57 protein-coding genes (1 of these 57 cut by a window edge) are annotated in these 54,232 nt (G+C 72.5%); 22 read left to right on the top strand and 35 right to left on the bottom strand.

Going from position 1 to position 54,232, the window contains the following annotated elements; all coding sequences use genetic code 11:
- From ABZ924_RS17710 to ABZ924_RS17690, 5 genes are all read right to left on the bottom strand, one after another.
- A protein-coding gene (locus ABZ924_RS17710) for a response regulator transcription factor (RefSeq protein WP_361909998.1) crosses the window boundary here: on the bottom strand, positions 1 to 139 show its 5' portion. The gene continues 518 nt to the left of window position 1, outside the view; 139 of the gene's 657 nt are visible here — the first part of the coding sequence; the start codon lies at positions 137 to 139; its stop codon lies off the left edge, out of view.
- Entirely contained in the window at positions 136 to 1,332 is a 1,197-nt protein-coding gene (locus ABZ924_RS17705; protein WP_361909995.1) for a sensor histidine kinase, read from the bottom strand. The genes ABZ924_RS17710 and ABZ924_RS17705 overlap by 4 nt, the downstream gene beginning before the upstream one ends.
- A 10-nt stretch (positions 1,333 to 1,342) precedes the next feature.
- Positions 1,343 to 1,780 carry a hypothetical protein gene (locus ABZ924_RS17700; protein ID WP_361909992.1) on the bottom strand — a complete coding sequence of 146 codons (438 nt, stop codon included), beginning with the start codon at positions 1,778 to 1,780 and terminating at the stop codon, positions 1,343 to 1,345.
- Between the two features lie 236 nt (positions 1,781 to 2,016).
- Entirely contained in the window at positions 2,017 to 2,217 is a 201-nt protein-coding gene (locus ABZ924_RS17695) for a DUF397 domain-containing protein (RefSeq protein ID WP_361909989.1), read from the bottom strand.
- A gap of 11 nt (positions 2,218 to 2,228) precedes the next feature.
- Complete coding sequence (locus ABZ924_RS17690; RefSeq protein ID WP_361909986.1) at positions 2,229 to 3,083, bottom strand: helix-turn-helix transcriptional regulator; 855 nt, start codon at positions 3,081 to 3,083, stop codon at positions 2,229 to 2,231.
- 264 nt (positions 3,084 to 3,347) lie between these two features.
- Here ABZ924_RS17690 and ABZ924_RS17685 point away from each other — a divergent pair, with 264 nt between their 5' ends.
- The 3 genes from ABZ924_RS17685 to ABZ924_RS17675 all read left to right on the top strand — a co-directional run bounded on the left by ABZ924_RS17685 (position 3,348) and on the right by ABZ924_RS17675 (position 4,879).
- Positions 3,348 to 3,746, top strand: coding sequence for an ATP-binding protein (locus ABZ924_RS17685; protein ID WP_361909984.1), 399 nt, complete (start codon positions 3,348 to 3,350; stop codon positions 3,744 to 3,746).
- Positions 3,747 to 3,836: 90 nt separating this feature from the next.
- A complete protein-coding gene (locus tag ABZ924_RS17680; RefSeq protein WP_361909981.1) occupies positions 3,837 to 4,187 on the top strand; it encodes a hypothetical protein in 351 nt (116 codons plus the stop codon).
- A 128-nt stretch (positions 4,188 to 4,315) separates the two neighbouring features.
- Positions 4,316 to 4,879 carry a hypothetical protein gene (locus ABZ924_RS17675; protein WP_361909979.1) on the top strand — a complete coding sequence of 188 codons (564 nt, stop codon included), beginning with the start codon at positions 4,316 to 4,318 and terminating at the stop codon, positions 4,877 to 4,879.
- Here ABZ924_RS17675 and ABZ924_RS17670 read toward each other — a convergent pair.
- Positions 4,798 to 5,724 carry a cyclase family protein gene (locus tag ABZ924_RS17670; RefSeq protein ID WP_361910042.1) on the bottom strand — a complete coding sequence of 309 codons (927 nt, stop codon included), beginning with the start codon at positions 5,722 to 5,724 and terminating at the stop codon, positions 4,798 to 4,800. The genes ABZ924_RS17675 and ABZ924_RS17670 overlap by 82 nt on opposite strands.
- A gap of 121 nt (positions 5,725 to 5,845) precedes the next feature.
- On the opposite strand from ABZ924_RS17670, the gene ABZ924_RS17665 reads away from it, so the two are divergent.
- From ABZ924_RS17665 to ABZ924_RS17655, 3 genes are read left to right on the top strand one after another with little or no spacing between them, the layout of a single operon-like run.
- Positions 5,846 to 6,784, top strand: coding sequence for an SDR family NAD(P)-dependent oxidoreductase (locus tag ABZ924_RS17665; protein WP_361909976.1), 939 nt, complete (start codon positions 5,846 to 5,848; stop codon positions 6,782 to 6,784).
- A 16-nt stretch (positions 6,785 to 6,800) separates the two neighbouring features.
- Entirely contained in the window at positions 6,801 to 8,015 is a 1,215-nt protein-coding gene (locus ABZ924_RS17660; protein WP_361909973.1) for an acyl-CoA dehydrogenase family protein, read from the top strand.
- A complete protein-coding gene (locus ABZ924_RS17655) occupies positions 8,012 to 9,079 on the top strand; it encodes a Zn-dependent alcohol dehydrogenase (protein ID WP_361909970.1) in 1,068 nt (355 codons plus the stop codon). Before ABZ924_RS17660 ends, ABZ924_RS17655 begins: the two co-directional genes overlap by 4 nt.
- A 136-nt stretch (positions 9,080 to 9,215) precedes the next feature.
- Here the strand turns inward: ABZ924_RS17655 and ABZ924_RS17650 are convergent, their stop codons facing one another.
- Together ABZ924_RS17650 and ABZ924_RS17645 are read right to left on the bottom strand one after the other, a co-directional pair.
- Positions 9,216 to 10,262, bottom strand: coding sequence for a hypothetical protein (locus ABZ924_RS17650; RefSeq protein ID WP_361909967.1), 1,047 nt, complete (start codon positions 10,260 to 10,262; stop codon positions 9,216 to 9,218).
- Between the two features lie 212 nt (positions 10,263 to 10,474).
- A complete protein-coding gene (locus ABZ924_RS17645) occupies positions 10,475 to 11,098 on the bottom strand; it encodes a flavin reductase family protein (protein ID WP_361909964.1) in 624 nt (207 codons plus the stop codon).
- Between the two features lie 156 nt (positions 11,099 to 11,254).
- Here ABZ924_RS17645 and ABZ924_RS17640 point away from each other — a divergent pair, with 156 nt between their 5' ends.
- Positions 11,255 to 12,190, top strand: a complete 936-nt coding sequence (locus tag ABZ924_RS17640) for a hypothetical protein (protein ID WP_361909961.1) — start codon at positions 11,255 to 11,257, stop codon at positions 12,188 to 12,190.
- Positions 12,191 to 12,337: 147 nt separating this feature from the next.
- Positions 12,338 to 13,132, top strand: a complete 795-nt coding sequence (locus ABZ924_RS17635) for a VOC family protein (protein ID WP_361909958.1) — start codon at positions 12,338 to 12,340, stop codon at positions 13,130 to 13,132.
- A 21-nt stretch (positions 13,133 to 13,153) separates the two neighbouring features.
- Here ABZ924_RS17635 and ABZ924_RS17630 read toward each other — a convergent pair whose 3' ends face one another.
- From ABZ924_RS17630 to ABZ924_RS17620, 3 genes are all read right to left on the bottom strand, one after another.
- Positions 13,154 to 13,966 carry an enoyl-CoA hydratase-related protein gene (locus ABZ924_RS17630; protein WP_361909955.1) on the bottom strand — a complete coding sequence of 271 codons (813 nt, stop codon included), beginning with the start codon at positions 13,964 to 13,966 and terminating at the stop codon, positions 13,154 to 13,156.
- 357 nt (positions 13,967 to 14,323) lie between these two features.
- Positions 14,324 to 16,567 carry an acetate--CoA ligase family protein gene (locus ABZ924_RS17625; protein ID WP_361909952.1) on the bottom strand — a complete coding sequence of 748 codons (2,244 nt, stop codon included), beginning with the start codon at positions 16,565 to 16,567 and terminating at the stop codon, positions 14,324 to 14,326.
- A gap of 244 nt (positions 16,568 to 16,811) precedes the next feature.
- Complete coding sequence (locus ABZ924_RS17620) at positions 16,812 to 18,149, bottom strand: NAD(P)-binding domain-containing protein (protein ID WP_361909949.1); 1,338 nt, start codon at positions 18,147 to 18,149, stop codon at positions 16,812 to 16,814.
- A gap of 175 nt (positions 18,150 to 18,324) precedes the next feature.
- Here ABZ924_RS17620 and ABZ924_RS17615 point away from each other — a divergent pair, with 175 nt between their 5' ends.
- Entirely contained in the window at positions 18,325 to 18,777 is a 453-nt protein-coding gene (locus ABZ924_RS17615) for a DoxX family membrane protein (protein ID WP_361909946.1), read from the top strand.
- A complete protein-coding gene (locus ABZ924_RS17610) occupies positions 18,774 to 19,223 on the top strand; it encodes a Zn-ribbon domain-containing OB-fold protein (protein ID WP_361909943.1) in 450 nt (149 codons plus the stop codon). The genes ABZ924_RS17615 and ABZ924_RS17610 overlap by 4 nt, the downstream gene beginning before the upstream one ends.
- An 88-nt stretch (positions 19,224 to 19,311) precedes the next feature.
- On the opposite strand, the gene ABZ924_RS17605 is transcribed toward ABZ924_RS17610, so the two are convergent.
- From ABZ924_RS17605 to ABZ924_RS17590, 4 genes are all read right to left on the bottom strand, one after another.
- Positions 19,312 to 20,178 carry an oxidoreductase gene (locus ABZ924_RS17605; RefSeq protein ID WP_361909940.1) on the bottom strand — a complete coding sequence of 289 codons (867 nt, stop codon included), beginning with the start codon at positions 20,176 to 20,178 and terminating at the stop codon, positions 19,312 to 19,314.
- A 166-nt stretch (positions 20,179 to 20,344) separates the two neighbouring features.
- Complete coding sequence (locus ABZ924_RS17600) at positions 20,345 to 21,040, bottom strand: pyridoxal 5'-phosphate synthase (RefSeq protein WP_361909937.1); 696 nt, start codon at positions 21,038 to 21,040, stop codon at positions 20,345 to 20,347.
- 400 nt (positions 21,041 to 21,440) lie between these two features.
- A complete protein-coding gene (locus ABZ924_RS17595; RefSeq protein ID WP_361909935.1) occupies positions 21,441 to 21,980 on the bottom strand; it encodes a hypothetical protein in 540 nt (179 codons plus the stop codon).
- 41 nt (positions 21,981 to 22,021) lie between these two features.
- Complete coding sequence (locus ABZ924_RS17590; protein WP_361909932.1) at positions 22,022 to 23,218, bottom strand: acetyl-CoA acetyltransferase; 1,197 nt, start codon at positions 23,216 to 23,218, stop codon at positions 22,022 to 22,024.
- A 112-nt stretch (positions 23,219 to 23,330) separates the two neighbouring features.
- Here ABZ924_RS17590 and ABZ924_RS17585 point away from each other — a divergent pair, with 112 nt between their 5' ends.
- Both ABZ924_RS17585 and ABZ924_RS17580 read left to right on the top strand, forming a co-directional pair.
- Positions 23,331 to 24,497, top strand: coding sequence for an acyl-CoA dehydrogenase family protein (locus ABZ924_RS17585; RefSeq protein WP_361909929.1), 1,167 nt, complete (start codon positions 23,331 to 23,333; stop codon positions 24,495 to 24,497).
- Positions 24,494 to 24,958, top strand: a complete 465-nt coding sequence (locus ABZ924_RS17580; protein WP_361909926.1) for a nitroreductase family deazaflavin-dependent oxidoreductase — start codon at positions 24,494 to 24,496, stop codon at positions 24,956 to 24,958. Before ABZ924_RS17585 ends, ABZ924_RS17580 begins: the two co-directional genes overlap by 4 nt.
- 41 nt (positions 24,959 to 24,999) lie before the next feature.
- Here the strand turns inward: ABZ924_RS17580 and ABZ924_RS17575 are convergent, their stop codons facing one another.
- Positions 25,000 to 25,647 (bottom strand): TetR family transcriptional regulator, encoded by a 648-nt coding sequence (locus tag ABZ924_RS17575; RefSeq protein WP_361909923.1) that lies wholly within the window; start codon positions 25,645 to 25,647, stop codon positions 25,000 to 25,002.
- Between the two features lie 246 nt (positions 25,648 to 25,893).
- Here ABZ924_RS17575 and ABZ924_RS17570 point away from each other — a divergent pair, with 246 nt between their 5' ends.
- The 3 genes from ABZ924_RS17570 to ABZ924_RS17560 all read left to right on the top strand — a co-directional run bounded on the left by ABZ924_RS17570 (position 25,894) and on the right by ABZ924_RS17560 (position 29,915).
- Positions 25,894 to 26,694 (top strand): VOC family protein, encoded by an 801-nt coding sequence (locus tag ABZ924_RS17570; RefSeq protein WP_361909920.1) that lies wholly within the window; start codon positions 25,894 to 25,896, stop codon positions 26,692 to 26,694.
- Between the two features lie 183 nt (positions 26,695 to 26,877).
- Positions 26,878 to 29,340 carry a PQQ-binding-like beta-propeller repeat protein gene (locus tag ABZ924_RS17565; RefSeq protein WP_361909917.1) on the top strand — a complete coding sequence of 821 codons (2,463 nt, stop codon included), beginning with the start codon at positions 26,878 to 26,880 and terminating at the stop codon, positions 29,338 to 29,340.
- A 77-nt stretch (positions 29,341 to 29,417) separates the two neighbouring features.
- Positions 29,418 to 29,915, top strand: coding sequence for a peptidylprolyl isomerase (locus ABZ924_RS17560; RefSeq protein WP_361909915.1), 498 nt, complete (start codon positions 29,418 to 29,420; stop codon positions 29,913 to 29,915).
- Between the two features lie 93 nt (positions 29,916 to 30,008).
- On the opposite strand, the gene ABZ924_RS17555 is transcribed toward ABZ924_RS17560, so the two are convergent.
- The 5 genes from ABZ924_RS17555 to ABZ924_RS17535 are packed head-to-tail and all read right to left on the bottom strand — an operon-like array spanning position 30,009 to position 33,291.
- The gene (locus tag ABZ924_RS17555; RefSeq protein ID WP_361909912.1) at positions 30,009 to 30,494 is read right to left on the bottom strand and encodes a hypothetical protein; all 486 of its coding nucleotides are present in this window, start codon (positions 30,492 to 30,494) and stop codon (positions 30,009 to 30,011) included.
- 26 nt (positions 30,495 to 30,520) lie between these two features.
- Positions 30,521 to 31,033 (bottom strand): hypothetical protein, encoded by a 513-nt coding sequence (locus ABZ924_RS17550; RefSeq protein ID WP_361909910.1) that lies wholly within the window; start codon positions 31,031 to 31,033, stop codon positions 30,521 to 30,523.
- Positions 31,034 to 31,035: 2 nt separating this feature from the next.
- Positions 31,036 to 31,533, bottom strand: a complete 498-nt coding sequence (locus ABZ924_RS17545) for a hypothetical protein (protein ID WP_361909907.1) — start codon at positions 31,531 to 31,533, stop codon at positions 31,036 to 31,038.
- A 44-nt stretch (positions 31,534 to 31,577) separates the two neighbouring features.
- The gene (locus ABZ924_RS17540) at positions 31,578 to 32,921 is read right to left on the bottom strand and encodes a hypothetical protein (RefSeq protein WP_361909905.1); all 1,344 of its coding nucleotides are present in this window, start codon (positions 32,919 to 32,921) and stop codon (positions 31,578 to 31,580) included.
- A gap of 13 nt (positions 32,922 to 32,934) precedes the next feature.
- Positions 32,935 to 33,291 carry a hypothetical protein gene (locus ABZ924_RS17535; protein WP_361910040.1) on the bottom strand — a complete coding sequence of 119 codons (357 nt, stop codon included), beginning with the start codon at positions 33,289 to 33,291 and terminating at the stop codon, positions 32,935 to 32,937.
- Positions 33,292 to 33,558: 267 nt separating this feature from the next.
- Here ABZ924_RS17535 and ABZ924_RS17530 point away from each other — a divergent pair, with 267 nt between their 5' ends.
- A complete protein-coding gene (locus ABZ924_RS17530) occupies positions 33,559 to 34,005 on the top strand; it encodes a hypothetical protein (protein WP_361909902.1) in 447 nt (148 codons plus the stop codon).
- 18 nt (positions 34,006 to 34,023) lie between these two features.
- Here the strand turns inward: ABZ924_RS17530 and ABZ924_RS17525 are convergent, their stop codons facing one another.
- From ABZ924_RS17525 to ABZ924_RS17510, 4 genes are all read right to left on the bottom strand, one after another.
- Entirely contained in the window at positions 34,024 to 34,428 is a 405-nt protein-coding gene (locus ABZ924_RS17525; RefSeq protein WP_361909899.1) for a hypothetical protein, read from the bottom strand.
- 125 nt (positions 34,429 to 34,553) lie between these two features.
- The gene (locus ABZ924_RS17520) at positions 34,554 to 35,330 is read right to left on the bottom strand and encodes an enoyl-CoA hydratase/isomerase family protein (RefSeq protein WP_361909897.1); all 777 of its coding nucleotides are present in this window, start codon (positions 35,328 to 35,330) and stop codon (positions 34,554 to 34,556) included.
- Complete coding sequence (locus tag ABZ924_RS17515) at positions 35,327 to 35,803, bottom strand: OB-fold domain-containing protein (protein ID WP_361909894.1); 477 nt, start codon at positions 35,801 to 35,803, stop codon at positions 35,327 to 35,329. The genes ABZ924_RS17520 and ABZ924_RS17515 overlap by 4 nt, the downstream gene beginning before the upstream one ends.
- 11 nt (positions 35,804 to 35,814) lie before the next feature.
- Positions 35,815 to 36,966 (bottom strand): lipid-transfer protein, encoded by a 1,152-nt coding sequence (locus ABZ924_RS17510; RefSeq protein WP_361909891.1) that lies wholly within the window; start codon positions 36,964 to 36,966, stop codon positions 35,815 to 35,817.
- Between the two features lie 95 nt (positions 36,967 to 37,061).
- On the opposite strand from ABZ924_RS17510, the gene ABZ924_RS17505 reads away from it, so the two are divergent.
- Positions 37,062 to 38,825 (top strand): fatty acid--CoA ligase family protein, encoded by a 1,764-nt coding sequence (locus tag ABZ924_RS17505; RefSeq protein WP_361909889.1) that lies wholly within the window; start codon positions 37,062 to 37,064, stop codon positions 38,823 to 38,825.
- Positions 38,826 to 38,839: 14 nt separating this feature from the next.
- Here the strand turns inward: ABZ924_RS17505 and ABZ924_RS17500 are convergent, their stop codons facing one another.
- The 3 genes from ABZ924_RS17500 to ABZ924_RS17490 all read right to left on the bottom strand — a co-directional run bounded on the left by ABZ924_RS17500 (position 38,840) and on the right by ABZ924_RS17490 (position 43,609).
- A complete protein-coding gene (locus ABZ924_RS17500) occupies positions 38,840 to 39,664 on the bottom strand; it encodes a class I SAM-dependent methyltransferase (RefSeq protein ID WP_361909886.1) in 825 nt (274 codons plus the stop codon).
- Between the two features lie 340 nt (positions 39,665 to 40,004).
- Positions 40,005 to 40,229, bottom strand: coding sequence for a hypothetical protein (locus ABZ924_RS17495; protein WP_361909883.1), 225 nt, complete (start codon positions 40,227 to 40,229; stop codon positions 40,005 to 40,007).
- Positions 40,230 to 40,423: 194 nt separating this feature from the next.
- Entirely contained in the window at positions 40,424 to 43,609 is a 3,186-nt protein-coding gene (locus ABZ924_RS17490; RefSeq protein ID WP_361909880.1) for a BTAD domain-containing putative transcriptional regulator, read from the bottom strand.
- Between the two features lie 132 nt (positions 43,610 to 43,741).
- On the opposite strand from ABZ924_RS17490, the gene ABZ924_RS17485 reads away from it, so the two are divergent.
- Positions 43,742 to 44,962: an amidohydrolase family protein gene (locus tag ABZ924_RS17485; protein ID WP_361909877.1), complete on the top strand. Its 1,221-nt coding sequence runs from the start codon at positions 43,742 to 43,744 to the stop codon at positions 44,960 to 44,962.
- A gap of 164 nt (positions 44,963 to 45,126) precedes the next feature.
- Positions 45,127 to 45,957, top strand: coding sequence for a trypsin-like serine protease (locus tag ABZ924_RS17480; RefSeq protein ID WP_361909874.1), 831 nt, complete (start codon positions 45,127 to 45,129; stop codon positions 45,955 to 45,957).
- A gap of 14 nt (positions 45,958 to 45,971) precedes the next feature.
- On the opposite strand, the gene ABZ924_RS17475 is transcribed toward ABZ924_RS17480, so the two are convergent.
- The 7 genes from ABZ924_RS17475 to ABZ924_RS17445 form a co-directional block, all read right to left on the bottom strand.
- Positions 45,972 to 46,406, bottom strand: coding sequence for an NUDIX domain-containing protein (locus ABZ924_RS17475; protein ID WP_361909871.1), 435 nt, complete (start codon positions 46,404 to 46,406; stop codon positions 45,972 to 45,974).
- An 87-nt stretch (positions 46,407 to 46,493) separates the two neighbouring features.
- Complete coding sequence (locus tag ABZ924_RS17470) at positions 46,494 to 47,150, bottom strand: contact-dependent growth inhibition system immunity protein (RefSeq protein ID WP_361909868.1); 657 nt, start codon at positions 47,148 to 47,150, stop codon at positions 46,494 to 46,496.
- A gap of 13 nt (positions 47,151 to 47,163) precedes the next feature.
- Positions 47,164 to 47,463, bottom strand: coding sequence for an RNase A-like domain-containing protein (locus tag ABZ924_RS17465; protein ID WP_361909866.1), 300 nt, complete (start codon positions 47,461 to 47,463; stop codon positions 47,164 to 47,166).
- Between the two features lie 59 nt (positions 47,464 to 47,522).
- Entirely contained in the window at positions 47,523 to 48,083 is a 561-nt protein-coding gene (locus ABZ924_RS17460) for a hypothetical protein (protein WP_361909863.1), read from the bottom strand.
- A 31-nt stretch (positions 48,084 to 48,114) separates the two neighbouring features.
- Positions 48,115 to 49,887 carry an RNase A-like domain-containing protein gene (locus ABZ924_RS17455; RefSeq protein WP_361909860.1) on the bottom strand — a complete coding sequence of 591 codons (1,773 nt, stop codon included), beginning with the start codon at positions 49,885 to 49,887 and terminating at the stop codon, positions 48,115 to 48,117.
- Entirely contained in the window at positions 49,887 to 50,192 is a 306-nt protein-coding gene (locus tag ABZ924_RS17450) for a WXG100 family type VII secretion target (protein WP_361909857.1), read from the bottom strand. Before ABZ924_RS17450 ends, ABZ924_RS17455 begins: the two co-directional genes overlap by 1 nt.
- A 23-nt stretch (positions 50,193 to 50,215) precedes the next feature.
- On the bottom strand, positions 50,216 to 50,605 hold the full coding sequence (locus tag ABZ924_RS17445) for a WXG100 family type VII secretion target (protein ID WP_361909854.1): 390 nt from the start codon (positions 50,603 to 50,605) through the stop codon (positions 50,216 to 50,218).
- A 330-nt stretch (positions 50,606 to 50,935) separates the two neighbouring features.
- Between ABZ924_RS17445 and ABZ924_RS17440 the strand changes: the two genes are divergently transcribed.
- The 3 genes from ABZ924_RS17440 to ABZ924_RS17430 all read left to right on the top strand — a co-directional run bounded on the left by ABZ924_RS17440 (position 50,936) and on the right by ABZ924_RS17430 (position 53,937).
- Positions 50,936 to 51,898 carry an LLM class F420-dependent oxidoreductase gene (locus tag ABZ924_RS17440; RefSeq protein ID WP_361909851.1) on the top strand — a complete coding sequence of 321 codons (963 nt, stop codon included), beginning with the start codon at positions 50,936 to 50,938 and terminating at the stop codon, positions 51,896 to 51,898.
- 10 nt (positions 51,899 to 51,908) lie between these two features.
- Positions 51,909 to 52,694, top strand: a complete 786-nt coding sequence (locus tag ABZ924_RS17435) for an SDR family NAD(P)-dependent oxidoreductase (RefSeq protein ID WP_361909848.1) — start codon at positions 51,909 to 51,911, stop codon at positions 52,692 to 52,694.
- 121 nt (positions 52,695 to 52,815) lie between these two features.
- Entirely contained in the window at positions 52,816 to 53,937 is a 1,122-nt protein-coding gene (locus ABZ924_RS17430) for an LLM class flavin-dependent oxidoreductase (RefSeq protein WP_361909846.1), read from the top strand.
- Positions 53,938 to 54,232: the final 295 nt, after the last annotated feature.

Genomic DNA, 54,232 nt, shown 5'->3' with positions numbered 1-54,232 from the left:
CGGCGAGCCGGACCGCCTCGGCGCCGTTCGCCGCCTCCCCGACGACCTCCAGGTCCGGGGTGTCCTCCATCAGGACCCGCAGCCCCGACCGCACCAGCGGCTGGTCGTCGGCGAGCAGGACCCGTACGCGGCCGCTCACCGCCCCTCCCCCCTCGTCTCCCCCTTCGTCTCCTCCTCGCCGAGGGGCAGTGCGGCCGCCACCCGGAAGCCGCCCCCGTCCAGGGGCCCGGCCTCCAGCCGGCCGCCGAGGAGCTCGGCGCGCTCGCGCATCCCGGTGATGCCGAAGCCGCTGCCGGGGCCGCCGTGCGGCAGGCCGCGGCCGTCGTCGGTGATCTCCAGGCCGAGTTCGCCGTCCCCGTACGCGAGCTCCACGCGGCAGCGGCCCGCCCCGGCGTGGCGTACGACGTTGGTCAGGGCCTCCTGCACGATCCGGTACGCGGCCAGCTCGATCTCCTGCGGCAGCGGGCGCGGGCTGCCGGACCACACCAGCTCCACCTGCACGCCGGTGTCCTCGGCGGTGGCGGCGACGAGCCGGTCGAGGCCGTCGAGGCCGGGGGCGGGGGCGAGGGCGGCGGGTTCGCTGCGGCGCAGGGCCACCAGGGTCCGGCGCAGGCTCGCCAGGGTCTCCCGGCTGGTGGCCTCGATGGCCTGGAGTGACTCGCGGGCCCGCTCGGGCTGCTTGCCGATGACGCGGCTGCCGACGCCGGCCTGGATGGCGATGACGCCGATGCTGTGGGCGACCATGTCGTGCAGCTCGCGGGCGATGCGCAGGCGTTCGTCGGTGAGAGCCTGCTCGGTGGCGCGGGCGTGCGCCCGCGCGGCGGACTCGCGGCTGCGGCGTACGGAGTCCCCGATGAGCCAGGCCGCGATGACGATGGGCAGCTCGCTCTGGGTGAGGACGAGCTCCGGGCGGCTGGTGGCGGGGATGGCGAACTGGCCGGCGATCAGCACCAGGATCGTGGCCGCGGCCGCGAGGGCCGCCGTCCTGCGGGTCCGGGTCGCGGCGACGCGGCCGAGCGCGGCGGCGGCGGGCGCCACCATGGCGAACGTCAGGCCGGGGCTGTTGGAGAGGAAGAGCACGAAGGCGCCGTTGAGCAGCATCAGCGCGAGCGTCACGAGCGGCGCCCGGCGCAGCAGCACCGCGGCGAGCAGGATCCCGAGGACGGCCAGGACGGACCCGGGCTGGATGATCTGTCCCCCGAAGCCGAGGGGGCCGCGGGCGGTGAGCTGACCGAACAGCAGGGCGGCGAGCCCGGCGCCGGCCCAGAGTGCCGCGGTCTGCAGGCGGTGAGCGGTGGGCCGTCGCGCGACGGCCCCTGATGAGGTGTCCATGCCGCCGACCCTAGTGACGGCCCCCGGCCCGGACATCGGCCTCGGGGCTGCATCCCGCGGGCTGAAGGGTGAGGTGCCGGACGGGCACCACCCGCCACTCGGCCCGCAGCCCGCTGCGCAGCGTGATGCCGAATCCGGCGGGCTCCCCGCGGTGCAGGGCGGCCAGGGCGCTGACCCGGCCTTCCCCGCCGGCCCACGCGAGCGCCCGCTCGACCTCCGCCGGGCTGAGGGCGAAGGGGTGCGTGGTGCGGATCTGTATCCGGATCAGCCGCACGGCCTCCTCGGGCGCGCCGAGCATGACCCGGTCCAGCAACTCGGGCGCGGTGGTGTAGGCGTCCTTGAAGCACACCGCCTCGAACCAGTACCCGGTGTCGATGGCGGCCTTGCAGTCCCGTCGCGTGGGCGATGTGGGCCCGTCGGGGGGCGTGGGTGGTTCCGGCCGGGGCATGGTTGCCCTCCTGTGGCTGGGTGCAGTGGCGCAGGACTGCGGGTGCGGCAGGGCAACTGCCGGGCAGTCGAAGCGGTTTACGCCGACCGAGCCGACCTCGGTGACGCACTGCGACGGTAGCGCTACCCGAGCTGGCGTGGCAAGTGTGCACCGGTGCATGTATGCCCCACGCGCGCCCATGTGAATGCCCCCGCCGTGGGCGGGGGCATGGGGGTGGCGGTCGCCGATGCGGGCGGTCAGCTCACGAAGTGGTCGAACTCGCCCGCCTTGACGCCCTGGATGAATGCGGCGAGCTTGGCCGGGCTGGTGGTGATGACCAGGCCTGGATCGTCGCTCTCGCGCATCACGATGCTGCCGGCTTCCCGGCCGACCTCGATGCAGTTTTCGCCATTGCCTCCGGAGAAGGAGGACTTCTGCCAACTGATGGGTGCGCTCATGCCGCTGTCTCTCACAGTTCTCGTGCGATGTGGTGGATGATCTGGCGGGACCCTTCCGGGTCGAGAGCCGCTTTCTCCGCGATCTCGAACAGCGTGCGGTATTTCCGCAGATCGGCGTCGGCGTCGAGGAACCGGCCTCCGAACGCGCTGTCGATCTGCACGGTGTCCAACTGGGGGACGACGCCGTGCGCATAGAGGACGGGTTGGGTCACCTCGATGAAGTCCTCGCTGGTGAACGGGATCACCCGAATCGACAGTGAGGGTCGCGTGGACAGTTTCAGCAGGTGCTCCAGCTGCTCGCGCGCGACATCGCGCCCACCGAAGCGCATGCGCAGCGCGGCCTCGTGGATGATGGCGTCGAACCGGGGTGGGTTCGGCCGGTCGAGGAGGGCGGCTCGCTTCATGCGGAACTCGACGCGATCCTCGACTTCGCCGGCCGGAAGCTTCGGCGTGACGCCGGAAAACAGCGCGCGGGCATAGTTCTCCGTCTGGAAGAGACCGGGCAGGGTCATGCTCTGCATGGACCGAAGCGCTATCGCGTGGTGCTCGAGTTCGCCGATGTCGAGGAAGCCCGGGGCAAGGATGCCCCGATATTCGTCAAACCAGTACTGCCCGCGATGCTCCCTGGCGATGGCGCACAGGGCATCGATGAGGGGGTCGTCGTCACAGGAGTAGAAGGTTGCGAGTCGCCGGATGCGCTCCTCGCTGACGCCGAGGCGACCGGCTTCGATGTGGCTGATCTTTGCTTGGTCGACCGACAACAGGCCGGCGGCTTGCCTGGCCGTCGCGCCAGCGGCCTCGCGCAGCTTCCGCAACTCGGTACCGAGTCGCGCCTGGCGTGCGGTCGGGTTGTCCCTCGGTGGCATGCGTCCCTTCCCCTTGTCTGGCACGAGTCTGCCGGTATCCCCGGCGCCGGTCCACCAGCGTTCGCGAGCAACGCGAACAAGGTTGCACCGGTGCATAGTTGCACCCTAGTGTCCGGGGTTCACCGCATCGCGTGTCGGTAGAGCCGAAGTGCAGCCGCTGAACCGTGCCTTGGGACGGTACGTGTTCACCTGGGGGCGGCCAGAGCCACGGCATACGACGGGCGAAGGCGGCGCGCGTACTCGTACCGCGTTGGGAGAACAACGATGGCAACGACGAACACCTACCGCTTCAGCGCGCCCAGCCGGGCCGACACCCCCCGGCTCGCCCGGGAATGGGTCGCCCTGATCCTCCAGGCGGCCGGGCTCGCCCACCTCGTGGACCGTGCACGGCTGTGCACCTCGGAGGTGGTGACCAATGCCCACGTGCACACCGCCAGCGAACGGATCTCCGTCGAGGTGGCGCTCGCCACGGGAGACCCGGTCACGGTGACCGTGTACGACCAGTCCCCGGCCGCGGCCCCGACCCTGGCGTCGACAAGCGGGACACCGGCCGGAGACCTGGCCACCCACGGCCGCGGCCTCGACCTCCTCGCGGCGTACGCCGACGACTGGGACGTCAGCACCCGCCCCCACCGCAAGGCGGTCCGCTTCCGCCTGGCGTGAGGCGAACCGCAGTCGCATCCGGACCGCCGCTGAGCCCTCCCCGCGAGGCCCGGCTGGATACGCTGGCCTGGGCCCTACCTGGAGAACAGCATGATCACACAGCCCGACCACGGGGGCGAACTCATTCCGCGTCCTGAGCGCACGCCCGACGCCGTCCGCGTTGCCTTGGCCCGCATCGCCCCCCACCGCCTGGACGAGATGGAGCGGCACAAGAACCGCGCTCTCGCCGCAGCCATCAGCAGCAACGAGATCGGCCACCTCCAGCACTGGCTCAGCCATTGGGTGGCCGAGGTGGAGATCGAGCGGCGACCGGACCTGTCCGCCCGCCGCAGCCGTGCCCTGGCGGCCATCCAGGGGACCTCCAGCCGCGATGACGTCGCCTTCAGACCGGCCATGGACGAACTCCGGGCCGTGGAGGAAGAAGCCGCTCGGGCGGTGTGAGCTGGATCTGAACATGCGCCACCGGCCTTGCCGAAGTGCCCGGGGCCGGGGGCTCCTCCCCCGTGAGGGGGAAGGGGTCGGTACGAGCGGGGGAGGCGGGGGGCCGGCGCTCGCCGCAGGATGAACCCATGACCCGTACCCGCACCCGCACCCGCACGTCGCACACGGTCGCCGCCCTCACCGCCTGTCTCGGCGCCCTCGCCTACGCCGTCAGCAAGGTGGAGCTGGCGCGGGACGGCGAGCTCGGCATGCCGGGGTTCCCCGCGCCGGCCGAGGCGTACGGGGCCGTCGCCGACGTGGCGACCGCCCAGTGGGCCAACGCGGCCCTCGGGCTGCTGATGGCCGTCGTGGCGCTGCTCCTCCTGCGCCTGCCGCGGACCCGGCTCGTGCGGTGGCCGGCGCTCGCCGCCTCCTGGGTCGGCATCGCGATGGTCGGCTCCGGCGTCCTCGGCTTCGGCGCCCGTGCGGCGGGGCTGGCGCCGGGGCTGGGCCCGACCCCGCCCCATCTGCCCACCGCGCTGGCGGCCTTGTTCGTGGGTGCCGTGTGGGCGGCGGCCTGGGCGGTGGCGGCGCTCGGCGCCGCCGGAGGCGGTCGGGGCGGCCGCGGCCGTCAGAGGACGGCGACCGGGGCGACCGGGGTGCCCACCGCGCCGACGAACGGCTCCGGCATCGCCGAGAGCAGGAAGGTGTAGCGGGATTCTTCTGCACAGGCTGTGGACAAGTTCTCGAGGTTCCAGTTCTGGCCCTGGAGCATGCCCATCTCCACCAGGTCCAGCGCGTGCACCGGCAGCCACAGGTCTTCGATCTCCGGCGGGAAGATCTCGAAGGTCAGGGTGTCGTTGGCGACGGCGGCCACGTCCCGGGCGTGGAACCACTGCGGGGTGCGGACGGACAGCCCGGGCGAGGGGAAGCCGTAGCCGTGTTTGTCGCCGGCCAGGTAGACCTGGATATGGCCGGTGCGGACCAGGACGACGTCCCCGGCCCGCACCCGCACCCCGGCGAACTCCTCCGCTTCCGACAGGTCCTCCGGGGTCACTGCGTGCCCGCCCGGCAGCCGGTCCAGGCCCTTGGCGCGCGCCACGTCCAGCAGCACCCCGCGGGAGACGACCGGCCCGGCCTTGTCGATGCCGCTGAACTCGGCCCGCCCGTGGGCGGTGACGCTGCCGGCGGGGCGGCCGTTGTAGATGCGGCCGGAGTGCGAGACGTGGGTGAGGGCGTCCCAGTGGGTGCCCGCCTGGAGCCCCATCGTCACCGCGTCGTCGCTGCAGGCGACCCCGCCCGGCCCGAACAGCTCCTGGTTGATCTGCACCATCGTGTGCAGCGGGTTGATCCGGCCAGGGATCAGGCCAGCCTGTACGCCGTCCTCCTTGAGCGGGAGGGCCAGCGGGATGCGGCGTCCGGTGCGGACCTCGGCGGCTGCGGCCCGTACGACCTCGTCGGTGATCAGGTTCAGCGTGCCGATCTCGTCGTCGGCACCCCAGCGCCCCCAGTTGTTGACGCGCTTGGCGATGTCGTGGAACGCGGCGGGCAGGGCCATGGTCCTCATCCACTCCTGTGGGCAACGGGTGGGCAACGGGTGGGCAACGAGCTCTTGTGCTGCGCCGTCCGGCGGGACATAAAATCTAACGGTCCGTCAGAAACAGCGGGAAGGGGTCGGCGTGGGGAACTTCTTGGCAGGCAAGGTCGTGGCCGTCACCGGCGCGGGCCGCGGCATCGGCCGCGCCGTCGCACTCGCCGCCGCAGCCGAGGGGGCCAGGGTCGTCGTCAACGACTACGGCGTCGGCATCGAGGGCGGCGCGCCGACCAGCGAGATAGCCGAGGCCGTCGTGAAGGAGATCCTCGCCGCCGGCGGCGAGGCCGTCGCCGTCGCCGACGACATCTCCACCATGGAGGGCGGCCAGCGCGTCGTCGACACCGCCCTCACCCGCTACGGCCGCATCGACGGCGTCGTCTGCGTCGCCGGCATCCTGCGCGAGCGGATGCTCTTCAACATGTCCGAGCAGGAGTGGGACCCGGTCCTCGCCACCCACCTCAAGGGCACCTTCACCGTCTTCCGCGCCGCCTCCGCCGTCATGCGCCGCCAGGGCTCCGGCACCCTCATCGGCTTCACCAGCGGCAACCACCAGGGCTCCGTCGCCCAGGCCAACTACAGCGCCGCCAAGGGCGGGATCATCTCCCTCGTGCGCTCCGCCGCGCTCGGCCTGCACAAGTACGGGGTCACCGCCAACGCCGTCGCGCCCGTCGCCCGTACCCGCATGTCCGCGAACGTCCCCATGGAGCTCAAGGAGATCGGCGAGCCCGAGGACGTCGCCGCCCTCGTCACCTACCTGCTCAGCGACAAGGCCGTCGCCGTCGGCGGCGAGCGGATCACCGGGCAGGTCTACACGATCGCCGGACCCAAGATCGCCGTCTGGGCGCAGCCGCGCGAGCTGCGCGCCGGGTACGCCGAGGGCGCCTGGACCCCCGAGAAGATCGCCGACTTCCTGCCCGGGACGGTCGGCACCGACCCCATGCCGATGCTGGTGCAGCTGGAGGCCATGGCCAAGGCGGCGGCCGCCAAGGACCGGCCGAACGCCCGCAACGACCGCAACGCCTAGAAGGGGCCCGCGGACCGTGGACTTCAGCTTCGGGGCCGAGGACGAGGAACTGCGCGTACGGGCCCGCGCCTGGCTCACCGGGCACCTCGCGCCCGACGGCCCGTACGCCGGCGCGGTCGGCCTCGGCGGGCCCGGCAGCGAGCACGAGGGGGTGGCGGCCCGCCGCGCGTGGGAGCGCGAACTGGGCCGCGGCGGCTGGATCGGCCAGGGCTGGGAGGTGCCGGCCGGGGCGTACGGGCAGCAGCGGCTCTCCCTGACCGGGCAGGTCGTGTGGGCCGAGGAGTACGCGGCGCTGCGCGCGCCCGGCCGGGTCGGCCACATCGGCGAGAACCTCCTCGCCCCGACGCTGATCGCGTACGGCAGCCGCGAGCAGCAGGACCGCTTCCTGCCCGGCATCGCGCGCGGCGAGGAGCTGTGGTGCCAGGGCTACAGCGAGCCCGGCGCCGGGTCGGACCTCGCGGCCGTGCGGACCGCGGCGGTACGGGACGGTGCCGACGGGCGGCTGCGCGTCACCGGCCAGAAGATCTGGACCTCGCTGGCCCGCGAGGCCGACTGGTGCTTCGTCCTGGCCCGGACCGAGGCCGGCTCGCGCCGGCACCGGGGGCTGTCGTTCCTGCTCGTACGGATGGACCAGCCGGGGCGGGTGGAGGTGCGGCCCATCCGCCAGATGTCGGGGACCTCCGAGTTCAACGAGGTCTTCTTCGACGGGGCCGTCGCCGCGGAGGTCGTCGGCGGCGAGGGCAACGGCTGGTCCGTGGCCATGGGCCTGCTCGCGCTGGAACGCGGGGTGTCCACGCTCGTCCAGCAGATCGGCTTCGCGGCCGAACTGGAGCGCGTCCTGGCGGACTACGCGGTGTACGGCGGGTCCGACCCGGTGGTGCGGGACCGGCTGGTGCGGCAGTGGGCCGAGCTGCGCACGATGCGGTGGAACGCGCTGCGCACGCTGGGAGACGCGTCCGGAGCGGACCCGGGGGCGCCGAGCGTGGCCAAGCTGCTCTGGGGCGGCTGGCACCGGCGCCTCGGCGAGCTGGCGGTCGCCGTCCGGGGCGCGGTGGGCGCGGCCGGGCCGGGGGCGTGGGCGCCCGGGCTCCCGTACGAGGCCGGGCTCGACGAGGCGCAGCGCCTGCTCCTGTTCACCCGGGCCGACACGATCTACGGCGGCTCGGACGAGATCCAGCGGAACATCATCGCCGAGCGCGTGCTCGGCCTGCCTAAGGAGAGCGGCCGGTGAGAGGCGTCGTGTTCGACGGCAAGCAGGTTGTGGTGGCCGACGACCTGGAGGTCCGGGATCCCGGACCGGGTGAGGTGCTGGTCGCGATCCGGGCGGCCGGGGTGTGCCACAGCGACCTGTCGGTGATCGACGGGACGATCCCGTTCCCGGTGCCGGTGGTGCTCGGGCACGAGGGCGCGGGGGTCGTGGAGGCGGTGGGGGCCGGGGTGACGCATGTGGCCCCAGGGGACCACGTTTCCTTGTCCACCCTGGCCAACTGCGGGGCCTGTGCCGACTGCGACCGGGGGCGGCCGACCATGTGCCGCAGGGCGATCGGGATGCCGGGCCAGCCGTTCTCGCGGGGCGGGAAGCCGCTGTTCCAGTTCGCTTCGAACTCCGCCTTCGCAGAGCGGACTATCGTCAAGGCCGTGCAGGCGGTGAAGATCCCGGACGACATCCCGATGGCGTCGGCGGCGCTCATCGGCTGCGGTGTCCTCACGGGCGTCGGGGCGGTGTTGAACCGGGCCCGGGTGGACCGGGGCGAGTCGGTGGTGGTCATCGGCAGCGGCGGGATCGGGCTGAACGTGCTCCAGGGGGCGCGGATCGCGGGCGCGACGACGGTGGTGGCGGTGGACGCCAACCCGGCGAAGGAGGCGGTGGCCCGGCAGTTCGGGGCGACGCACTTCGTGGACGCGTCGGCCGTCCCCGATGCGGTGGCGGCGGTGAAGGAGATCCTCCCGACGGGCACCGACCACGCCTTCGAGTGCGTCGGCAACGTCCGGCTGATCCGCCAGGCCGTCGATCTGCTGGACCGGCACGGGCAGGCGGTGCTGCTGGGGGTGCCGGGGTTCAGGGAGGAGGCCGCGTTCCAGGTCTCGTCGATGTACCTCGACAAGACCATCATGGGCTGCCGGTACGGCTCGTCGCGCCCCCAACGCGACATCGCCCTGTACGCGGAGCTCTACCGGCAGGGAAAGCTCCTGCTGGACGAGCTCGTGACCGAGGTCCACCCGGTGGAGGACTTCGCCAAGGCCGCCGAAGCCGCCCACGCGGGCCGCGTGGCCCGCAGCGTCCTCACCTTCTGACCTGGCCGTCAGATCCAGCCCCGCCGGCTGCCGGACTCTGCCCGGACCCGCACCTCAATCGCCGGCGTGGCGGGATCTGTCGGACCCCTGTCCCAGGACCCGGGATGGAGCCGCCGTACTGCGGTAGGCAATCGGGTCATCTGCGCGTGAGGAGGGCTCCCCAGACGGCCCGCATGCGGTGGGTGCGGTAGGAGAGCCCGGGCCAGGGGTGGTACGTCCAGGGGAGGGCGCCGCAATAGCCGTCGACTTGGCGGAGCTGCTCCAGGGCTGCACGGTAGCGGCCCTGCCGGACGAGGAAGTAGGCGAGGAGGTGCCGCGCATTCGGAAGGTTCGGATGGCTCCCGGCTGCCGAGACGTCCTCCAGCGCCGCGTCCACCAGCGCCATGACATCTGGCATTCGGAAGAAGCCGGCGCCGCCGCTCTCCGTATCAACGACCTGGTGCTCGTACCAAGCGATCAAGGGCAGCAACGACAAGAGGCTCCCACGCGGGGCATCCTCTGCAGCCTGCGCTGCGAACTTCTCGGCCTCGCCCCGGGACCCCCGCCACTTGCGGCAGAAGTACTGCAGCGCGGCGACGTGGGCGTTGAAGTGGTGCGGCGATGTTGCGGTGATACGGGCCCACAACAAGCCCATGTCGTCCTTGGACCAGCCGAGCCCGGTCGCCACGCGGACCAGACCGGCCAGAGGAGTCGGATCATCCGGGAGTACGGCTGCTGCATGCCGAAATTCCTCGTGCGCGGCTTCCAGTTCCTGGTGGAAACCCGCGAACCGATTCTGCGATGTGAACCGCGCCGCCCGGCCCCCACGCACCTTCCACGCTTGCTCGACGCGCGTGCATGCGCTGACCAGTACCGCGTCGGGATCGCTCGGACGGTCTGCTTGCCAGGTCCGAAGCCAGACATCACCGTCGTGGGCGGCCGTGTAGGCCAGTCGCATCGCGTAATGCGTGCGGAGGTCCGCATCGGGCCCGGCCGCAGTCAACAGGTCGGCCGCGGGCTCCCACTCTCCGGAACGAGCTGCCTTGACCACCCCTTCGAGTTCCGGGTCCGGACCGGCCAGACGGCTGTTCAAGAGCCGGAGGGGAACCAAGGCGGGCACCAGCCAGCACAATGCCACCGCAGCCATCAAGCCGTAGAAGAGGGGCACGGACACCGATGAGTCGACCGGCGAGGGAAGGGCCATTGAGGTTCCTGTCGTGATGCTCGCTTGATTGTTCGATCAGGGGCATAGCGGAGTATGCGGCACCTGCAGCAGCATCGAGAACGGGTTGCCTCACTGGGGCTGGCGGCATGACCTGGTTCCTCTTGGTCTGCCCTCTGTGCGAAGAAGGGGTGGACGGGGGCCCCTTGGCGCCGTCGCCCCGACCTCGGGCCCCAAACGCCGGCCGGCTCCCGTCAGGTGTCGGAGAGGCGGCCGAAGCGGCCCTTGTGGAACAGGAGGGGGCCGTCCTCTCCGGCGGCGCCAAGGGCCAGGACCCGCCCGACCACGATCAGGTGGTCCCCGCCGGTGTGCACGGCGTGGATGCGGCAGTCGATCCAGGCGGGCACGCCGTCCAGCTGCGGCGACCCCGTCACGGGGGCCGGCCGGTGCCCGACCCCGGCGAACTTGTCGGTCCCGCTCACCGCGAACTGCCGGCACAGTTCCCCCTGCCCCGCGCCCAGGATGTTGACGCAGAACACCCCGGCGCGGGCGATCCGCGGCCAGGTGGTGGAGGTACGGGCCACCATGAACGTCACCAGGGGCGGGTCGAGCGACAGCGAGGCGAAGGACTGGCAGGCGAAGCCGGCCGGGCCGTCCTCGCCCTCGGCGGCCGGGGCGGTGACCACGGTGACGCCGCTCGCGAAGTTCCCGAGCACGGCCCGGAACTCCGCGGGGCCGACGGGGGCGCGCTCGTCCTCGCCGACGGCCCGCAGGTCGGCGCGGGGCAGGGCCGAGGGCTCCGCCGCCGACCCGGGCGCCGCGGAGCCGACTGATCTCAGGTATCGGACGACGGTGGCCGCCATCCCTGCATGTCCCATCACACTCCCGATTGAAACTGACGGTATGTCAGATGGGAAGGGGTGGGCAGGGCTCGCTTCAACCCCGGTCAAGCATGTCTTGAACGTGTTCAAGGATTCGGGGTATGGTCCCGCCCCGAGGGGACTTGAACATGTTCAAGGAGAGGGGGTAGTGGCATGGAGGAGGCGGAAAGAGCAGCCCGCGGCTTCGGGACGCGCGGAGCCGGCCCGGTGGCCGTGGTGCAGGTCATGCTCGGGTGGGTCATCGCCATCGCCATCGAGGACGACAGCGCATTCGGTATCGACTACGGCTTCGGCTACGGCGACGTGGTCGCCCACCTGATCATGTACGTGCTCGTGGCCGCCCTGGTCGGATATGCGCAGGCCTGGCTGTTCGCCCTCCCCGTGGTGCAGCTCGCGCGGCTGTCCGCCCGGTTCACCGGGTGGCCGGCCGCCGTATGGGCGGTGCCCTGGGGGGTCGCCCTCGCGGTGGCGTACGCCCTGCCCGGGTTCCGGCCGCTCCTGTGGCCGTTCGAGGACACCTGGTTCTGGATCGCGGTCTTCGGCGTGCTCCCGGTGGCAGCCGCAGGCCATGCCTACCGGCGGAACCTGTCGAGCCGGCGGATGCTCGGGCAGACGGCCGGCCGGGCCGGCATCGCCCTGCTGGTGCTCCTCGTCGGAGCCGTCCTCTTCGCCGAGGCCCGGATGCCGGCGTCGCCCGACCCGCGGCCCGGCCTGCGGATCGGCCCGGCGGAGCCGCAGGCCGCTGCCGCTCCGCCGCCCGGCCTGCAAGGCCCGCCCGAGCCCCAGCGGTCCGCCCTCGTCGGGACGTGGGCCGACGGGAAGGGTGCCCGCCTGCTCCTCCACGAGGGCGGGCAGGCCGCGGCCGAGGAACTGCCGCTCGAGCGCCCCGCGGGAGAGGTGGCGCGCTGCTCGGGAGGCGGCACCTGGACGTACCGGCAGGGGGCCGTGCAGGTCGACGTACCCGGCTGCGAGGGGGACTGGGCGGCACCCATGGTCTGGGCGGCCGGGGGCACTGCCGGGGAGCCGCTGCTCTCCCGGATGGTCAGGGATCCGGCGGGCTGGGAGAAGCGGGAGCTGCACAAGCAGTGAGTGCTCGCGCCGCTGTTCCCCCGCGCGGGTGAAACCCCCGGGCGACCCGGATCCGTACGCACGGCCGCCCGACCCGGCTCGGCATGGTGGCGGGGGACCGGCGTACGGCCGTACGCCGCCCGACCGCAGACGTCCCGGGAGGACCCCATGCTCGGCACCGACTTCCGCACCGGCTCACCCAACTGGCTCGACCTCGGCAGCCCCGACACGGATGCCGCGGCCGCCTTCTACGGCGCCGTCTTCGGCTGGAGCTTCACCTCCGCCGGCCCGGAGGCGGGCGGGTACGGGTTCTTCCAGGCGGACGGCAAGACCGTCGCCGGGCTCGGACCGCTCACCGAGGAGGGCGCGAAGTCGGCCTGGATGGTCCACTTCATGACCCCGGACGCCCGGGCAACGGCCCAGGCGGTCAAGGACGGCGGCGGGAAGATCCGCATGGAGCCCATGGACGTCATGGGCGAGGGCTGGCTCGCGCAGGCCACCGACCCGCAGGGCGCCGAGTTCGCGGTGTGGCAGCCGGGCAAGACCGCCGGGCTCGAACGCGCCTCGGAGGAGAACTCGCTGGTGTGGGCCGAGCTCCACGTACCGGACCCGGGCGCGGCCATCGAGTTCTACAACGGGGTCTTCGGCTGGCGCAGCGAGGAGATGCATGCGCCGGGGATGACGTACCGCGTCCTCAGCACCAAGGACGGCGACCAGAAGCAGGCCTCCTTCGGCGGCGTCGCGCCGATGGGCGACGGGGCGGGCGGCGGGGGCGTCGAACGGCCGCGCTGGGTGCCGTACTTCCACGTGGCGGACGTCGACGCCACCGTCTCGGCGGCGCAGGGCGCGGGCGGCTCGGTGATCATGTCGGCGGCGGACGTGCCGGACGTCGGCCGGATCGCCTGGGTGGCGGACCCGTTCGGCGCGGTGTTCGCGCTGCTGAAGCCGAGTGCCCAGATGTAGGGGTTGGGTTGGGCTTCGGTTTCAGCGGCCGTGGTACTTGGGGGTGCGGCGTTCCACGAAGCTCGCCACGCCCTCGGCCGCGTCGGCCGTGGTCATGTTGATCTCCTGCGCGGTGGCCTCGGCGGCCAGGGCGGCCGCCCGGTCACCGTCCAGCGAGGCGTTGACCAGCTGCTTGGCCAGGGCGATGGCCCGGGTCGGGCCCTGCGCGAGCCGCTCGGCCCACTCCCGGGCCCGGGCCGCCAACTCCGCGTCCGGGACGACCCGGTTGACCAGGCCGAGCCGCTCGGCCTCGGCCGCCGGGACGGCGTCGCCGAAGAACATCAGCTCCTTCGCGCGCTGCGGGCCCACCAGGCGGGGGAGCAGGTAGGCGCCGCCGCCGTCGGGGACCAGGCCGCGGCGGACGAACACCTCGATGAACCGGGCCGACTCGGCCGCCAGGACCAGGTCGCAGGCGAGGGCGAGGTGCGCGCCGATGCCGGCGGCGGTGCCGTTGACCGCGGCGAGGACCGGCTTCTCGCAATCCAGAACGGCCGTGATCAGGCGCTGGGCGCCGAGACGGATCATGCGGGATACGTCGCCGGCGATGCGGTTGCCGTCGGTGGCGGGGGCGCCGCGGAGGTCGGCGCCGGCGCAGAAGCCCTTGCCCGTGGCCGTGATGACGACGGCCCGGACGGCCGGGTCGGCGGAGGCGTCCGCCAGCAGCGCGATGATCCGCTCGCGCTGGTCCCAGGTGACGGCATTCATCGCCTCGGGGCGGTTGAGGGTGATCCAGGAGACGTTGTTGTCGGTGCGGTGCAGTACTGATGAGTCGGGGGGTTGGGGGGTGTCCGTCATGGGGTGCCGCTTCCGTTTGGGGTGAGGGGTGGGTGAGGGTGCGGGCGCTTCGCGCCCGGTGCGCTCAAACGCCGCGCGGGCTGGATTTATCCAGCCTCGCCGGCGTTTGAGGCGCCGGGTCCGGGGCGGAGCCCCCGATCTTTGAGCCGCGCCGGCGATTGAGGCGGGCGGGGGCCGGGGCCGCAGGACTCGCCACGCGGCGGAGCCGCAAATCCGGCACAGCGGGAAGGGGCGGGGTGGGGGAACTGCTCCGCGCAGCGGGGCCGGCGGGGCGGGGCCCGGGCCCTGGGACGGCGGTCCGGGCAGGAGCCGGGGGACGGGGGCCGGCTGGGGTACGGGACCGGTGGCCGGGCGGTGTCAGCGGCAGACGGCGAGGGCGTCCAGCGCCACCGCGCCCTGCCCCCGCGGGAGGACCATCAGCGGGTTGATGTCCAGCTCGGACAGGACCCCGCCGAGCTCCAACGCCATCCGCTGCACCCGCAGCACGACCTCGACCAGCGCGTCGACATCGGCCGGCGGCGCCCCCCGGACCCCGTCCAGCAGGGCTCGGCCGCGCAGTTCGGCCAGCATCGCCCGGGCCTGGTCCTCGCCGAACGGCGGCACCCGTACCGCCGCGTCGTGCAGCACCTCCACCAGGACCCCGCCCAGCCCGACCGTCACGGTCGGGCCGAACAGCTCGTCCTGGGTGACGCCGACGACCATTTCGACGCCCCGCTCCACCATCTGGCAGACCAGGATTCCGTCCAGCGGCACGTTCTCGTAGCGGGCGATGTCCGTCAGCTCCCGGTAGGCGTCGCGGATCTGGCTCGCCGAGGTCAGGCCGATCTTCACCAGGCCCAGTTCCGTCTTGTGCGCGAGCTGCGGGCCCGAGGCCTTCATCACCACCGGGTAGCCGACGAGGCCGGCCGCGCGGACCGCCGCCGCCGCGCTCGTCACGAGCTGCTCCCGCGGCACCCGGATCCCGTAGGCCCGCAGCAGCTGCTTCGCCGCGTGCTCGCTGAGCTGCTGGCCCGGGCGCATCAGTGCCTGCGCCTTGCGGTACGAGGGGGACGGGGTCCGCGGGGCGTCGGCGAAGGGGGAGCGGTAGCCGGTGGTGAAGCGGTGGTGGTCGAGGTAGGCGCGCACGGCGGTGATGCAGTTGCCGAAGGTGCGGAAGGTCGCCACCCGGGAGGAGCCGAGCAGGGTGGTGCGGTAGGCCTCCTCGGTCCCGACGGGGGAGCCCCAGATCACGCAGACCAGCTTGTCGGTCTGCTCGGCCGCGTCCACGAGGTCCTGGGCGAGCCGGTCGCTCATGGGCGGGAAGGGCCCGGTGATCGGGCAGATCAGCACGCCGACGGAGGGGTCGGCGAGGATCGCGTTGATGATCTTCCGGCCGCGCCAGTCGCCGACCGGGTGGCCGCCGTTGTCGACGGGGTTGGCGACGTTCAGGTACTCCGGTATCCACTGGTGGAGCTCGTCCTGCTTGGCTCGGGAGAGCGTGGGCAGGTGGAGCCCGGCCTCGGTGGCGAGGTCGGAGAAGTGGGCGCCGGTGCCGCCGGAGATCGAGTAGACGACGACCCCGTCGGCCTGCGGCCTGCGGGCCCGGGCGAGGAGGGCCGCGGTGTCCTGGAGCTCGTCGAGGCCGTCGACGCGGATGACGCCGAACTGGCGCATCGCGGCGTCCACGACGGTGTCGGCACCGGTGAGCTTGCCGGTGTGGGAGGCGGCGGTACGGGCGCCGGCCTCGGTCCGGCCGACCTTGACCGCGACCACCGGGACCCCGTTGCGGGCGGCCCGGTCGGCGGCGAGGAGGAAGGACCGGCCGTCCTTGAGGCCCTCGACGTAGCAGGCGATCGCGCCGACCTCGGGCTGCTCGGCGAAGTACGAGATGAAGTCGGAGGTCTCGAGGTCGGCCTCGTTGCCCGTGGGAGCCCAGTGGGAGAGCCGGACGCCGAGCTCCTGGAGGGTGTAGACGGGCCGGCCCTGGTGGCCGGACTGGGTGATCAGCGCGATGGCCGGGCCGTCGAGGTCGTCCCGGAACTCGGAGAAGGCGTTGAGGTTGGTGTTCGGGCCGAGGAGGCGGAGGCCCGACCGCCGGACCGCCGCGGCGAGCCGCGCCTGGGCGGCGGCGCCGTCGGTGCCGGTCTCGGCGAAGCCGGAGGCGAAGGCCACGGCGTACTTCACCTTGGCCTCGGCGAGTTCGTCGATGAGGGGGAGCGGGTCCGCCACGAGCAGCACCGCGAGGTCCACCTGCCCGTGCTGCGCGGCCAGCGCGGCCACGGAGGGGTGGCACGGCAGCCCGAAGACGGTGGGGCGGGTGGGGTGCACGGGGTGGATGCGGGCACCCACCCGCCCGGCCCAGGCGATGAGCTGCCGGGTGATCCCGGTGTTGGGCCTGCCTTCGGTGTCGGAGGCACCGATGACGGCCACGGACTCCGGCCGGAAGAAGCGGTCCAGGTCCGGTACGTCGGCGTGCAGCGGCCGCCCGCTGACGTCCAGGGCGACCGCGTCGTCCGGGGAGGGCGCGGCCGTGGAGTGGACGGCCGTCCTGGGGGTCTCTCCGCAGGCCTCGACACGTGCGCGGAAGTCGGTGGTGAGGGTGCCGTGAGTAGATCCAAGCATCGCTTCGCCCGCTCCTGCTCGATGAACTTCAAGCCAATTACTGACGTGTAGTCAGATTCAGATTACTGAACTGACGCGGCGTCAGGAACAGTGCTGCGCAGGAAAGGTGGTGGAAGGTGGCGGAAGGGTGGTGGAGGGGGGTGGAGGTGATGTGTGGAACGGTGGCAGACGGGTCCGGGTGGGTCCAGGGGGAATTCGGTCGAGTGGCGCTGCGGTCGGGCGATGCCTGCCGACCGGGCCGTTCCTAGGCGAGCGGGTCCACCCGGGGGAGGTCCGTGTACGGGAGGGACTCGTCGCGGTCGCGCTGGGTGCGGGAGCCGAGGTGGCGGGACAGTGCCCGGGCGATCTTCTCCGCGTCCAGGGCCATCTCGCGGAACATGCCGCTGATGGGGTTGGTGAAGCCGGTGAAGTACAGGCCGGGGGCTTGGGGCAGGGCGCGTGCGCCGTGCGTACGGGGGCGGCCGCGCTCGTCCAGGACGCCGTCCAGGTGGCCGACCAGGGCCTCGAGGGCGCGCCGGTAGCCGGTGGCGGCGATCACCGCGTCCGGGGTGATGCGGGAGCCGTCCGCGAGGATCACCTCGGCGCCGTCGAAGCCGGCGACCGCGGCGACCGGCTCGACCCTGCCCGAGCGGACCGCGTCGATGAGGCCGACGTCCTGGACGGGGATCGCCCCCTGCTTGGCGCGGCTGTACAGGCCGGTGGTGGGCCGGGGGAGCCCGTACGCCGCCAGGTCCGGGACCGACGCCTTGGCGGAGAGCGCGCCCAGCCGGTCCACGAGCCGCACGGGCAGCCGCCGCACCAGGATCCCGGTGCGCTGGGCGGGCCAGCCGAGGGTGGAGCGGCGCACGATGTGGGGCGTGGTGCGGATGGCCAGGCGGATGCGGGGGGTGGCGTCTGGGGTTTGGGTGGCCGTGTTCTCTGCGGCTGCCAGGTCCGCGGCTATTTCGGCGCCGGTGTTGCCCGCGCCGACGACCAGGACGTCCTTGCCCTTGAAGGGGGTGGGGTTGCGGTAGTCGCGGGCGTGGAGGAGCCGGCCGCTGTACGTGTCGAGGCCCGGCCAGTCGGGTAGCGCGGGGGTGTGGTTGAAGCCCGTGGCGACCACGACGGCCTGAGCGGCGAGGACGCGGCCGCCGGTGGCGTGGAGGAGCCAGCCGGGGTCGGGGGATTGGTGCCGCTTCTTGGACCGCTTCTTCTTCTCCTTCCGCTCCTTCCGCCTGTTGGTGGCTCCCGGTTCGGTTTCGGTCTCCGCGGGGGGTTCCGGTGCCCGCTCGATCCGGGTGACCTCCACGCCCGTGACGATCTCGAGCTCGTGGAACTCGGCGTACTTCTCCAGGTAGCGCACCACGTCGTCGCGGGAGACCCAGCGGCCGAAGCGGCGCGGCATGGCCAGCCCGGGGAGGGCCGAGAGGCGGCGGGTGGTGTGCAGGTGGAGGCGGTCGTAGTGGCTGCGCCAGGAGGCTCCGACGGTGTCGGACTTCTCCACGACCACCGCCCGTACTCCGCGGGCGCGCAGTGCGGCGGCCGCGGCCAGGCCGCCGGGCCCGGCGCCGATCACGTAGACGGGGCGGGGCTGGGTGGTCATGTCTGGGGCTGTGGGGACTCCGGGCATGAAGAGTGAGCGTATCGACACACAGCGTTGATGGGTCTCGGACAAGGAGGGAATCGATTGCGGATCGGTCACGGGGGTCTTGCGTGATGGCTGCGCGTCCGCTCAACTGACGTACCGTCAGATTGGGTGCCAGGGGCAGGAGGGGTCGATGCAGACCATCTGGCTCAGCGGGGCCGAGTGGCTCGCCGTGCTGCGGATAGGCCTCGGCCTGTGGTGGCTGGAGAGCTGGCGGCACAAGGACAAGAAGGGCTGGTTCGAGCGCGGCACCGGCATCGCCTGGGCGGCCGACGTCGCGGGCAAGCACCGCTGGCCGGCGGTCAAGCGGGGCTTCGAGTCCGTGGTCCAGCCGCGGCCGCGGCTGATGGCGTACGTCGTCGTCTACGCGGAGCTGGCGCTGGGGCTCGGGCTGGTGCTGGGCTTCCTGACGCCGGTCGCACTGGTGGGCGGGCTGCTGCTGAACCTGCTCTACCTGGTGCTGATGATCCACGACTGGGCGGAGCAGGGGCAGAACGCGATGATGATGCTCGTCGCTTTCGTCGCCTTTGTGGGGGTCGGGTGGCAGGCCTGGTCGCTTGATGCGGTGTGGGGGTTGTTCCTTTGAGTGGGCAGGGTGGGCAGGGTGGGGCGAGTGCGGGGCCTCGGTTTGATCTGCCGGACGTGGATGAGTTCAGCCGGACCTACTGGGATGCGGCTGCCGAGGGGCGGCTGCTGGTGCGGCGGTGCGGGGCGTGCGGGCGGGCGCACCACTACCCGCGGGAGTTCTGCCCGTTCTGCTGGGCGGGCGAGGACCAGGTCGTCTGGGAGCAGGCCAGTGGCCGTGCCGTGCTCTACACGTGGTCGGTGATCCACCGCAACGACCTGCCGCCGTTCGGGTCGAGGGTTCCCTACACGGCGGCCGTGGTCGACCTGGCCGAGGGGCCGCGGATGATGACCGAGGTCGTGGACTGCGAGGCGGGGGCTCTGCGCGTCGGCATGCCGCTGGAGGTGGCGTTCCGGGAGGCCGCGGAGGGGGTTTGGGCGGCGGTCTTCCGGCCCGCCTCCTCGTAGGGGCTTCCGGGGTGGTGGCTCGTGCCTCCGGACCGGCGTTGGCGTGCGTCGCCGTGACGGTCCGGGGCACCGTGCCGGGTGTCAGGCATCAGGCCTCGAAGGTGGTGGCCCGCCCCACTGCCTCCCAGGCGTCCAGCTCGGCGCTGGATGCGGTTGCGTGCGCGCGGATGGCGTCCACGGCGTCGTTGCCCAGGGCCAGGCGCAGGGGGGTCTGCTCGGCGTCCAGGGCGGCCAGGATCGCTGCGGCGGCCTTGACGGGGTTGCCGGGCTGGGCGCCGTCGGAATCCGGCAGGCCCGTGCGGACCGCGCCGACGGTGTCCTCGTACGCGGGCAGGACCGTGGCGGTGCTCTGCAGTGCGCCGGGTCCGGCGAACCCGGTGCGGAAGGCGCCCGGTTCGACGATCAGGCAGGTGATGCCGTGCGGGGCGACCTCGCCCGCCAGTGCCTCGGTCAGGCCCTCCAGTGCGAACTTCGTCGCCGAGTACGCGCCCACGCCGGGGAACGACAGCCGCCCGCCCATGCTGCTCATCTGCACCACGGCCCCGGACTTCTGCGCCCGCATGTGCGGCAGTACGGCCCGGACGAGGGCGGCCGGGCCGAAGAAGTGCAGGTCCATCAGGGCGCGCAGCTCGGCGTCCGAGGTCTCCTCGACCGCGCCGACCAGGCCCCGGCCCGCGTTGTTGACCAGGACGTCGATCCGGCCGAAGCGCTCGATGACCTCGGCCACCACCGTGGCGGCCGCCGCCGTGTCCGCGACGTCCAGTGCCACCGGCACCAGCCGCCCGGGGTGCGCGGCGGCGTGCTCCGCGAGGACGTCGGGCCGGCGTACGGCGGCGACGACGGTGTCGCCGGCCGCAAGTGCTGCGTCGGCGAGGGTGCGGCCGAAGCCGGACGAGGCGCCGGTGATCAGCCAGATCCGGCCGCCGGGTGTCAGCGGCTTGTCCTGTGCGGGCATGGAGACCTCCGGGTGAGCGGGTGAGTGGGTAAGTGGGTGAGTGGATGAGTGGGTGAGTCGCGGCGCCTGCGGGGCATCCTTGATCAGTGGGTTGCTGTCTGTCCAGTGTCAAAGTGCTTGCGCGGGTGGGTGGTTGGGCGGTCTACGGCCTCCCTGTGAGGGTGGCCTACGGCCAGAGCAGCTCGCGCGTCCAGGTTGCTGTGGTGTTCGGGGTGCGGCTGTAGCGCAGGCGGATGTGGCGGCGGGCGGCGTCGCCCTGGAAGAACTCCACCTCGACGGGGTCCAGTACGTACCGGGTCCAGGTCGGGGCCGGCGCGTCCGGCTCTGCGCCGGCCCGCTCCCATGCGGCCGCCGAGGCCTCGGCCAGCTCCTGGGGCGAGCCGAGTACCTCGCTCTGTCGGCCGGTGAGGGCCGCGGCCAGGGCGCCCCGCGAGCGGACCGCCAGGTCCGCCCGGCTCTCCTTCGGGTCGCAGGCGGTGACCCGGCCGCGGATGCGGACCTGCCGGGCGACGGCCGGCCAGTAGAAGACGAGGGCGGCATCCGGGTGCGCGGCGAGCTGGCGGCCCTTGGAGCTGGTGGCGTGCGAGGCGAAGTGCCAGCCGCGGGCATCGGCGTCGTGCAGCATCAGGATGCGGACGTCGGGGCGCCCTTCGGCGTCGACGGTGGCCAGGCTCATCGTGTGCGGCTCGACCTGCCCGGCCGCGGCGGCGTGCGTGAACCACTCCCGGAACAGGGGGAGGGGGGTGGAGGGGGCGGTGTCGGGATCGAAGGCGGGGAGCTGGGTGTCCCAGACCTTCAGGGAGTGGAGGGTGGCGTGGAAGGAGTCGGGTGAGGGGGATGAGGTGTCGCTGTCACCGGCCATGGGGTCAGGCTAGGCGGTGGAGTGGTGGGCTCCTGCTGTGCACCGGCCGGAGCGAGCCGCCCGGGGGTTTCCCGTCAGTCCCAGTGTCTCTCCGGTTCGGGCCGGTGCCTCAAGGGCGCTCCTCCTTCGTCGTCGCGTCGCTTCGCGATGGCCTTCGGCCCCCCTTGACCCACCGTCCCGCCCCGGAAAGACAAGGACTGCCGGGAAGCCCCCGAAGGAACGGGACGGGGCATGCGTTACAGAGCCCGGCATCAGTGACCCGGCGGCCACTGCCCGGGGGCCCCTTCTCGTGCGGGCCCGCTTCGGGCCCGGCGGGCTTCGTCCTCGCGCCTTCGATCGCTACGGGGTGATCCTTTGGTCGGCGGCTGCCGGTTGCGGTCTGGTTTCTCGTGATGTGGAGTCACGCCTCCTTGTCTTTGACCTCCAATGCCTCTCTCGCCAGGCCTATGAACGTGAGGTACGCCTCGCGGAAATCCATGTACGCGGCGTCGTACGTGCGCCTCGGCTCGGGCCCGGCGTTGCCGATGAGTGCCTTGAGTCGCGGCTGTACGCGCCGCGCCGACTGCCGTACCTGTTCGGCCGCGTCGGAGACCTCGACGGGGCCGTCGAGGCGTACTTCGTTGGTCGCCTTGTTCATGTCGCCGAGGGCCGGAGCGAGGCGCTCGTACATCTGCGTCAGGACCGCGTTCCTGCTCTCGGGGTCGGGGGCTGCATCGGCGTCGTCGATCTGCCAGACCACCTCGTTGAACGCGTGCGCGCAGCCCATCATCTCCCGGTAGGCGGATCGGCGGCGGTCGCGCTGCTCGCGGAGGGCCTGTGCCAGGGTGGTGGTCCGGGCTTGGGTCAACGCTGCTCGCGAGGTCGCCCTCGCGGTGATGTAGCTGGCTCCGAGCGCGGTCAGCGCGGTGAGGATGCCGACCCATAATCCGCTGTTCGTCATGATCTGCGAGTCTGCCCCCTGGGGCGCCGGTTCGACAGGCCCTAGTCGCGGGCCAGGATGAGCGTGCCCGAGGAGCAGAACCAGCCGCCCGTGCCGGAGGCTATGGCCGTGCGGGGGAGGGTGCCGTCGGGCTTGGTGACCTGGCCCGGGCCGCGTTCGCCGCGGAGTTGGCGGACTGCTTCCACCAGGAGGAAGAGGCCGCGCATGCCGGGGTGGCAGGCGGAGAGGCCGCCGCCGTCGGTGTTGACGGGGAGGTCTCCGGTGGCGAGGAGGCGGCCCTTGTCCGCGAAGGGGCCGCCCTCGCCCTTGGCGCAGAAGCCGAGGTCCTCGAGGGTGACCAGGGTCATGTAGGTGAAGGCGTCGTAGAGCTCGGCGATGTCGATGTCGGCAGGGGTCAGGGCGGCGCGGGTGAAGGCCTGGCGGGCTGACGCGGCCGCGGGGGAGACCGTGAAGTCCTCCCATTCCGACATGGTGGCGTGGGAGACCGAGGTGCCCGAGCCAAGGATCCAGACGGGCTTCTTGGCGGTGTCGGGGACGTGGTCCTCGGCTGCGAGGAGGACCGCGCAGCCGCCGTCGGAGCGGATGCAGCAGTGCAGCTTCGTGAAGGGGTCGGCGATCATCTCGGAGGAGAGGACGTCGTCGACGGTGAGCGGGTCGCGGAACATGGCGTCGGGGTTGGTGGCGGCGTTCGCGCGGGCCTGGACCGCGATGGCTGCGAGCTGGTCGAGCGTGGTGCCGTACTGGTGCATGTGGCGGCGGGCGGCCATGGCGTACTTGGCGATCAGCGAGTGGCCGTACGGGACCTCGTACTGGAGGGGGCCGCGGGCGCCGAAGGAGAGGTTCGAGGTGCGGCGGCGGGCCTTGATGTCGGCGCGCGCCGTGGAGCCGTAGACCAGCAGGACGGCGTTGGCGTGGCCGGCGGCGATCGCGTCGGCCGCGTGGGCCGCCATGACCTCCCAGGTGGAGCCGCCGACGGAGGTGGAGTCGACCCAGGTGGGGCGCAGGCCCAGGTATTCGGCGACCTCGATCGGGGCGAGGGTGCCGAGGCCGGCGGAGGCGAAGCCGTCGATGACGCTGCGGTCCAGGCCGGAGTCGGCGAGGGCGCGGCGGGCCGCCTGGGCGTGCAGGGCGTACGGGGTGGGGCCGTCGACGCGGCCGCAGTCCGAGAGGGCGACGCCGACCACCGCGACGCGGCGGCGGGGGGCGGTGGGGACGGGCTGGCTCAGGGGTCCGGGCATGGGCGAACGGTATAGCTGACTGGGTGTCAGATTCTAGGGTGTGGGGTGTCTGGGCATCTGGGGGTGGCGGTCTTAATATGACGGACCGTCAGGTTCGGGAGGAGCCGCCACGATGGATGCCGCCTTTACTGAGGAGCAGGACGGGATGCGCCGCGCGCTGCGCGAGATCCTGGGCAAGCGCTGTGGGCCGGATGAGGTGAAGGCCGCCGTGCGGACCGGGGCGGGGTACGACCGGGAGCTGTGGGGCCTGCTGTCGCGGCAGCTCGGGCTGCCCGGCATCGCCATCGCCGCGGAGTACGGGGGCGTGGGGTGCGGGACGGGCGACCTGGCGCTGGTGTGCGAGGAGGCGGGGCGGGCGCTGCTGCCCTCGCCGCTGTTCGCCACGGCCGGGCTGGTCGCGCCGCTGGTCGGTGGGCTGGGGAGCGGGCGGCAGCGGTCCGAGGTGCTGCCGCGGATCGCGGCCGGGGGGCTGACGGCGGCCTTGGCCGTGCCGGGGGCGGTCCTGGGTGCCGTGCTGGGGCTGACCGGGGACAACGGCGGGGAGTGGGCCGGGGGCGGGCGGGCCGGCGGGGTGCAGGCGCGGCCGGTCGACGGCGGGCGCTGGCGGCTGTACGGGGAGGTCGCGCAGGTGCTCGACGGGCACAGCGCCTCGCTGCTGGTCGTGGCCGCGCACGCCGGGGGGTTCGCCCGGAGCCGGATCCTGCTGTTCCTCGTACGGGGGGACGCGCGGGGTGTGGTGCGGGCGAGGCGGGTGGGGGTCGATGAGACCCGGCCGCAGGCGGTCGTGCAACTGCGGGACGTCGAGGGTGAGTTGCTGGGGGACGGGGAGGGCGTCCTTCCCCTGCTGGAGCGGGTCGGGCAGGGGGCCGCGGCCATGCTGGCCGCGGAGGCCGTGGGGGCGGCCGGGGCCGTGCTCGACCGGACGGTGGAGTACGTCGGGGCGCGGGAGCAGTTCGGGCGGGCCGTCGGGTCGTTCCAGGCGGTCAAACACCGGCTCGCCGACCTGTACGTACAGGTGCAGGCGGCCCGGTCGGCGGCGTACTACGCCGCGTGGGACCCCGAGCAGGGCGCCCTGGCGCTGGCGCAGGCCCTGGAGGCGCTGCGGCTGACCTCGGGGGAGGCGATCCAGCTGCACGGGGGCATCGGCTTCACCTGGGAGCACGAGGCGCACCTGTACTTCAAGCGGGCGGCCGGCGACGAGCTGCTCTTCGGGCCGGTGCACCGGCTGCGGGGGCGGGCGGCGCAGGTCGCGGGGCTCTTCGGGGAGGCGGTCCGATGATCGGCGTGCGGTTCATGCAGCGGGTGTCCTCGACGCCGCTGTTCGCGAAGATCGCTCCGCACGTGGTGCCCGCGCTGGACAAGGCGGTCCACCGGATCACGCGGGGCAAGGTCATCCTGAGCGCGCAGATGCTGCCCGGGGTGGTCCTGACCGCCCGGGGCGCCAAGAGCGGGCAGCCCCGGCGTACGCCGCTCGCGTGCATGCCGGACGGGGACGGGTGGGTGCTGATCGGGTCCAACTTCGGGCGGCCCGGACACCCGGCGTGGACGGCCAATCTGATCGCGAACCCGGACGCGTCGGTCAGCTGGAAGGGCCGGGAGGTGGCGGTGCGGGCGCGACTGCTGGCGGGCGAGGAGCGCGCGGCCGTGTGGCGGGCCGTGCTCGGGTTCTGGCCGCCGTACGCGACGTACCAGGCACGCATCGAGCGCGAGATCAGGCTGTTCCGCCTGGAGCGCCGCTGACGCAAGGGGCCGGGGGACGGCGGACCCGGAGGGGTCCGCCGCTACCGGGTCGGCTTCTTGCCGGTGATGCCCAGGTGCACCAGCAGCGCCAGGTTCGGCTTGAGCTCGGCCTGCTTGACGCCCCAGGTCTGGAAGCCCTTCTGGTGCGAGGCGACCGCGGCCAGCATCGCCACCAGCGAGCCCGCCATCGCCGCCGGGCTGATGTCCTTGTCGACCTTGCCCTTCGCCTGGAGCTCCTTCATCGACTCCGTAAGGGAGTTGGTGACGGAGTTCAGGATCTTCATGCGGATCTTGTAGAAGCGCTTGTCGCCCTCGGCCGCGCCGAGGTCGACCACGCGCAGGATCGCGTCGTTGCGGCGCCAGAAGTCCAGGAAGCCCTCGACGAGCTCCTCGGCGGCCGTCCAGCCGGCCTTGCCGACCCAGCTGCGGCCCTCGACCAGCGAGGTCAACTGTGCGCCCTCGGTGGCCATTTGCTCGGCGATCTCCAGGACGGCGCCCTCGACGTCCGGGAAGTACTGGTAGAAGGTCGCGGGGGAGGTGCCGGCCTTGCGGGCGACGTCGATGACCTTGACGTCGCGGTACGGCGAGGAGCTGAGCATCTCGCCGAGGCAGTCGAGCAGCTTCTGCCGCGTCGCCTGACCGCGCCGGCCGGCAACGCGGCCGTCGACGGTGCGTACTTGTCCTGTCATGCCGTCAGCTTACCGAGGGGTGATCTGCGCGCGATTCGGCCGCCTGCAAATGGGGTTACCCGCCGTCCGAGCTGGGCCGGGGCCCGCGCGGGCGGCCGTTTCCGGCCGGAAACGGACCGGTCACCCCACGTGAGGGGACCCGCCCGGTTCAGTTGGTTATCCCCCGATTAGTCTTGTCAACAGGCTGTGGACAAGCCCTCGGGCGGATCATGGCCGCAGGGGGATCGGAGCGGAAGGAAACGGGCAATGGCCGCATTCGCGGAAGGCACGCCCTGCTGGGTGGACGCCTCGCTCCCCGACGTCGAGGCCGGCAAGCGCTTCTACGGCGAGCTCTTCGGGTGGACCTTCGGCGACAGCGCGGGCGCCGAGTACGGCCACTACACCCAGGCCTACAGCAACGGCCGCAACGTCGCCGCCCTCGCCCCCAAGCCCGACGGCCGCATGCCCACCGTCTGGGGGATCTACCTCCACACCTCCGACGCCTACGCCTGCGCCGCCCGCATCCGCGCCTCCGGCGGCCAAATGGTCATGGACCCCCAGCCGGTCGGCCCCTACGGCACCGCAGGCCTCGCCGCCGACCCGGGCGGGGCCGTCTTCGGCCTGTGGCAGCCCGGCACCCACCACGGCTTCGAGGCCCACGGCGAGCCGTTCACGTACTGCTGGGCCGAGGTCTACACCCGCGCCCGCGACGCCGTCGACGTCTTCTACGCCAAGGTCTTCGGCTACGTCCCCGAGGACCAGGACGACGACGGCAGCGGCGTCGAATACCGGCTCTGGTCGCCGCCCGGCAGCGCGCCCGGCGCCGAGACGGCCGTCCTGGGGCGCAGCCTGATCACCGACGCCTTCCCGGAGGTCATGCCCGCGCACTTCCTCGCGTACTTCGCCGTCCCCGACTGCGACCGCTCGGTGGAGACCGTCAAACGGCTCGGCGGCCGCGTCACCGCCGACCCCTTCGACACGCCCTACGGGCGGATCGCCGTCGTCGCCGACAACCAGGGCGCCGTTTTCGCCCTGCTCTCGGAGGCCGCCGAACACGGTGCGGGCTGACCTCGCCACGCCCCGGCCCGACTGTGACGACACGCCCCGGCCGCGGGCCTGACAGAATCGGGGTTGCGCGACTTCCGGCGGTGCCCGGAATGAGACGCTGCACGGGGACGACCGCCGTGCCGGCGCGCGTGCAGGTGGAAACGGGCCAGGCAGAGGCCCGTACGGGGAGGTGTGAGGCGAGTGGTGGAGCAGCTGACGCAGCACGACCCGAGACGGATCGGCCCCTTCGAGGTGCTGGGACGGCTCGGCGCCGGCGGCATGGGGCTGGTCTATCTCGCACGGTCGGCGTCCGGACGCCGCGTGGCGATCAAAACGGTCCGGACCGAGCTCGCCGAGGACCAGCTGTTCCGGGTGCGCTTCACCCGTGAGGTGGAGGCGGCCCGCGCCGTCTCAGGCTTCTACACCGCGGCCGTCGTCGACGCCGACCCGCGCGCCGCCGTGCCGTGGCTGGCGACCGCGTACGTCCCCGCGCCCTCCCTGGAGGAGATCGTCAACGAGTGCGGGCCGATGCCCGCCCAGGCCGTGCGCTGGCTCGCCGCCGGCATCGCCGAGGCCCTGCAGTCCATCCACGGGGCGGGCCTGGTCCACCGCGACCTGAAGCCGTCCAACGTGCTGGTGGTCGAGGACGGCCCCCGCGTGATCGACTTCGGTATTGCCAGCGGCGTCTCGAACACCCGCCTGACCATGACGAACGTCGCCGTCGGCACCCCCGCCTACATGTCGCCCGAGCAGGCCAAGGACTCCCGCAGCGTCAAGGGCGCCAGCGACGTCTTCTCCCTCGGCTCGACGCTGGTCTTCGCCGCGACCGGACACCCGCCGTACCACGGGGCCAACCCGGTCGAGACGGTGTTCATGCTGCTGCGCGAGGAACCCAACCTCGAGGGGCTGCCCGACGAGCTGCGCCCGCTCATCGAGTCCTGCATGCAGATGGACGCCTCCCTGCGGCCCACCCCGGCCGACCTCCAGGCGCAGCTCGCCCCGCACCTCTTCGACGGCGGCGACGACAGCGGCACCGCCTCCGCGTGGCTGCCGGGCCGGGCCGTCGCGATGATCGAGACCCGGCGTGCGGGCGGCCAGCGCACCCACTCCGTCCCCGCCCCCGGCCCCCGCGGAAGCAGCGGCGGCCGCCCGGCCTCCGACGGCGGCCCCACCCAGCGCCGCGAGCCCCGCGGCGCCGCCGACCCGTGGACCGACCCCCGCACCGGCCAGCCCCTCCCGCAGCGCCCGCAGCACCCGCCGCGGCCCGCCGCGCCCGCACCGTCCGGCGAGCCCGTCCGCCTCGGCGGTTCCCCCGTCCCGATCGGGCCGGGGCCGCGCGCCACCGCCGCAGCGCCCGCCGCGCACGCCGGGGCGGTCGACTCCGCGACCGGCTGGGTCCGTCCGCCCGGCGGCGCCGCACCCGCCTCCGGGCACCTGCCCGCCCCGGCGTCCCCGGCGTCTTCGGCGTCCCCCGGGGCCTCCGCGGCCGGGGCGTCGTCGCCCGCCGTGCCCGCGCCCGGCCAGGCCCCCGACAGCGGCCGCTGGCGCCCCTGGCGGTTCCGCATGTCGAACGAGGTCTGGGGCACCCCGACCGTCGCCGGCGACCTGCTCTACGTCACCTCCTTCGAGGTGCACGCCCTGGACGTCGCCACCGGCCGCCGCCAGTTCAAGACCCGCGACGTGGCCTGGTCCATGGCCGTCGCCGAGGGCCGCATCCACGCCTCCGACGGACCCTCCCTCTACGCCCTCGACGCCTCCGACGGCGCCGAGCGCTGGCGGCTGTCCACCGAAGCCTGGGTGTACGCCCTGCGCGCCGAACGCGGCACCGTGATCACCGCCACCCGCGGCGGCGGCGTACAGGGCTGGGAGGCCTCCAACGGGCAGAAGCTGTGGGAGCTGACCGGCGCCCAGAGCGACTTCGAGACCCCCGAGGCGGCGCCCGTCCTGCACGACGGCACCGTGTACGTGTGGCAGGACGCCCGGCTGCGCGCCCTCGACGCCCGCAGCGGCCTGGAGTCCTGGTCCTACCCGATCGGCGACGCGGCCTCCTGCGGCAACGTCCCCGTACGCGTCACCCCCGGCCCGGACGGCAACGTCTACGTCGCCGCCGGCACCCGCGTCCTGTCCGTCGACCGCGCCTCCGGCCGGGTCCGCTGGCACTTCGAGGCCCCCGCGGTCTTCCTGGCCCCGCCCGCCTTCGCGCCCGGCCCGGCCGTCACCGGCGGCGGCGTCTACCTCGCCGACTACCTCGGCACCGTCTACGCCCTGGACGCCGCCACCGGCAAGGACCGCTGGCGCATCGCCACCGAGCCGCGGCCCTCCGCCGACCCGGTGCTGGTCGCCGGCGGCAACGTCCACCTCGGCGCGGGCAGTGCCCTGTACACGCTCGACGCGGTCACCGGCACCCCGAAGTGGCGGTTCGCCGCGGGCGGCGAGATCACCGGCCCGCCGGCCGTCGCCGACGGGCGCGTCCACTTCGGCTCGGCCGACCACTGCCTGTACACGCTGGACGCGGCCGGCGGGCAGCTGCGCTGGAAGCTGGCCACGGGCGGCGAGATCGCCGGCGCGCCGGTGGCCGAGGGCGGCGTCGTCTACGCCTGCAGCAAGGACCGCTGCGTGTACGCCCTGGACGCGGCGAAGGGGACGGGCACCCGTACGTCCGGCTGAACCGCGGGCCGCGGCGGGCGGCGGGGTTTCGGCCCCGCCGAGTGGCGCACGGTACCGGGAGTGACAGGATGTACCCCATGAGCAACGTCTACTTCGACATCAACATCGACGGCCAGTCCGCGGGCCGCATCGTCTTCCGCCTCTTCGACGACGTGGTCCCGAAGACCACGAAGAACTTCCGCGAGCTGGCCACCGGCCAGCACGGCTACGGCTACGCGGGCTCGCCGTTCCACCGCGTCATCCCGCAGTTCATGCTGCAGGGCGGTGACTTCACCAACCAGAACGGCACCGGCGGCAAGAGCATCTACGGCGAGAAGTTCGCGGACGAGAACTTCCAGCTGAAGCACGACCGCCCGTACCTGCTGTCGATGGCGAACGCCGGCCGCAACACCAACGGCTCGCAGTTCTTCATCACCACGGTCGTCACCCCGTGGCTGGACGGCAAGCACGTCGTCTTCGGCGAGGTCGTGGAGGGCAAGGACATCGTCGACCAGATCGAGAAGCTGGGCTCCCCCTCGGGCGCCACCCGCGCCAAGATCGAGATCGCGGCCTCGGGCGTCGTCGAGCAGGCCTGACCCTTCGGGCACACAGACTTGACACGGCCGGACGGCCCCTCCCCCTCGGGGACGGGGCCGTCCGGCCGTATCCGTCACAGCCGCAAACCCCCGTCAGAGCCGGAACGCCCCGCGCCAGGTCCACCCTGCGCCGACCACGGTCTTGCGCAGCGGGTCCTTCATGTCCCGGGTGTCCAGGCGGAACGATTCGACCCAGTGGCGGCGGCCGTCAGGCCCCCGTTCGAGCGTCCGCTGCCGTTGCACCCTGCGGATCGGCCCGCGGCCGCCCTCGCGCTGCACGACCCAGCCCGGCGGCGGCCCGGCGCGCGTCACGGCCAGCTGCTCGTCCATGGCGCGGACCTCGCGCTCCTGGGGCAGCAGCCGCATCCAGATCTTGAAGGTCCGCTCCACCTGCCGGCGGTTGGTGCCGGAGCCCCAGGCGGGCTCCAGGACCCGCCACTCGGCCAGCAGGTCGGCCTTCCCGCCGCCGGCCTCGCGTATGCCGAAGGGCACGCCCGTCCCGTTCAGCGCGAGCAGCGCGTGCCGGAGCTCCTGCGTGGGGACCGGCACGGCGCCCGCATCGGCGTGGTGCGTGCCCATGTACCGGTCCCACAGTCGGCGGCGGCTCACAGCTTGAGGAGGACGCCGCGCCAGGTCCAGCCCGCGCCGAGGACCGCCTCGCGCAGCGGCTCCTTCAGCTCCGAGGCATCGAAGCCGAAGTCCTCGGTCAGGCCGCGGCGGCCGTCGGGGCCCTTCTCGATCGTCCACCGCTTGGAGACCGTGTTCACCTGCCCGCGGCTCGCCTCGGCCGACACCACGATCCGGGGGGTGTCGCCGATCCAGCTGACCTCCAGCTGCTCGTCGAGCGCCCGCACCTCGCGCTTGTCGGCGACCAGGCGCAGCCTGATCTTCAGGGTGCGGTCGAGGCGGGAGGTGATGAAGAAGTTCCGCCAGGCGGGCTCCAGGACCCGCCACTCCGCCACCAGGTCGGCCTTCTCCTCGGGGCGGGCGTTGCGCACGACGTACGGCTTGTCCGCGCCGCCGACCGCGAGCAGCGCCTCCCGGACCTCGGCGGCGGGCCGCGGTGCGACACCGTCCGCCGGGTGCCGGGTGCCCTTGAGCTTGTCGAACAGACCCACCGTCAGGCCCCCGTCCCGGTGTCCGGCCGTACCGTGCGCAGGAAGGCCTGGAAGTCCGGCAGGACGCTGTCGTGCTGGGCGGCGGTGGCCGTCAGGACGGTGCGGATCATGGCGCGCTTGTGCGGGTCCACGGCGTCCACGATGGTCATGTACACCTGCGTCTGGGCGAGGTCGCGGGCGGCGCCGGCGACGACGGCCGACAGGGCGAGGCGCTGGGTGAGGCCCGGCGACTCGGGGGAGCCGATCTCGCGGCGGCCGACGAGGGCCACGGAGCCCGTGGCCTCGCGCACGCGGTCCACCGAGGCGTCGGCCAGTTCCTCCAGCGTCACCTCGTCGGGCAGGAAGTCGCCGTCGATGGTGATGTTGGCGGTGAAGCCGGCGTCGGGCTGCGGGTGCAGCGCGATGAAGGCCACGTCGGGGGCGCCGACCTCGTCCGGTGGGGCCGCCTGCCAGCCCTCCGGCAGGCTGAATTCGATCGGCACGGGCAGTGTCGCGGGCATTTCGGGGCCCCCTTCCTGTTCCTCGGATCCCTGGGAAACGTACATCAGTCGAACCAGCCGCCGACCGTGTCCTTGACCCCGCCGGCGAAGTCGCCGACCGCGTCGGCCGCATCGTCGAAGGCCTCGCCCACCTTGTGGGGGTCGACCGTGAACTCCGCGCCGACGGATCCGCCGACGCCGACGGCGACACCCACCTTGCCGCCGATGTGCCACTTGCCGTCGTCGCCCTTGCCGAAGGTGGCCTTGGCCTCGACGCCCGCACCGGCCCAGCCCTCGGCCGTACCGCCGGCGCCGATGCCGGCGATCTCGCCGCCGCCGGCCGCGGTGGCCTTGGCGCCGGCGAACGCCTTCGCACTGGCGTTCAGGCCGTCCTTGCCCGCGCCGACACCGGCCTGGGCCTCGGCGCCGGCGAAGCCCTCGACGCGCCCGTTGACGCCGACGTGGCCGTACTCGGCCTTGCCGCCCGTCAGCGTACGGACGCCTGCGGACACCTCGGCCTTGCCGTTGACGCCCTTGTCGGTCAGGCCCCAACTCGCGCTGGCGCGGGCGCCCACGGTGAGGTCGTCGATGCCGGAGAGCTTGACCCCGCCCATGGTGGTCGACCCCTCCGCCTTGGCGTGGAAGAGGTCGGCGTAGGCCTTGACCTGGCCTTCCTTGCCGTTCTTGACGCCGCTGATGGTGAGGCCGACATCGGGGCCGGTCACCGTGACGCCGTCGTCCTTCGGCTTTCCGTCGGCGGCGGTGGCGGCCTGCAGGAGCTTGCCGTCCTTCACGGCCTCGTCCAGCTTGCCCTTGGCGCCGGCGTTGAACCCGTTGAACGTGGCGTCGGCGCCCTTGCCGAAGGCGTCCTTGTTGCTGTCGATGACCTCGGCGCTCAGCGCGAGCTTGACGTTCTGGTCGAGCTCGTCGACCGCCTTGACGCGGTCGTCGATGTGCTTCTGCCACTTGGTGACGGCTTCACTGATGGTCTTCTGGCCGTCGGGGTCGTGGTGGTAGGCGCTGCGCTCGGCGGGGGTGAGCTTGGACCAGTCGAAGGCGACGCGGCCCTGCTCGGAGACGGACATGCCGGCGGCTATCGCGTCGTCGCGGGCGCTTTCGAGTTTCTTCTTCAAGTCGGCGAACTGGGTGTGCGCATCGCGCAGCAGGCTCGCGATCGCCTTGGCCTGGGTCTGCGCGGCGGCGTACTCGTAGCGCGTCGATGCGAAGCCGCTCTGGGCGGTGCCGGCGCTGACGCCGACCCAGGTGTTGCCCAGCGTGATCTTCTGGACGGTGTCGCCGTAGCGGGTCTCGACCTTGTTCAGTTCGGCGGCCATCGAGTCCCACTTGCCGGCCGCCGTCGTCAGCAGACCGAGGTCGGTGGTCATGACCTCGTGGTAGTTCAGTGCCACAGCTCGGTTCCCCCTACAGGCCGTTCAGCTTGGACTTCGAGCCCGGGAAGGAGCCGCCGACGCCGTAGTCGTTCTGCACGAACAGGCCCGAGGCCCCGCGCAGCGCGCCCTTCTCCGAGGACAGCCTGCCCATCAGCACCTTGACCTGCTTGTCCCAGGTCTCCGCGACCGTCTTCAGGCCTGCGGCCGTCTCCCAGCCGTCGAAGCCCTTCTGGGCGGTGCTGGTGGCGTCGTCCGCGTGCTCGGCGGCCTTCTTGGTGTTCGGCTCGAGCTCGGTCTCGATGGTGTTGGCGGCTGCCTTCTTGTCGGCGGCGGAGGATGCGAAGTCCGCCTGCCCGCCACCGGAACCACCGGAACCGCCCGGGTCCATCGGCACATGATTGAGCCGCATCTCCACGTGCCGGTCCTGGCCGGATTCAACTGACATGTTGTGTCTCCCCCGTCGGCAGACCCTGATCCTATGCATGACAACCATGCCACTTCGCCGTGCGGCGTCGGCATCGTGTGCGAATGCAGTGAAGGACGGGGGGAGGGTGGTGCGCGGTTGCACGACTGGCGCGAAGAATGCGCTGTGGCAGTCCTGTCGGAGCCGTTTGGTAGCGTGTCCCGCCGTTGTCCCGGGGGAAGGAATCGCGCCATGGTGGCCGGACGTCGTATCAGATTCAGTGCAGCACTCGCGGTCGTGGTGCTCTCGCTCACCGGCTTCTCGTCCGGTCACGGCAAGCACGGCAGCGGCGGCCACGGCTGCTCGTCCGGCAAGAGCCACAGCAGCAGCAATGACAGCAACAGCAACAGCAGCAGCGGCAGCAGCAAGAACAAGCAGAGCGGCGCGCCCGCCCACGCCACGGTCGTCTCCTGCGCAGGGTCCGGCCGCCCGCTGGCCGAACTCCAGGTGACTTCCGACCTCGACACCGAGCGCAACGTCGACGTGCCGGTCACCTTCGAGGGCAAGGCGGGCACTGTCGACCAGATGACGGTCCGCGTCACCCTGAAGCCGCGCGAGACCCGGAAGGTCCCCGTCCCGATGGCCAACCCCGGCAAGGTCGGCGACGTCCAGCGCTGCCAGGTCGGCAAGATCACCTGATGCGGAGCCGTATCGCGGTCATAGCCTGAACAGCACGCCGCGCCAGGTCCATCCCCTGCCGAGGACCACCTTCTGCAGGGGATTCCTCATGTCCCGGGTGTCGAAGCGGAAGGCCTCGACCTTGTGTCGACGGCCGTCCGCACCCTGCTTGAACTCCCACTGCCGGTAGACCCTGTCCGCCGGCCCGCGGCCGTATTGCCGACCCGAGCCCTCGGGGGTCGGGCCCCACCGCTCTTCGAGGACACGCACCTCGTTTGCCGAAGCGTTCAGGCGCATCCGAGTCTTGAGGACCACGTCGAGGGCAGGGATCTCGCACTCGGCCACCAGGTCGGCACCTTCCTTCGGGGTGCCGTGGCGCACGACGAACCGCCTGGACGGGCCGTTGACCGCGAGCAGCGCTTCCCGGACCTCCGCAGCGGACACAGGCACGACCCCGCTGCGCGGGTACGTGGTACCAGTCCACTTGTCCCGGAGCCGACCCGGGCCCGAACCAACTGGCATTGAGCCTCCCCCGGTGCCACAGGCCTTGATCTTATGTATGAAAACTGTCAGCGCACCCGGGGTTTCGGTGTTGCGCGGCGGCTCGTGAACAGGGCGGTCTGCTGCTCCGGGGGTAGGTTTCCCAGGGCGATCAGGGTCGGGGCCTGGGTCAGGGCCTGGTGCAGGGCCGCCTGTTTTGCCGACCACAGGGCCCGTACGGTGCCCTGTACCGCCTCCGTCGGGAAGGAGGCCAGCGTCCGCGCCGCCCGCAGGGCCGCCTCCAGCAGCTCCCCGGGCTCGGCCAGCTCCGAGACCAGCCCGATCTCGCACGCGCGCTGCGCCGAGAGCCGTTCCGCCGTCCCCATCAGGGACATCCGGGCCGCCTCCCCGAACGGCATCCGCTGCGCCATGTACACCGCCTCGTACGCGCTGACCATGCCGTACGAGGTGTGCGGGTCGAAGAACGTCGCGGTCCGCGAGGCGATGAGGAACTCCGACTCGCCCAGCAGGTAGAACGCCCCGCCGCACGCCATCCCGTTGACCGCGGCCACGACCGGTTTCCACAGGTCGCCCGCCTTCGGGCCGATCGCCTGCAACGGATCGTCGACCGAGTACGGAGAGGAGGGCTGCGGCACGGTGACGTCCCGGTCGATGCCCGTGCAGAACGCGGCCTCGCCCGACCCCGTCAGCACCACCGCCCGGATCTCGTCGTCGTGGCGCAACTCCCGCCACAGTGCGGAAAGATCGGACGCCGTTGCCAGGTCGATCGCGTTGTGGCGGCGCTCCCGGTCCAGGGTGACGACCGCGACCCCGTCGGCCTTGTCCCGCTCCACCCGCAGCGTCACGGCCGCTCCAGCACCCAGCGCGGCACGGCGAAGCCGCCGGCCTGCCCGAACACCACCTGTACGCGCGCGCCGATCCGCAGCCGGTCCGGATCCACCGAGTTCAGCGGGGCGTCGGCAGCCGTGACCAGGTTCCCGGCCAGCCGGATGTGCGGGGCCTCGGCGAGCTCCACGAGGACCACGTTGTACGGGGCCTGCGCGGCGTACGCGGGCAGCAGCGGCGGATGCGGCCGCACGTACGACCAGATCCGGCCCTTGCCGCTCATCGGCTGCCACGCGGAGTCGAAGGACTGGCAGTGCGGGCAGCAGGGGCGCGGCGGGAAGCGGAGTCTGCCGCAGGCGGTGCAGGCCTGGATGCGGAGTTCGCCGCGGGCGGCGTACTCCCAGAACGGGGCGCCGTCCTCGTCGGGGACGGGCAGGAGCAGGCCCTCGGCAGGAAGAGGAAGAGCAGCAGTGGCGGTCGTCGTGTTCGTCATGGCTTCGCTCCTCACGCGCGCAGCAGGATCGCGGACGTCGGGACGCCCTCGCCTGCCGTCACCAGGCAGGTCGCGGCGTCCGGCACCTGGGCGGTGGAGGTGCCGCGCAGCTGCTTGACGCCCTCGTTGATCAGGTTGAAGCCGTGGACGTAGGCCTCCGACAGGCCCCCGCCGCCGGTGTTGATCGGCAGCCGGCCGCCCGTCTCCAGGGCCCCGCCCTCGGTGAAGGCGCCGCCCTCGCCGCGCCCGCAGAAGCCGTAGCCCTCCAGGGACAGCGGGATCAGCGGGGTGAAGGCGTCGTAGATCTGGGCGACGTCGACGTCCTGCGGCCCGAAGTCGGCCTGCTTCCAGAGGTGCCGGGCGGCGGTCCAGGCGGGCCCGGACAGCGGGTCGTCGTTCCAGTAGTTGACCATGCCGTGGTGCTGGGCGGGCAGTCCCTGGGCGACGGCGTGCACGTACACCGGCTGCTGCCGGCAGTCCCGGGCCCGCTCGGCGGAGACGATGACGCAGGCCAGCGCGCCGTCGGTCTCCAGGCAGTTGTCGAAGAGGCACAGCGGCTCGCTGATCATGCGGGAGGTCATGTACATCTCGCGGGTCAGCGGCCGCTCGTACATGATCGCGGCGGGGTTCTCGTTGGCCCGGTTGCGGCAGGCCATGGCCACGTTGAAGAGGTGGTCGCGGGTGGCGCCGTACTCGTGCATGTAGCGGCGGGCCAGCATCGCGATCTCGTCGGCGGGGCGCAGCAGCCCGAAGGGGCGGGTCCACTGGCCGGGGGTGGGCAGCTGGACCGCGGTGTTCTTCCACGGTCTGGGGCCGGAGCCGCGTTTGCGGGAGCGCCAGGCCACGCCGACGGTGGCCTGGCCGGTGGCGACGGCGGCGGCGAGGTGGCCGACGGTGGCGCATGAGCCGCCGCCGCCGTAGCCGACCTTGGAGAAGAAGGTGACGTCGCCGGCGCCGATGGCCTTGGCGACCTCGACCTCGTCGGTCTCCTCCATGGTGTACGAGGCGAAGGCGTCGACCTCGGAGGGTGCGATGCCGGCGTCCGCGAGGGCGGCGAGGATCGCCCGGCAGGCCAGTTCCTTCTCGGACTGGGGGAGTTGCCGGGCGAAGGCCGTCTGCCCGATGCCGACTATCGCCGTGGCGTCCTTGAGTGTTGCCGCCATCGCCACCTCCGGGGGCTTGCGCCAGTGCTGACAGCCGCGAAGGCTACAGCTAATCTGACGAACAGTCAGCTACTGGTTCCCGGGGAGGTCGGACGATGGACGAGGACGCAGGGGCAGCCGGCGCCGGCGCCGCACCCGCGGCGACACCGGAGGTCGAGGACGCGCGGGGGGACCTGCGCTGGGGGAGCATCGCCGGACTGGTGCGCGACGCCGCCGCGCGGTACGCCGACCGGGAGGCGGTGGTCGAGGGCCGCACCCGCATCACCTACGCCGAGCTCGGCGCCCGCGTCGAGCGGGCCGCGGCCGCCGCGATCGCCGCCGGCATCCGGGCCGGCGACCGCGTGGCCGTCTGGGCGCCCAACACCCTCGACTGGATCGTCTCCGCCCTGGGAGCGGTCTCGGCCGGCGCCGTCCTCGTCCCGCTCAACACCCGCTTCAAGGGCACGGAGGCGGCGTACGTCCTGCGCCGCAGCCGCGCCCGCCTGCTCTTCGTCACCGGCACCTTCCTCGGCACCTCCTACGTGGCCTCCCTGCGCCGAGCCGCGGGGAAGGCCCCGGCGGGGGAGGGGCCGGACGGGCCGGCGGCCACCGGGCCAGGGGTCGGCCCCGAGACCCCGGGCGGCCGCGAGACCGCGGGCGGCCGCGAGACCGCGGCCGGCCGCGGGCCGCTGCCCGGGCTGCCGCACCTCGAGCAGGTCGTCGTGCTCTCCGACGACGCGCCCGCCGACTTCCGGACCTGGAAGGACTTCCTGGCCGGAGGCGATGCCGTGCCCGCCGCGGCGGTGCGGCAGCGCGCCGAAGCCATCCGCCCCGAAGCCCCCTCCGACATCATCTACACCTCCGGCACCACCGGCAGCCCCAAGGGCGCCGTCATCACCCACGCCCAGTCCCTGCGCTGCTACGAGGTGTGGAGCGGGCTCGCGGGCCTGCGCGAGGGCGACCGCTACCTGATCGTGAACCCGTTCTTCCACACCTTCGGCTACAAGGCCGGCATCCTCGCCTGCCTCATGCGCGGGGCCACGATGGTCCCCCAGCCGGTCTTCAGCGTGGACACCGCCCTCGCCAACATCGCCGCCGAGCGGATCTCCGTACTCCCCGGCCCGCCCACCCTCCACCAGTCCCTCCTCGACCACCCCCAGCGCGACCACCACGACCTCTCCGCGCTGCGCCTCGTCGTCACCGGCGCCGCCGTCGTCCCGCTCCGGCTCGTCGAGCGGCTCCGCGGCGAACTGCGCATCGCCACCGTGCTCACCGCGTACGGGCTCTCCGAGGCCAGCGGCATCGTCAGCATGTGCCGCCGCGGCGACCCGGACCACGTCATCGCCGCCACCTCAGGACGCGCCATCCCCGGCACCCGCATCCGCATCGCCGCCGCCGACGGCACCGCGCTGCCCGCGGGCGAGGCCGGCGAGGTGTGGGTCAGCGGCCACCACGTCATGCAGGGCTACTTCGAGGCACCGGCCGAGACCGCCGAGGCCATCACCCCGGACGGCTGGCTGCGCACCGGCGACGTCGGCGTCCTGGACCCCGACGGCAACCTGCGCATCACCGACCGGATCAAGGACATGTTCATCGTCGGCGGCTTCAACGCCTACCCCGCCGAGATCGAGCAGCTCCTCGGCCTGCACCCGGACATCGCCGACGTCGCCGTCGTCGGCATCCCCGACCCCCGCCTCGGCGAGGTCGGCAAGGCGTACGCGGTGCGCCGCCCCGGCTCCACCCTCACCGCCGACGGCCTGATCGCCTGGTCGCGGCGGGAGATGGCCAACTACAAGGTCCCGCGCGCCGTGGAGTTCGTCACCGAACTGCCGCGCAACGCGAGCGGCAAGGTCCTCAAGCGGGAGCTGCGCGCCCGGTAGCGGGAGCAGCGGCGTCAGGCCGGGTGGGAGCCCTGGCGGGAGTCCTCGCGGGAGTCCTCGCGGGACTCCTCGCGGTGGCCCTTGCGGGCCAGCACCAGCCGCCAGCGCGGGCTGCCGTCCGGACGCCGGCCGAACTGCTCCAGCGGTACGGTCTCCACGGTGAACCCGGCCGCCCGCAGGTCCGCCCGGACCCCGCCCAGCGGGAAGGTCCGGTAGTACATGACGAACGGCGGCCGCCACACCGCGTTGCGCACCCGCATCGCCGCGTCGAAGCCGGCGACCATCCACCACAGGGGCGAGGCCGGCGCGAGCGGCGCCCCGATCGGGAAGGCGAACACCCCGCCCGCGCGCAGCACCCGGTGGACGCCGGAGAACAGGGCGGGCCGCTCGGCCGGCAGGAAGTGCCCGAAGGCCCCGAAGCTGACCGCCAGGTCGTACGTGTCGTCCAGCGCGGCCGGCAGCGCCCGCGCATCGGCCCGTACGAAACCGACCCGGCCGGCGGTGTCACCCGTGCCGCCGTCACCGCCGCCCCCGCCGTCCCCGTACACCCGCTCGGCCTCGGCCAGCATGCCCGCGCTCAGGTCGACGCCGGTGACCCGTTCCCGGCACAGCCGGCGCAGCATGCCGATGCCGGCGCCGGTGCCGCAGCACAGGTCCAGCCCGGAGCCGAAGGAGCCCTCGTACCGGGCGAGGGTCTCCTCGACGGCGTCGAGGACGCGGTCCGGGGTGCGGAACGGCGTGTGGTCGAACTTCGGCGCGAGCAGGTCGTAGCCCCGCTCGACCGAAGAGAGCGCCTGTACGGCGAGCTCGCGCAGGCTCGGTCCCTGTGAGGTGAACACACCCCCAGCGTAGAGGCGCACGCAGCGCGGCGGCCGCGGTGGCTCCCCCTCCGGGCCACCGCGGCCGCCGTTCCCTGCGTTGTGCTCCCCCGTGGTTCCGGTCCCCGTGCTCCCCCGTGGGACGGTCGTTCCCCCGTGTCCCCCGGGGGCCGTGCTCCCCCGTGCTCCCCCGTGTTTCCCCCGCGGGTCGTGCTCCCCCGTGTTTCCCCCGTGGGGTCGTGCTCCCCCGGGTCCCCCCCGGTGGAGGAGCTCCACCTGATTCCCCCGTGAATCCCCCGTGGTGGAGCTCCCGCGTGCGTCCCCCGTCTCCCCCGTATCCCCCGTGGGACGTCGTGCGGACTTACGGACGCGGACCGGACGCGTGGTTGTCCAGCGACACGATCTCCTCGTCCGCAGCGGGCTTGTCGAGCGGCTTGATCTCGATGCCGGAGGCGTGGTTGTCCATCGGCGTGATGTCGGCGTTCCCCACGTGGCTGTCGAGCGGCTTGATCTCGATGCCCGAAGCGTGGTTGTCGAGCGGGATGATGTCGGCGTCGGCCGGCAGGCTGTTCTCGTTCGTCGTCATCGGATCTCCTGATGGATGGGTCGGGCCCGTTCGGCGATTCCCCCGCGGACCGCCGAACGGGCGTTCCTCCAGCGGACTCTCCACGCCCCCCGACGCGGTGAGTCGATGCATCCATGGTGGCGCGCGGCGATAAACGAACGATGAATGCCTCGTTCAGCTCTCCGTCCGCGCAGCTCAGAGGGTAACCCGGCCCGTCAGGCCGCGATTTCCGAAGCCAAGAGCGCCTGCACCTCGGCCAGTTCCGCCGACCCCAGCTGCGCGAAGATCGACTCCGCGTCCCGCCAGCACACCCGCGCCCGGTCCCGCTGCCCGAGCCGCCGCAGCGCCTTGCCGAGGACGGTCAGCACCGTGGCCCGCCGCCACTCCCCGCCGATCCCGCGCAGCGCGATCGCCTGCTCCGCATGCGCGGCGGCCAGCGTGGGACGGTGCGCCGCCAGGTGGGCCACCGCCAGCCGGAAGTGCGTGACACCCTCCCACAGCGGCTGGCGGTTGTCGTGGAAGAGCGACAGGGCCTCGGTCAGCTGCGCCTGCGCCTCGCCGAGCCGGCCCGCCTCGGTCAGCGCGATGCCGAGCGCGTAGCGGCCGTTGGCGAGCCGCAGGGTCAGGCCCATCCGGTCGTATATGGCGATGCCCTGCTCGGCGAGGTCGATCGCGCTGCCGAGCCGGCCCAGCTCCACGTGGATGCGGGAGAGGTTGCACAGGGCGCTGGCCTCGCCGATGTGGTTGCCGTCGGCGCGGAAGTTCTCGATGGCCTCCAGCAGGTAGCGCTCGCCGTCGGCGTGCCGGCCCTGGTAGAGGGCGATGATCCCGCGGTCGTTGGGCGCCCAGCAGCTGGGCAGCGGGTCGCCGGCCTCCCGGGCCAGGACCATGGCCTGCCGGGCCTCGTCGTCGGCCTCGGCGAAGCGGCCGGCGACGAGGTGGACGTTGGTCAGGGCGGTGCGGGCGCGGCCCTCGGCGTGCGGGTCCTTCGCGGCGTGCGCGGCGTCGCGCAGGGCTGCGGCGGCGGACTCGTACTGCTTGGAGTTGGCTCCGGACTCGGCGAGGTCCTTGGCCGCCCACAGCAGGTCCACGGCCCGGCGCAGCACGTCCGCCTGCCCGGTCGTGCGTACGGAGGACTGCCGTACGCAGGCCAGCAGCGGGTCGGCCTCGGCGTACAGCCAGTCCAGGGCGGAGCGGGGTTCGGTGAAGCGCAGACCGGGATAGTCGGTGGCGGCCAGGTGGGCGGGGAGCCGGTCGCCGGGCCGCTCGACCGCGTACACGGCGGAGGCGGTGGCGAGGTAGAAGTCCAGCAGGCGGTCCAGGGCGGCGTCCCGCTCGCTCGCCGGCTGCTCGTCGCGCTCGGCGCACGCACGCGCGTAGAGGCGTACGAGGTCGTGGAAGCGGTAGCGGCCCGGGGCTGCCGATTCGAGGAGCGAGCAGTCGACTAAAGCCTCCAGCAGGTCCTCGGTGTCGTGCTCGGTCCGGTCGAGTACGGCAGCCGCGGCGGCGAGCGAGATGTCGGGCCCGTCGGCGAGGCCGAGGAGGCGGAACGCGCGCTGCTGGGCGGGCTCCAGCTGGCCGTAGCCGAGCTCGAAGGTGGCCTTGACGGCGAGGTCGCCGGCCTGGAGCTCGTCGAGGCGGCGGCGCTCGTCGGCGAGCTTGGCGGCGAGGACGGAGACGGTCCAGGTGCGGCGTGCGGCCAGCCGGGAGGCGGCGATGCGGATCGCGAGGGGCAGGAAGCCGCAGGCGCCGACGACGTCGAGGGCGGCCTGCCGCTCGGCGCCGACCCGCTCGGCGCCCACGATCCGGGTGAACAGCTGGAGGGCCTCCTCGGGGCTCATCACGTCCAGGTCGACGAGATGGGCCCCGGCGAGGCCCGCCATGCGGACCCGGCTGGTCACCAGCGCGGCGCACCCGGCGGTGCCCGGCAGCAGCGGGCGGACCTGGGCGGCGTCGCGGGCGTTGTCGAGCAGGACCAGGACCCGCCGGCCGTCGAGGGTGGAGCGGTAGAGCGCGGCCCGCTCGTCGGCGGTGTCCGGGATCGCGGTGTCGGGGGTGCCGAGCGCCCGCAGGAAGGAGCCGAGGACGGCGACGGGCTCGGCGGGGCGGGGCTCGGTGCCCTGGAGGTCGACGTAGAGCTGGCCGTCGGGGAAGTGCGGGCGGGCGGCGTGCGCGACGTGCACGGCGAGGGTGGTCTTGCCGACGCCGCCGATCCCGGCGAGCGCGGAGACGGCCATGACCTGGCCGTCGGCGGTGGAGAGGATGTCGCGGAGCTCGGAGACGAAGGTGGCCCGGCCCGTGAAGTCGGGCACGGTGGCGGGCAGTTGGGCGGGTCGGACGTGGCGGGGCGCGGCGGCCCGGGCCGGGGCCTCGGCGCAGGCCAGCTCGGCGTCGGCGCGCAGGATGCGCTGCTGCAGCGCGGCCAGCTGGGGCCGCGGGTCGACGCCGAGCTCGTCGGCGAGGAGGCGGCGGGTGTCGGCGTAGACGGCGAGGGCCTCGGCCTGCCGGCCGCTGCGGTACAGGGCGAGCATGAGGAGCTCGCGCAGCCGCTCGCGCAGCGGATAGGCGGCCGTCAGGGCGGTCAGCTCGGAGACGGCCTCGGCGTGGTGGCCGACCTCCAGGTCCAGGTCGAGGCGGGTCTCCAGCAGCTGCAGGCGCCACTCCACGAGCCGGGAGCGCTCGGTCTCGGCGGCCGGTCCCGGGACCCCGGCGAGCGGCTCGCCGTCCCACAGGTCGAGGGCGCGGGCGAGCAGCGTACGGGCGAGGGCGCGGTCGCCGCCGGTACGGGCCTGCTCGGCGTCGGCGGCGAGGGTGCGGGCGACGCCGAGGTCGAGGGTGCCGGTGGGGGTGTGGATGGCGTAGCCGCCGGACTCGGTGACGAGCGTGCCCGGCGCGAGGACCTTGCGCAGGCGGGAGGCGTACGTCCGGATGGTGGCCAGGGCCTGCTGCGGCGGGTCCTCGCCCCAGATGGCGTCGATCAGCTCGGCCGCGGTGGCGGTGCGGCCGTCGCGCAGCAGCAGCGCGGCGAGCAGGGCGCGCTGCTGCGGGGTGCCGGAGGGCAGGGTCTCGCTGCCGCGCCAGGCGCGGATCGGGCCGAGGACGGCGAAGCGGGAGCCGGCGGGGTCGGCTTTGGCGGCTGCGGCTGCGGCTGCGGCTGCTGGGGCTGCGGTGGTCGAAGGGGCTGCGGTGGTCGCTGCGGCGGCCGTGGATTCGGCGGTGGGTGCTCCCGCGGCCGGGGCTACGGGTGCTTGCGCGGCCGGGGCTACGGGTGCTCCCGCGGCCGGGGCCGCCTCGGGCGCGGGGGTGTGCGCCGCCGGGGCGGGCGCAGCCTTCGGCCCCGGGGCGGCCGTGGCGGCCCCGGGGTGGTTCCGCTGGTGCGGGATGGCCGGTATGCCGTCCATCTGTCGTCCCCCCTGCCTTCCGTCGGTGTAAGGGCCAGTCTGCCCTGTCTTGCTCGTACCCGTCAGCCCGTGTCGAACCGATCACCCCCCAAGTAGCTGACGGTACGTCAGATAAACGCTACCGTGAGAGCCATGGAGACCTTCCCGAAGATCATCTCGGTGGACGACCACACGGTGGAGCCCCCCCATGTCTGGCGGGACCGGCTCCCGTCCCGCTACCGCGACACCGGCCCCCGCGTCGTCCGCGCACCGCTCAAGGAAATGACCTTCCTCGGCGGCAAGTTCGCGCCGGTCATGGGCGCCAAGGGGGACGACGGCCCGATCGGCGACTGGTGGGTCTACGAGGACCTCCACCGCCCCCTCACCCGCCTCGACACCGCCGTCGGCTACGACCGCGACGAGATCCGGCTCGAGGTCATCACGTACGAGCAGATGCGCCCCGGCTCCTTCTCCGTGCCCGACCGCCTCGCCGACATGGACGTCAACCACGTCCAGTCCGCGCTCTGCTTCCCCACCTTCCCCCGCTTCTGCGGCCAGACCTTCACCGAGGCCAAGGACCGCGAGCTCGGCCTGCTCGGCGTCCGCGCGTACAACGACTGGATGGTCGAGGAATGGTGCGGCCCCGAAGCCCGCGGCCGGCTCATCCCGCTCACCCTCATCCCCCTGTGGGACGCCGAACTGGCCGCCGCCGAGGTCCGGCGCAACGCCGCGCGCGGGGTGCGCGCCGTCGCCTTCTCGGAGATACCCCCGCACCTCGGGCTCCCCTCCATCCACACCGACGCCTGGGACCCCTTCCTCGACGCCTGCAACGAGACCGGCACCGTCATCGCCATGCACATCGGCTCGTCCTCGCGCATGCCGTCCACCTCGGCCGACGCCCCGCCCGCCGTCGGCTCCACCATCACCTTCGCCAACTGCTGCTTCTCGATGGTCGACTGGCTGATGAGCGGCAAGTTCGAGCGCTTCCCGAACCTCCGGATCATGTACGCCGAGGGCCAGATCGGCTGGATCCCGTACATCCTGGAGCGCGCCAACGTGGTGTGGGAGGAGAACCGCGGCTGGGGCGGCGTCGCCGACAAGGTGCTGCGCCCGCCCGCCGAGCTCTTCGCCGAGCACGTCTTCGGCTGTTTCTTCGACGACGCCTTCGGGCTGCGCAACCTCGACGCCATCGGCGTCGGCAACGTCCTCTACGAGACGGACTACCCGCACTCCGATTCCACCTGGCCGAAATCCCGCGAGGTCGGCGAGAGCCAGATGGGCCACCTCGCGCCGGACGTCGTCGAGCGCATCGTGCGCGGCAACGCGATCGACCTGCTGGGACTGACCCCGGAGGGCCTCTGGGCGGGGGCATGACGGGCCACCGGCGCGGCACCGCAGGAGCGCCGGCGAACCGGCGACCGGATGCCGGTGGGACGGGAGGGGCAGGCGAGGCGGCGGCATCTGTCCGACCCGCCCCTTGCGGCGAACGGGAACGCCAAGGCATGCTTCGCCAGAGCAAAGCTGAAGGGGCGGCAGTGGTGGACAAGCGGACCTTGGTGACCGGCGTGTTGTGCGCCGCGGCGGCGCTCGGCGCGTCCGCTGCCATGACCTACGTGGTGCCGGACGCCGGCAGCCAACCGGAAACCCGCGTCAAGGCAGCCGCCCCCGCGAAGCCCGCGCCCACCGCGAGTTCGCGCCCGCAATCAGGGAAGCAGCCCCAGCTGACCACCTCCGGCACCCCGAAGCCGGGCACCTCCGCGGCCTTCACCGGAGCCCTGTTCCAGGGCAGCGTGCAGGGCGACCACTTCTGCACCGCCACCGTCGTGCGCAGCCCGGGCAAGAACCTGATCGTCACCGCAGGGCACTGCCTGCTCGCCGGCAAGGGCGACGAGGGCGGCGCCGTCTTCGCACCCGCGTACGCGAACGGCCAGGCTCCGTACGGCTCCTGGAAGATCGAGGAGGTCTTCGAGGACCCCCGCTGGTCGGACGACACCGACGACGACTACGACCTCGCCTTCGCCCGCCTCGCCCCGGACGACAAGGGCCGCAACATCGAGGACCTGACCGGCGGCGCCCCCCTGGACACCACGGGCCGCACCGGTGAGGAGATCACCGTCACCGGCTACCCGGCGGACCGCAAGGTCCCGCGCACCTGCACCGCCCAGGCGGTCCGCGAGACCCCGACCGAGCAGCGCTTCGACTGTGCGGACTTCCCCGGCGGCACGAGCGGCAGCGCCTGGCTCGCGCGCGACGGCCGCATCATCGGCGTCCTGACGGGCGGCGACACCGACGACGTCTCCACCAGCACCATCCTCGGCGACTACGCGGCCGCCCTGTACGCCAAGGCCACGGCGGCCGCCCGCCACTGAACCGCCCGGCGGGCTCAGCCCACCAGCCCCAGGTGCACGGGCTGCTGCCGCCCCAGCAGCTCGGCCAGCCGCGGCGGCCACGACGGCTCCCCGAGCGCGGCCAGCGCCCGGGGCGACAGCCACCGCCAGTGCGCGTCGGGCGACTCCGGTACGGGATCGCGCCGCGGGCCGGTGGTCACGTAGATGTGCTCGTGCTGGCGGACCGGGACGCCCTGGTGCGTGAAGTCGTGCTCCCAGGTGCACAGCAGCCGCTGCGGCTCGAGATCGGTCCAGCCGGTCTCCTCCCGCAACTCCCGCAGCACGCACTCCTCGGGCGTCTCCCCGGTCTCCATACCACCGCCGGGCGGCAGCCAGTGGATCCCGACCTCCACGTTGTCCTCCCGGAAGAGGAAGACCTCCCCACCGGGCGAGAGAACAACGATCCGCGCAGCCTGCCTGGGAATCCTCATCATCCCAGCGTACGACGAACCCCCATGCAGGTCACGGTGGTTACCGCCCCGAGCCCCGCCGGCGACACCAAAGCCCGACCAAGCGGGTCAGGCACCCGCCAGTACCGTCGCCACCGACTGGAACCACGCCCCGTAGGAGAACGGCTCGGGCGGGGCGACCTCCATGCCCAGTTCCGCGGCGGCCAGGGCGTAGTCGCCCTCGTCGAGGGGGAGGGCGAGGAGTTCGTGGAGCTCACCGATGAGGCGGGCGACGAGTTGGGGGGCCGTGGTGGCGGCGTAGTCCGCGACCGCCGCCTCGTGGTCGGGGAACTCGTCGACGACGTCCTGCGAGAACCAGCCGCCCAGGAGCTGCGCGGCTTCCGGGAAACGCGCGTGCCACTCCCAGTGGGTCTGCGGGGCCGTCGGCGGCGGCACCTCGCCATCCTCGATGCTCTGCTTGAGGTGGTCGGCGATCACGAGGAGCCAGTCACCGATCGCGGACTCGGGGATGCCGACGTCGGGGATGGCGTAGAACTCGCCGAGGTCGATCCGCAACCGTCCAGGGGGGTTGCGGCTGTACTCGCGCAGCTGGCGCTCCGCCTCCGCGATGGCCCACGGGCGGGTGTGCCAGGTATGGCGCAGGTAGGCTTCCAGCGCGCGACTGCGCTGCTCGGGCGTATCGTCCGCGGGCTGGCCGAGGTAGGCACGCATGACCTGATCGAGCTCGCCGTAGCGCCGGTCGTGTTCGAGGGGCTTCATGGACACGGTCGGGCTGCCTCTACAGATAGAACGGGACGGTGGTCTGGACGACGAACCCGTACGGGCTGGCCGGCTCGCGGCGCAGTACGACCCGGGCGGCGCGGACGTCGAGCGGTTCCTGTCCGGCGAGCAGCATCGCCTCCAGCTGTACCCGGCCTACGGGCTCCTCCCGGGACGGCCAGGCCGCCTCGATGGTGAGGCGGGCCCGAGTTCCCTGGGCGAGCCAGCGGTGGATGACCTGCTCATTGGTGGTCACCACCTGCTGGGTGGCCCACTGGGCGGTCTCCCGGTCGGGGTAGGAAGCGGAACGGGTCAGCACGGGGCCATCCTCTCAAAGCACCTGTCCATGAGCTGCGCTCACGTGGATCGGCAGCCGGATCACTGGTCGGAGAAGTTCCAGAACATGCCGACTTCGGCGTCCGAGACGACGATCAGGCCGTAGTCCTCCGAGTAGACACTCAGCGGGCTGTACGCCCAGCCGGACGATGTGAAGTCGAGCGTGCCGCTCACATGGCCGGGCTTTTTGACATTGGTGTGATAGGTGGCCTCGTCTCCGTAACGAGCGAGGATCGTGCGTGCCATCGCACGCAGTTCCTCCTCACTCTCCGTGAAGCGCTCCAGGTTGGACAGGGTGCAGTGGTCGTCGGTGAGGGCCAGCAGCAGATTCTCCGCGCTGCCCCGATCGATCTCCTGGAGCCGCCTCGCGACGTACTCCGGGGGGTGGCCCACGAAGGGGAAGGCGGGGGACGTCTCGCGTTCCGGGTCCTGTGCCGCGTCGTCGAGACCGGTCCAGCCCCGCGGGTCCGGCACCCGGGTCATCAGTTCCAGAACGTCAAGGACCCAGTCCTGGTGATGACGCGGGCCCGTGGCGTCGTACGGGTACGCGTCCTCGTACAGGTGGCGTACCGCGGCTTCCCAGGACTTCTGGTCGACGGACATGTGGTGCTGGCCTTTCTCGGCGGAGCGCAAGCTAGGACTTGGAGGGCATCGACGTCATGACGGTGAACGGAGGATTGCGACTGCTGTCGTATCTGATCCTCGTGTCGATGCCCGTCACGTTCTCCGCCTTGGCGCGCATGCCGCCCTGCTTGAACCCGGACAGCGGGTCGTTCGGGTCGGTCGGCTGCTTGCTCACACTGCGGCCGCTGACCTCGCCGTTGGGCGCCGTCGCCTTGAAGGTCTGCACATCACCCTCGGCCGGTGGCGGCGGCCCCTTGATCCAGGCGTCGATCGCCGCGGCGTTGTGGTTGATGTTGTACTGGGTGAGCTCCTGGGCCCGCTGATAGTTCAGGAAGGACGAGGCGCCGCTCGGCTTCGGCTTACCGTGGGGCCAGGCCGCGGTCGTGCCGCCAGACTGCTGGTCGCGCAGGCGCTGTACCAGCTGCTCGTCCGTCTTGCCCACGTGCCTGTCCAGCGTGTGGCCGTCCGCCATCCATTCGTTGGCGGCCAGGTCCAGCGTGTACTTGCCGGTGGCAGCGTCGATCTTCAGCCAGGTCTGCGAGGTGCTCTTGAACTCCTCCAGGGCGCGGGCGCCGAATCCGTGCGCGCGGGCGACGCCGGCCTCGTACTTCGGGGCGCTCATATGTGCTTCGTCCAGGACGCCCTTGAGGGCGTTCATGCGCGTGGTGAGGCCGTCCACGATGCCGGTGTACTTGTCCACGATCCGGTTCAGCTTGGCCTTGTCCAGGTTCAGGACCGTGTTGACGTCGAACTTCAGCAGGAGTCCGGCGGCCCCGCCGACCACGCTGGTGACGGCACCGGTGATGCTCTTGAGGCTGGGCTTCTCCTTGGCCTTCTCGATGTCCTCGATGATGTCCTTCGCGGCCTGCTTCATGGCCCGTTTGAGCTCTTCGGAGACATCGTGGTTCAGCTCGACGGCGGCTTCCGCGTACTCGCGCAGGCAGTCGCTGATCTTGATCGCCGCGTCCTTCAGAACGGTCATCACCGGCTCGCTGCCCGTGGCCGTCTGTGCCCCGTGCGGGCCGGTGGTGTGCGCCCACTGGTAGCCGTGCCGGGACTGGCCCCACGACGTTCCGCCCCACAGGGCGCTGCAGAACGTCCGCATGGCGGCTTCCCAGTCGGCCTGTTGGTGGTTGGTGATCTGGCCGATGGCCATGGTCAGGTTGTCCGCCGTGGTGGTCACGACGGCCGAAGCCTTCATCCAGCTGTGGCAGTGCGAGTTGAGGTAGTGCTGCTGTGGGAAGGGGTGTACGTCCGCGACCTTGCCGACACGGAAGACGTGCTTCGCGACGGGCTGCAGGATGTCCCGGACAATCTCCGGTATGCCCTCCATCGCACCGCGGATCAAGTCGTCACCGCCGTCGTTGTCACCCCACTTGATGTCAGGGACGCTGCCGAACTTGGGCTTCTTGTCGATGACGGTGGGCCGCGGACGCTGCTCCGCGGCCTGTCCGGGCTTGGGGTGGGCTGCCGCATCGGCCTTGGTGTAGGCGTTGGCGGTCTCCGTGAAACCGACGGCGACGCCGCCGACGCTGAACACGCTCTTGCCCCACACCTCCAGCCAGAGGTTGCCGATCTTCTTGTAGGCCTGCGCGAACTGCTCGGCATGTGTGCCCGCCCCGCCGGCGTCGGGGTACTTCTGCAGTTCCTGCAGGAGCGTGTTCGCACCGCGCATCATCCCGTCCTGCTCCCGGGCGACCCGGCCCGAGACGCTCCACAGGTGCGACGGCTTGACGTCGATGTTGCCGCTTCCTGAGGGCGGCGCCGGAGTGGGGCCGGCCATCAGGCGCCGCCTCCCCAGCCTTGGAGCACGGCCTTGTTCGCCGCGGCGTAGTTGAGGTGGCCCTTGACCACGACCTCGTGGAGCCAGGCCTGCGCGGCTTTGAGGTCCTGGGCCGAGCGGTCCCATTTGTCCAGCTCGTCGATGAAGGTCTCGCGGGCCTCGCCCTCCCACCCGAGCACGGCCTTCTTGGCGCGCCCGTAGAGCAGATCAAGCTTCTCGTTGAGGTCACGGAGGATCTCCTCCAGGTCCCCCGACAGGCGCTGCAGGGTGGCGAAATCGACGGTTATCCGGTCGTCATCCGACATGGTGGTGCTGTTCCTCGCTGCTCTCAGATGTCCTGCAGCCGGCTGTGCGGGGCCGCGGCGGCCTGGTCCGGCACGGTCAACGCCTCGGCGGCCTCGGTCACGTCCTCCCTGCTCTGCATGCGCTTGAACGCGGCCAGGACCTCCAGCTCCTGGGCCGAGAAGCCGTCACGGGAGGCCCTGGTGGCCTCTTCGAGGAGGGAGAGCACCTGCCGGATCCGCACGGCGTCCTCCGCGGCCCCCCGGTGAAGGGAGCGGTACGCCGTGGCCGTGGGTCCTTGCCAGCCTGCCGCGATGCTGTCGACCACCGCGTCCATACGACGGATCTGCCCCTCCAAGTGCCGCTGCATCTCATCGAGATCATCAGCGAGGCCGGTGAGGCCGTCCCGTGAAACCTCGAGTCCGCCGTCCGGCATGTATGCCCCCATGGTGCTCTGCACACACATGTTCCGTGCGCGTTGTCGATCACCCTAATGGGTGATTCGATCCTGTTTCGCGCGCAACACGCGGGTTCCGCTTTGTGGGCGATGGCGGCTGCGAACGTGGGCGCGTACGCCGCCCGCGCCGCCTGTGTGAGGGAGCGTCATGGCGCCGCGTGCATCCGCATGCCGGAATCGCCGGCGCCCCGCCTTCCCTCGCCGCTACCTCTTGTCTGACGCTCCGTCAGCTACCACCATGGGCCCGGCGCAACGGCCGCAACGGCCGCGACGGCCGCGACGGCCGCGACGAAGGCGAGGCGGGGATCGATGACAGAGGCACCGGCAACGCGCACCTTTCCCGAAGGTCGGCTGGTCTACGGGATGCAGCTCCCGGTCCAGTCGCAGAGCACGCTCTACGCCGAGCCCTGGGAGGCTTCGGCCGGGGCTGACGACCTGGCCGAGGTGGCGAGGGCCGCCGACCGGGCGGGGTTCGGGTACATCGCCACCTGCGACCACGTCGCCATCCCGCGCCGCCTCGCCGGCCCCATGGGCACCGTCTGGTACGACCCGGTGGCCACGCTGGCCTTCCTGGCCGGGATCACCGAGCGGGTGCGGCTGCTGAGCCACGTCGCGATCCTGGGGCTGCGCCATCCGCTGCTCTCCGCCAAGCAGTACGCCACCCTCGACCACCTCTCGGGCGGCCGGCTGATCCTGGGCGTCGGGGCGGGGCACGTCCAGGAGGAGTTCGAGGTCCTCGGTGTCGACTTCGCCGGGCGCGGCGCCCTGCTCGACGAGACCCTGGACGCGCTGCGCGCCGCCCTCGGCCCGGAGGAGTACCCGGTCTTCCGGGGCGAGCGGTTCTCGTTCCACGACCTCGGCCAGCGGCCCCGCCCCGCCCAGGCCCGCATCCCCGTCTGGGTCGGCGGTTCGTCCCCCGCGGCCGTGCGCCGCGCCGCGCTCCGGGGCGACGGCTGGCTCCCGCAGGGGGACCCGCGTGACCGGCTCCCCGCGCAGATCGCCCGGATCAGGGAGCTGCGCGAGGAGGCCGGGGCCACCGGCCCGTTCGAGTTCGGTGCGATCACCGAGGCGCTGTACGTGGGCGAGCCCGGCTGGGACACCGGCCGCCGGACCCTGGCCGGCAAGCCGGAGGTGCTCGCCGAGTCGCTGCGCGCGTACGGGGCGCTCGGCGTCGGCCAGATCCAGGTCCGCTTCCGCAGCCGCGACCGGGCCGAGCTGACCGACCAGATCACCGCATTCGGGGCCGAGGTGGCCCCCCTCCTCAACGACTAGGAGAGCGAACATGGGCAAGCTGGACGGGCGCGTGGTGATCATCACCGGCGCGTCGCGCGGGCAGGGCGAGCAGGAGGCGCGCCTGTTCGCCGCCGAGGGCGCCAAGGTGCTCCTCGGGGACGTGCTGGACGAGCAGGGCGCCGCCGTGGCGAAGGAGATAGGCGAGGACCGGGCGCGCTACGTCCGCCTGGACGTGAGCCGGGAGGAGGACTGGGCGGCCGCGACGGCCGCCGCCAAGGAGGCCTTCGGCCCGATCGACGGACTGGTCAACAACGCGGGCATCCTGCGCTTCAACGAGCTGACCGCGACACCGCTGGCGGAGTTCCAGGAGGTGGTGCAGGTCAACCAGGTCGGTGCGTTCCTCGGCATCAAGACGGTGGCGCCGGAGATCGAGGCGGCCGGCGGCGGCACGATCGTCAACACCTCCTCGTACACCGGCCTGACGGGCATGGCGTACGTGGGTGCGTACGCGGCCACGAAGGCGGCCGTCGTCGGACTGACGCGGGTGGCCGCGCTGGAGCTGGCGGGCCGGAACATCCGGGTGAACGCGATGTGCCCGGGCGCGGTGGACACGCCGATGGCGAACCCCGGCCTCCTCGACCCGGCGAACACGAGCGACGAGGCGCGGGAGGCGATGGCGGAGCTGTACCGGCGGGTCGTGCCGATGGGGCGGGCGGGGCGGCCTGAGGAGATCGCGCGGCTGGCGCTGTTCCTGAGCAGCGAGGACTCCTCGTACATCACCGGGCAGCCGTTCGTGGTGGATGGCGGCTGGATGGCGGGCGTGAGCGTGCTGTGAGCCGGCCGCGGACGGGGCTTGTCTGATGGAGCGTCAGGTATTGACGCTCCGCCCTCCCCGATGGAACAGTCGACCCATCGAATCTGACGAGACGTCAGAAACCAAAGGACGGTGAACCCCCTTGGAATTCGGGCTCTTCGTGCAGGGATACGTCCCCCAGGCGCGGTCCAAGGTCGACCCCGAGGCAGAGCACAAGGCGCTGATCGAGGAGACCGAGTACGTCATCCAGGCCGACAAGTCCGGCTTCAAGTACGCCTGGGCCTCCGAGCACCACTTCCTGGAGGAGTACTCCCACCTGTCGGCCAACGAGGTCTTCCTCGCCTACCTCGCCCACGCCACCGAGCGGATCCACCTCGGCTCGGGCATCTTCAACCCGCTGGCGCCCGTCAACCACCCGGTGAAGGTGGCCGAGAAGGTCGCCATGCTGGACCACCTCTCCAAGGGCCGCTTCGAGTTCGGCACCGGGCGCGGCGCCGGCAGCCACGAGATCCTCGGCTTCCTGCCCGGGGTCACGGACATGAACCACACCAAGGAGATCTGGGAGGAGACCATCGCGGAGTTCCCCAAGATGTTCCTCCAGGAGGAGTACGAGGGGTTCCAGGGCAAGCACTGGTCGCTGCCGCCGCGCAAGATCTTCCCCAAGCCGTACGGCAAGGCCCACCCGGCCATGTGGTACGCCGCCGGGTCGCCGTCCTCGTACGCCATGGCCGCCAAGAAGGGCCTGGGCGTCCTCGGCTTCAGCGTCCAGAAGGTCTCGGACATGGAGTGGGTGCTCGAGCAGTACAAGACCGCGATCCAGGAGGCGAAGGCCATCGGCGCCTTCGTCAACGACAACGTGATGGTCACCTCGACCGCGATCTGCGCCGAGACGCACGACAAGGCCGTCGAGATCGCCGTCAACGCCAACATGAACCGCTTCCAGTCGCTGGTCTTCCGCTACCACGACACCTTCCCGCGGCCCGAGGCGATTCCGCAGTGGCCGGAGATCCTGCCGGAGTACAACGCGGAGATCATCGAGCTCCTGATCGCGGAGGAGCTGCTGATATGCGGCGATCCCTCCGAGGTCCTGGCCCAGTGCAAGCGGTGGGAGCAGGCGGGCGCCGACCAGCTGTCGTTCGGCCTGCCGACGGGGGTCTCCTACGAGGACACCATGACGACGATCAAGCTGATCGGCGAGCACGTCATCCCGAAGATCGACACCGACCCGATCCACCGCACCACCCGCTTCCGCCAGTCCACCTGACCCGGACCTCCCGCCCCCGCAGCCGAGGCCCGGCCCCACCTCAAGCCGCCGGAGCCGGGGCCCGGCACCTCCAGCCTTCGAAGCCGCGGTCCGGCAAAACCAGCCTCGCCGGCGATTGGGGCGCGGGGCCTGGGGCGGAGCCCCAGAAGCCCGGCAGCCTCCGCCGACACCTGAGCCGGGGGTCCGGCCAATCCAGCCCCGCCGGCGTTTGAGGCGCCGGTCCGGGCGGAGCCCGGTGCCCGGCGGAGCCGGGGTTATCGGGGGGCGGCCCCCCACCCCCGGCCGCCAACACCCG

Origin of the sequence: Streptomyces sp. NPDC046876 (assembly GCF_040645035.1) — a bacterium.
In the GTDB taxonomy this organism is placed as follows: domain Bacteria; phylum Actinomycetota; class Actinomycetes; order Streptomycetales; family Streptomycetaceae; genus Streptomyces.
Note: the sequence above shows the minus strand (reverse complement) of the source record. Positions and strands in the feature narration are given on the sequence as shown.

Coding starts and splice junctions, on each gene's coding strand:
- ABZ924_RS17475 (WP_361909871.1), bottom strand. CDS start 46,406: ATGAGGATTCCCAGGCAGGCTGCGCGGATCGTTGTTCTCTCGCCCGGT.
- ABZ924_RS17630 (WP_361909955.1), bottom strand. CDS start 13,966: ATGACGGACACCCCCCAACCCCCCGACTCATCAGTACTGCACCGCACC.
- ABZ924_RS17605 (WP_361909940.1), bottom strand. CDS start 20,178: ATGCCCGCACAGGACAAGCCGCTGACACCCGGCGGCCGGATCTGGCTG.
- ABZ924_RS17510 (WP_361909891.1), bottom strand. CDS start 36,966: ATGGCGGCAACACTCAAGGACGCCACGGCGATAGTCGGCATCGGGCAG.
- ABZ924_RS17580 (WP_361909926.1), top strand. CDS start 24,494: ATGATCGGCGTGCGGTTCATGCAGCGGGTGTCCTCGACGCCGCTGTTC.
- ABZ924_RS17695 (WP_361909989.1), bottom strand. CDS start 2,217: ATGAGCGCACCCATCAGTTGGCAGAAGTCCTCCTTCTCCGGAGGCAAT.
- ABZ924_RS17595 (WP_361909935.1), bottom strand. CDS start 21,980: ATGACGAACAGCGGATTATGGGTCGGCATCCTCACCGCGCTGACCGCG.
- ABZ924_RS17650 (WP_361909967.1), bottom strand. CDS start 10,262: ATGGCCCTTCCCTCGCCGGTCGACTCATCGGTGTCCGTGCCCCTCTTC.
- ABZ924_RS17495 (WP_361909883.1), bottom strand. CDS start 40,229: ATGACGACGAACGAGAACAGCCTGCCGGCCGACGCCGACATCATCCCG.
- ABZ924_RS17690 (WP_361909986.1), bottom strand. CDS start 3,083: ATGCCACCGAGGGACAACCCGACCGCACGCCAGGCGCGACTCGGTACC.
- ABZ924_RS17460 (WP_361909863.1), bottom strand. CDS start 48,083: ATGTCCGTCGACCAGAAGTCCTGGGAAGCCGCGGTACGCCACCTGTAC.
- ABZ924_RS17615 (WP_361909946.1), top strand. CDS start 18,325: ATGCAGACCATCTGGCTCAGCGGGGCCGAGTGGCTCGCCGTGCTGCGG.
- ABZ924_RS17640 (WP_361909961.1), top strand. CDS start 11,255: ATGGAGGAGGCGGAAAGAGCAGCCCGCGGCTTCGGGACGCGCGGAGCC.
- ABZ924_RS17700 (WP_361909992.1), bottom strand. CDS start 1,780: ATGCCCCGGCCGGAACCACCCACGCCCCCCGACGGGCCCACATCGCCC.
- ABZ924_RS17635 (WP_361909958.1), top strand. CDS start 12,338: ATGCTCGGCACCGACTTCCGCACCGGCTCACCCAACTGGCTCGACCTC.
- ABZ924_RS17535 (WP_361910040.1), bottom strand. CDS start 33,291: ATGGACCCGGGCGGTTCCGGTGGTTCCGGTGGCGGGCAGGCGGACTTC.
- ABZ924_RS17450 (WP_361909857.1), bottom strand. CDS start 50,192: ATGTCGGATGACGACCGGATAACCGTCGATTTCGCCACCCTGCAGCGC.
- ABZ924_RS17490 (WP_361909880.1), bottom strand. CDS start 43,609: ATGGACGGCATACCGGCCATCCCGCACCAGCGGAACCACCCCGGGGCC.
- ABZ924_RS17440 (WP_361909851.1), top strand. CDS start 50,936: ATGACAGAGGCACCGGCAACGCGCACCTTTCCCGAAGGTCGGCTGGTC.
- ABZ924_RS17570 (WP_361909920.1), top strand. CDS start 25,894: ATGGCCGCATTCGCGGAAGGCACGCCCTGCTGGGTGGACGCCTCGCTC.
- ABZ924_RS17590 (WP_361909932.1), bottom strand. CDS start 23,218: ATGCCCGGACCCCTGAGCCAGCCCGTCCCCACCGCCCCCCGCCGCCGC.
- ABZ924_RS17455 (WP_361909860.1), bottom strand. CDS start 49,887: ATGGCCGGCCCCACTCCGGCGCCGCCCTCAGGAAGCGGCAACATCGAC.
- ABZ924_RS17620 (WP_361909949.1), bottom strand. CDS start 18,149: ATGACCACCCAGCCCCGCCCCGTCTACGTGATCGGCGCCGGGCCCGGC.
- ABZ924_RS17705 (WP_361909995.1), bottom strand. CDS start 1,332: ATGGACACCTCATCAGGGGCCGTCGCGCGACGGCCCACCGCTCACCGC.
- ABZ924_RS17585 (WP_361909929.1), top strand. CDS start 23,331: ATGGATGCCGCCTTTACTGAGGAGCAGGACGGGATGCGCCGCGCGCTG.
- ABZ924_RS17560 (WP_361909915.1), top strand. CDS start 29,418: ATGAGCAACGTCTACTTCGACATCAACATCGACGGCCAGTCCGCGGGC.
- ABZ924_RS17445 (WP_361909854.1), bottom strand. CDS start 50,605: ATGCCGGACGGCGGACTCGAGGTTTCACGGGACGGCCTCACCGGCCTC.
- ABZ924_RS17485 (WP_361909877.1), top strand. CDS start 43,742: ATGGAGACCTTCCCGAAGATCATCTCGGTGGACGACCACACGGTGGAG.
- ABZ924_RS17675 (WP_361909979.1), top strand. CDS start 4,316: ATGACCCGTACCCGCACCCGCACCCGCACGTCGCACACGGTCGCCGCC.
- ABZ924_RS17670 (WP_361910042.1), bottom strand. CDS start 5,724: ATGGCCCTGCCCGCCGCGTTCCACGACATCGCCAAGCGCGTCAACAAC.
- ABZ924_RS17625 (WP_361909952.1), bottom strand. CDS start 16,567: ATGCTTGGATCTACTCACGGCACCCTCACCACCGACTTCCGCGCACGT.
- ABZ924_RS17645 (WP_361909964.1), bottom strand. CDS start 11,098: ATGGGACATGCAGGGATGGCGGCCACCGTCGTCCGATACCTGAGATCA.
- ABZ924_RS17680 (WP_361909981.1), top strand. CDS start 3,837: ATGATCACACAGCCCGACCACGGGGGCGAACTCATTCCGCGTCCTGAG.
- ABZ924_RS17545 (WP_361909907.1), bottom strand. CDS start 31,533: ATGCCCGCGACACTGCCCGTGCCGATCGAATTCAGCCTGCCGGAGGGC.
- ABZ924_RS17515 (WP_361909894.1), bottom strand. CDS start 35,803: ATGACGAACACGACGACCGCCACTGCTGCTCTTCCTCTTCCTGCCGAG.
- ABZ924_RS17435 (WP_361909848.1), top strand. CDS start 51,909: ATGGGCAAGCTGGACGGGCGCGTGGTGATCATCACCGGCGCGTCGCGC.
- ABZ924_RS17600 (WP_361909937.1), bottom strand. CDS start 21,040: ATGGCCGGTGACAGCGACACCTCATCCCCCTCACCCGACTCCTTCCAC.
- ABZ924_RS17530 (WP_361909902.1), top strand. CDS start 33,559: ATGGTGGCCGGACGTCGTATCAGATTCAGTGCAGCACTCGCGGTCGTG.
- ABZ924_RS17685 (WP_361909984.1), top strand. CDS start 3,348: ATGGCAACGACGAACACCTACCGCTTCAGCGCGCCCAGCCGGGCCGAC.
- ABZ924_RS17505 (WP_361909889.1), top strand. CDS start 37,062: ATGGACGAGGACGCAGGGGCAGCCGGCGCCGGCGCCGCACCCGCGGCG.
- ABZ924_RS17555 (WP_361909912.1), bottom strand. CDS start 30,494: ATGGGCACGCACCACGCCGATGCGGGCGCCGTGCCGGTCCCCACGCAG.
- ABZ924_RS17575 (WP_361909923.1), bottom strand. CDS start 25,647: ATGACAGGACAAGTACGCACCGTCGACGGCCGCGTTGCCGGCCGGCGC.